General features: G+C 64.3%; 55 protein-coding genes (1 of these 55 cut by a window edge). 30 read left to right on the plus strand and 25 right to left on the minus strand.

The window, feature by feature from the left end; translation table 11 throughout:
• Genes PD284_RS25480 through PD284_RS25490 form a run of 3 tightly spaced genes read left to right on the plus strand, consistent with a single transcriptional unit; the run spans position 1 to position 1498 of the window.
• Positions 1 to 756, plus strand: coding sequence for an iron ABC transporter ATP-binding protein (locus PD284_RS25480; protein WP_274631150.1), 756 nt, complete (start codon positions 1 to 3; stop codon positions 754 to 756).
• Positions 757 to 800: 44 nt separating this feature from the next.
• Positions 801 to 1097: a DUF2218 domain-containing protein gene (locus PD284_RS25485; RefSeq protein ID WP_274631151.1), complete on the plus strand. Its 297-nt coding sequence runs from the start codon at positions 801 to 803 to the stop codon at positions 1095 to 1097.
• Between the two features lie 44 nt (positions 1098 to 1141).
• The gene (locus PD284_RS25490) at positions 1142 to 1498 is read left to right on the plus strand and encodes a hypothetical protein (RefSeq protein WP_274631152.1); all 357 of its coding nucleotides are present in this window, start codon (positions 1142 to 1144) and stop codon (positions 1496 to 1498) included.
• Here the strand turns inward: PD284_RS25490 and repC are convergent.
• From repC to PD284_RS26985, 4 genes are all read right to left on the minus strand, one after another.
• Positions 1449 to 2678, minus strand: a complete 1230-nt coding sequence (repC, locus tag PD284_RS25495; protein ID WP_274631153.1) for a plasmid replication protein RepC — start codon at positions 2676 to 2678, stop codon at positions 1449 to 1451. The genes PD284_RS25490 and repC overlap by 50 nt on opposite strands.
• Positions 2679 to 2834: 156 nt before the next feature.
• Positions 2835 to 3860, minus strand: coding sequence for a plasmid partitioning protein RepB (gene repB, locus PD284_RS25500; protein ID WP_274631154.1), 1026 nt, complete (start codon positions 3858 to 3860; stop codon positions 2835 to 2837).
• Positions 3857 to 5038 carry a plasmid partitioning protein RepA gene (gene repA, locus PD284_RS25505; RefSeq protein WP_274631155.1) on the minus strand — a complete coding sequence of 394 codons (1182 nt, stop codon included), beginning with the start codon at positions 5036 to 5038 and terminating at the stop codon, positions 3857 to 3859. Before repA ends, repB begins: the two co-directional genes overlap by 4 nt.
• A gap of 478 nt (positions 5039 to 5516) precedes the next feature.
• Positions 5517 to 6023: a hypothetical protein gene (locus tag PD284_RS26985; RefSeq protein ID WP_411956296.1), complete on the minus strand. Its 507-nt coding sequence runs from the start codon at positions 6021 to 6023 to the stop codon at positions 5517 to 5519.
• A gap of 870 nt (positions 6024 to 6893) precedes the next feature.
• On the opposite strand from PD284_RS26985, the gene PD284_RS25515 reads away from it, so the two are divergent.
• Both PD284_RS25515 and PD284_RS25520 read left to right on the plus strand, forming a co-directional pair.
• Positions 6894 to 7172, plus strand: a complete 279-nt coding sequence (locus tag PD284_RS25515; RefSeq protein ID WP_274631297.1) for a type II toxin-antitoxin system TacA family antitoxin — start codon at positions 6894 to 6896, stop codon at positions 7170 to 7172.
• A complete protein-coding gene (locus PD284_RS25520; RefSeq protein WP_274631156.1) occupies positions 7169 to 7696 on the plus strand; it encodes a GNAT family N-acetyltransferase in 528 nt (175 codons plus the stop codon). The genes PD284_RS25515 and PD284_RS25520 overlap by 4 nt, the downstream gene beginning before the upstream one ends.
• Positions 7697 to 8321: 625 nt before the next feature.
• Here the strand turns inward: PD284_RS25520 and bktB are convergent.
• The 4 genes from bktB to PD284_RS25540 all read right to left on the minus strand — a co-directional run bounded on the left by bktB (position 8322) and on the right by PD284_RS25540 (position 11401).
• The gene (bktB, locus tag PD284_RS25525) at positions 8322 to 9503 is read right to left on the minus strand and encodes a beta-ketothiolase BktB (RefSeq protein WP_274631157.1); all 1182 of its coding nucleotides are present in this window, start codon (positions 9501 to 9503) and stop codon (positions 8322 to 8324) included.
• 22 nt (positions 9504 to 9525) lie between these two features.
• On the minus strand, positions 9526 to 9849 hold the full coding sequence (locus PD284_RS25530; RefSeq protein ID WP_274631158.1) for a zinc-binding dehydrogenase: 324 nt from the start codon (positions 9847 to 9849) through the stop codon (positions 9526 to 9528).
• Positions 9741 to 10475, minus strand: a complete 735-nt coding sequence (locus PD284_RS25535) for an alcohol dehydrogenase catalytic domain-containing protein (protein WP_274631159.1) — start codon at positions 10473 to 10475, stop codon at positions 9741 to 9743. Before PD284_RS25535 ends, PD284_RS25530 begins: the two co-directional genes overlap by 109 nt.
• Positions 10476 to 10585: 110 nt before the next feature.
• On the minus strand, positions 10586 to 11401 hold the full coding sequence (locus tag PD284_RS25540) for an enoyl-CoA hydratase/isomerase family protein (protein WP_274631160.1): 816 nt from the start codon (positions 11399 to 11401) through the stop codon (positions 10586 to 10588).
• 484 nt (positions 11402 to 11885) lie between these two features.
• On the opposite strand from PD284_RS25540, the gene PD284_RS25545 reads away from it, so the two are divergent.
• The 6 genes from PD284_RS25545 to PD284_RS25570 are packed head-to-tail and all read left to right on the plus strand — an operon-like array spanning position 11886 to position 17090.
• Positions 11886 to 13049, plus strand: coding sequence for an acyl-CoA dehydrogenase family protein (locus PD284_RS25545; protein ID WP_274631161.1), 1164 nt, complete (start codon positions 11886 to 11888; stop codon positions 13047 to 13049).
• A 7-nt stretch (positions 13050 to 13056) separates the two neighbouring features.
• The gene (locus PD284_RS25550; RefSeq protein WP_274631162.1) at positions 13057 to 14010 is read left to right on the plus strand and encodes a thiamine pyrophosphate-dependent dehydrogenase E1 component subunit alpha; all 954 of its coding nucleotides are present in this window, start codon (positions 13057 to 13059) and stop codon (positions 14008 to 14010) included.
• A gap of 37 nt (positions 14011 to 14047) precedes the next feature.
• A complete protein-coding gene (locus tag PD284_RS25555) occupies positions 14048 to 15022 on the plus strand; it encodes an alpha-ketoacid dehydrogenase subunit beta (protein WP_274631163.1) in 975 nt (324 codons plus the stop codon).
• 10 nt (positions 15023 to 15032) lie between these two features.
• Positions 15033 to 16271 (plus strand): dihydrolipoamide acetyltransferase family protein, encoded by a 1239-nt coding sequence (locus PD284_RS25560; RefSeq protein WP_274631164.1) that lies wholly within the window; start codon positions 15033 to 15035, stop codon positions 16269 to 16271.
• Positions 16268 to 16681, plus strand: a complete 414-nt coding sequence (locus tag PD284_RS25565; RefSeq protein ID WP_274631165.1) for a MaoC family dehydratase — start codon at positions 16268 to 16270, stop codon at positions 16679 to 16681. The genes PD284_RS25560 and PD284_RS25565 overlap by 4 nt, the downstream gene beginning before the upstream one ends.
• 7 nt (positions 16682 to 16688) lie before the next feature.
• Positions 16689 to 17090, plus strand: coding sequence for a MaoC family dehydratase (locus PD284_RS25570; protein WP_274631166.1), 402 nt, complete (start codon positions 16689 to 16691; stop codon positions 17088 to 17090).
• A gap of 197 nt (positions 17091 to 17287) precedes the next feature.
• Here PD284_RS25570 and PD284_RS25575 read toward each other — a convergent pair whose 3' ends face one another.
• The 7 genes from PD284_RS25575 to PD284_RS25605 are packed head-to-tail and all read right to left on the minus strand — an operon-like array spanning position 17288 to position 24891.
• On the minus strand, positions 17288 to 18085 hold the full coding sequence (locus PD284_RS25575) for an enoyl-CoA hydratase-related protein (RefSeq protein ID WP_274631167.1): 798 nt from the start codon (positions 18083 to 18085) through the stop codon (positions 17288 to 17290).
• A complete protein-coding gene (locus PD284_RS25580; RefSeq protein WP_274631168.1) occupies positions 18082 to 18675 on the minus strand; it encodes a 2-hydroxychromene-2-carboxylate isomerase in 594 nt (197 codons plus the stop codon). The genes PD284_RS25575 and PD284_RS25580 overlap by 4 nt, the downstream gene beginning before the upstream one ends.
• Before the next feature lie 3 nt (positions 18676 to 18678).
• A complete protein-coding gene (locus PD284_RS25585) occupies positions 18679 to 20286 on the minus strand; it encodes an acyl-CoA carboxylase subunit beta (protein WP_274631169.1) in 1608 nt (535 codons plus the stop codon).
• 3 nt (positions 20287 to 20289) lie between these two features.
• A complete protein-coding gene (locus PD284_RS25590) occupies positions 20290 to 20793 on the minus strand; it encodes a biotin/lipoyl-containing protein (RefSeq protein ID WP_274631170.1) in 504 nt (167 codons plus the stop codon).
• A 1-nt stretch (position 20794) separates the two neighbouring features.
• Positions 20795 to 22279: an acetyl-CoA carboxylase biotin carboxylase subunit gene (locus tag PD284_RS25595; protein WP_274631171.1), complete on the minus strand. Its 1485-nt coding sequence runs from the start codon at positions 22277 to 22279 to the stop codon at positions 20795 to 20797.
• Positions 22276 to 24102 carry an acyclic terpene utilization AtuA family protein gene (locus PD284_RS25600; RefSeq protein ID WP_274631172.1) on the minus strand — a complete coding sequence of 609 codons (1827 nt, stop codon included), beginning with the start codon at positions 24100 to 24102 and terminating at the stop codon, positions 22276 to 22278. Before PD284_RS25600 ends, PD284_RS25595 begins: the two co-directional genes overlap by 4 nt.
• Before the next feature lie 6 nt (positions 24103 to 24108).
• Positions 24109 to 24891 carry an enoyl-CoA hydratase-related protein gene (locus PD284_RS25605; RefSeq protein ID WP_274631173.1) on the minus strand — a complete coding sequence of 261 codons (783 nt, stop codon included), beginning with the start codon at positions 24889 to 24891 and terminating at the stop codon, positions 24109 to 24111.
• Positions 24892 to 25113: 222 nt separating this feature from the next.
• On the opposite strand from PD284_RS25605, the gene PD284_RS25610 reads away from it, so the two are divergent.
• From PD284_RS25610 to PD284_RS25640, 7 genes are all read left to right on the plus strand, one after another.
• Positions 25114 to 26328, plus strand: coding sequence for an acyl-CoA dehydrogenase family protein (locus PD284_RS25610; protein WP_274631174.1), 1215 nt, complete (start codon positions 25114 to 25116; stop codon positions 26326 to 26328).
• Complete coding sequence (locus PD284_RS25615; protein WP_274631175.1) at positions 26321 to 27187, plus strand: SDR family oxidoreductase; 867 nt, start codon at positions 26321 to 26323, stop codon at positions 27185 to 27187. The genes PD284_RS25610 and PD284_RS25615 overlap by 8 nt, the downstream gene beginning before the upstream one ends.
• 405 nt (positions 27188 to 27592) lie before the next feature.
• A complete protein-coding gene (locus tag PD284_RS25620; RefSeq protein ID WP_274631176.1) occupies positions 27593 to 28294 on the plus strand; it encodes a phosphotransferase family protein in 702 nt (233 codons plus the stop codon).
• Entirely contained in the window at positions 28291 to 28755 is a 465-nt protein-coding gene (locus PD284_RS25625) for a hypothetical protein (RefSeq protein WP_274631177.1), read from the plus strand. Before PD284_RS25620 ends, PD284_RS25625 begins: the two co-directional genes overlap by 4 nt.
• 45 nt (positions 28756 to 28800) lie before the next feature.
• The gene (locus PD284_RS25630) at positions 28801 to 30003 is read left to right on the plus strand and encodes an acyl-CoA dehydrogenase family protein (protein WP_274631178.1); all 1203 of its coding nucleotides are present in this window, start codon (positions 28801 to 28803) and stop codon (positions 30001 to 30003) included.
• Positions 30004 to 30011: 8 nt separating this feature from the next.
• A complete protein-coding gene (locus tag PD284_RS25635) occupies positions 30012 to 30461 on the plus strand; it encodes a MaoC/PaaZ C-terminal domain-containing protein (protein ID WP_274631179.1) in 450 nt (149 codons plus the stop codon).
• Entirely contained in the window at positions 30454 to 31458 is a 1005-nt protein-coding gene (locus PD284_RS25640; protein ID WP_274631180.1) for a DUF7064 domain-containing protein, read from the plus strand. The genes PD284_RS25635 and PD284_RS25640 overlap by 8 nt, the downstream gene beginning before the upstream one ends.
• A gap of 41 nt (positions 31459 to 31499) precedes the next feature.
• Here PD284_RS25640 and PD284_RS25645 read toward each other — a convergent pair whose 3' ends face one another.
• Positions 31500 to 32204: a TetR family transcriptional regulator gene (locus PD284_RS25645; RefSeq protein WP_274631181.1), complete on the minus strand. Its 705-nt coding sequence runs from the start codon at positions 32202 to 32204 to the stop codon at positions 31500 to 31502.
• A complete protein-coding gene (locus PD284_RS25650; RefSeq protein ID WP_274631182.1) occupies positions 32201 to 33025 on the minus strand; it encodes an enoyl-CoA hydratase/isomerase family protein in 825 nt (274 codons plus the stop codon). Before PD284_RS25650 ends, PD284_RS25645 begins: the two co-directional genes overlap by 4 nt.
• Positions 33026 to 33262: 237 nt before the next feature.
• On the opposite strand from PD284_RS25650, the gene PD284_RS25655 reads away from it, so the two are divergent.
• Positions 33263 to 34180 carry an NAD(P)H-dependent flavin oxidoreductase gene (locus PD284_RS25655; RefSeq protein ID WP_274631183.1) on the plus strand — a complete coding sequence of 306 codons (918 nt, stop codon included), beginning with the start codon at positions 33263 to 33265 and terminating at the stop codon, positions 34178 to 34180.
• Between the two features lie 53 nt (positions 34181 to 34233).
• On the opposite strand, the gene PD284_RS25660 is transcribed toward PD284_RS25655, so the two are convergent.
• From PD284_RS25660 to PD284_RS25675, 4 genes are read right to left on the minus strand one after another with little or no spacing between them, the layout of a single operon-like run.
• Entirely contained in the window at positions 34234 to 35208 is a 975-nt protein-coding gene (locus tag PD284_RS25660) for a branched-chain amino acid ABC transporter permease (RefSeq protein WP_274631184.1), read from the minus strand.
• Positions 35209 to 35217: 9 nt separating this feature from the next.
• Positions 35218 to 36105, minus strand: a complete 888-nt coding sequence (locus PD284_RS25665) for a branched-chain amino acid ABC transporter permease (protein WP_274631298.1) — start codon at positions 36103 to 36105, stop codon at positions 35218 to 35220.
• Between the two features lie 12 nt (positions 36106 to 36117).
• Positions 36118 to 36861: an ABC transporter ATP-binding protein gene (locus PD284_RS25670; RefSeq protein ID WP_274631185.1), complete on the minus strand. Its 744-nt coding sequence runs from the start codon at positions 36859 to 36861 to the stop codon at positions 36118 to 36120.
• Positions 36854 to 37654: an ABC transporter ATP-binding protein gene (locus PD284_RS25675; protein WP_274631186.1), complete on the minus strand. Its 801-nt coding sequence runs from the start codon at positions 37652 to 37654 to the stop codon at positions 36854 to 36856. The genes PD284_RS25670 and PD284_RS25675 overlap by 8 nt, the downstream gene beginning before the upstream one ends.
• Before the next feature lie 252 nt (positions 37655 to 37906).
• Here PD284_RS25675 and PD284_RS25680 point away from each other — a divergent pair, with 252 nt between their 5' ends.
• Complete coding sequence (locus tag PD284_RS25680; protein ID WP_274631187.1) at positions 37907 to 39100, plus strand: acyl-CoA dehydrogenase family protein; 1194 nt, start codon at positions 37907 to 37909, stop codon at positions 39098 to 39100.
• Between the two features lie 2 nt (positions 39101 to 39102).
• Positions 39103 to 40191, plus strand: coding sequence for an acyl-CoA dehydrogenase family protein (locus PD284_RS25685; RefSeq protein WP_274631188.1), 1089 nt, complete (start codon positions 39103 to 39105; stop codon positions 40189 to 40191).
• A gap of 66 nt (positions 40192 to 40257) precedes the next feature.
• On the opposite strand, the gene PD284_RS25690 is transcribed toward PD284_RS25685, so the two are convergent.
• Positions 40258 to 41115: an IclR family transcriptional regulator gene (locus tag PD284_RS25690; protein WP_338036698.1), complete on the minus strand. Its 858-nt coding sequence runs from the start codon at positions 41113 to 41115 to the stop codon at positions 40258 to 40260.
• A 500-nt stretch (positions 41116 to 41615) separates the two neighbouring features.
• Here PD284_RS25690 and PD284_RS25695 point away from each other — a divergent pair, with 500 nt between their 5' ends.
• Entirely contained in the window at positions 41616 to 42962 is a 1347-nt protein-coding gene (locus PD284_RS25695; RefSeq protein WP_274631190.1) for an ABC transporter substrate-binding protein, read from the plus strand.
• Between the two features lie 94 nt (positions 42963 to 43056).
• Here the strand turns inward: PD284_RS25695 and PD284_RS25700 are convergent, their stop codons facing one another.
• Positions 43057 to 43725, minus strand: a complete 669-nt coding sequence (locus PD284_RS25700) for a transglutaminase-like domain-containing protein (RefSeq protein WP_274631191.1) — start codon at positions 43723 to 43725, stop codon at positions 43057 to 43059.
• Between the two features lie 155 nt (positions 43726 to 43880).
• Here PD284_RS25700 and PD284_RS25705 point away from each other — a divergent pair, with 155 nt between their 5' ends.
• Positions 43881 to 44573, plus strand: a complete 693-nt coding sequence (locus tag PD284_RS25705; RefSeq protein WP_274631192.1) for a TetR/AcrR family transcriptional regulator — start codon at positions 43881 to 43883, stop codon at positions 44571 to 44573.
• A gap of 27 nt (positions 44574 to 44600) precedes the next feature.
• Here PD284_RS25705 and PD284_RS25710 read toward each other — a convergent pair whose 3' ends face one another.
• A complete protein-coding gene (locus PD284_RS25710; RefSeq protein WP_274631193.1) occupies positions 44601 to 45524 on the minus strand; it encodes an SDR family NAD(P)-dependent oxidoreductase in 924 nt (307 codons plus the stop codon).
• Between the two features lie 28 nt (positions 45525 to 45552).
• Positions 45553 to 46476: an SDR family NAD(P)-dependent oxidoreductase gene (locus tag PD284_RS25715; RefSeq protein WP_274631194.1), complete on the minus strand. Its 924-nt coding sequence runs from the start codon at positions 46474 to 46476 to the stop codon at positions 45553 to 45555.
• Positions 46477 to 46880: 404 nt separating this feature from the next.
• On the opposite strand from PD284_RS25715, the gene PD284_RS25720 reads away from it, so the two are divergent.
• The 7 genes from PD284_RS25720 to PD284_RS25750 form a co-directional block, all read left to right on the plus strand.
• Positions 46881 to 48068: a thiolase family protein gene (locus tag PD284_RS25720; protein ID WP_274631195.1), complete on the plus strand. Its 1188-nt coding sequence runs from the start codon at positions 46881 to 46883 to the stop codon at positions 48066 to 48068.
• Between the two features lie 75 nt (positions 48069 to 48143).
• Positions 48144 to 49712: a long-chain-fatty-acid--CoA ligase gene (locus tag PD284_RS25725; RefSeq protein ID WP_274631196.1), complete on the plus strand. Its 1569-nt coding sequence runs from the start codon at positions 48144 to 48146 to the stop codon at positions 49710 to 49712.
• A gap of 60 nt (positions 49713 to 49772) precedes the next feature.
• Positions 49773 to 50528, plus strand: coding sequence for an enoyl-CoA hydratase/isomerase family protein (locus PD284_RS25730; protein ID WP_274631197.1), 756 nt, complete (start codon positions 49773 to 49775; stop codon positions 50526 to 50528).
• Between the two features lie 2 nt (positions 50529 to 50530).
• Positions 50531 to 51328 (plus strand): enoyl-CoA hydratase/isomerase family protein, encoded by a 798-nt coding sequence (locus tag PD284_RS25735; protein WP_274631198.1) that lies wholly within the window; start codon positions 50531 to 50533, stop codon positions 51326 to 51328.
• Positions 51329 to 51339: 11 nt separating this feature from the next.
• The gene (locus tag PD284_RS25740) at positions 51340 to 52194 is read left to right on the plus strand and encodes an SDR family oxidoreductase (protein ID WP_274631199.1); all 855 of its coding nucleotides are present in this window, start codon (positions 51340 to 51342) and stop codon (positions 52192 to 52194) included.
• Positions 52195 to 52383: 189 nt separating this feature from the next.
• The gene (locus PD284_RS25745; RefSeq protein WP_274631200.1) at positions 52384 to 55686 is read left to right on the plus strand and encodes a carboxyl transferase domain-containing protein; all 3303 of its coding nucleotides are present in this window, start codon (positions 52384 to 52386) and stop codon (positions 55684 to 55686) included.
• Position 55687: 1 nt separating this feature from the next.
• Positions 55688 to 56047, plus strand: partial view of a hypothetical protein gene (locus PD284_RS25750; RefSeq protein ID WP_274631201.1) — the start only. It continues 582 nt past the right edge of the window; the window shows 360 of its 942 coding nt (coding positions 1-360); the start codon lies at positions 55688 to 55690; the stop codon falls past the right edge of the window.

The following is a 56047-nucleotide window of genomic DNA, read 5'->3' on the forward strand; positions in this document are numbered from 1 at the left end:
ATGATCGAGGTGAAGCAGGTCTCGAAGTCCTATGGCGACGCGCTGGTGGTCGACGGGGTGACGCTCAGCCTGCCCAAGGGCGGCGTCACCTCCATCATCGGGCCGAACGGGGCCGGGAAATCGACGCTGCTGTCGATGATGAGCCGCCTGCTGCCGATGTCGGAGGGGGAAATTCTTGTCGACGGGCTGGATGTCAGCCGCGAGAAAGGCGACGTGCTCGCGCGCCGGCTCTCCATCCTGCGCCAGGACAACCACCTGACGTCTCGCCTGACCGTGCGCGACATCGTCGCCTTCGGCCGCTATCCCTATTCGAAGGACCGCCCCACGCCCGAAGACAGGGCGCATGTCGAGCGGGCGCTGGATTTTCTCGACCTCGCGCCGCTGGCGGATCGGTTCCTCGACGAACTGTCGGGCGGCCAGCGCCAGCGCGCCTTTGTGGCCATGGTGCTTTGCCAGGACACCGACTACGCGCTCTTCGACGAGCCTCTCAACAATCTGGACATGCGCCACGCGGCCACCATGATGCGCATTCTTCGACAGGCTGCGGACCATTTCGGCAAAACGATCGTGCTGGTGCTGCACGACATCAACTTCGCCTCCTGCTACTCCGACCACATCATCGCGATGAAGGATGGGAAGGTCGCCTTCCAGGGCAAAGCCAACGAGGTTATGCGCGAGGACGTTCTCGGCAAGATCTTCGGCACCGCGATCACCATCCACGAGATCTGCGGCCGTCGCATTGGCGTTTTCTATTAAGTGACGGTCGCCGTGACTGCGTGAACATTGGAAAGGACCATTCGATGATCGAAACTAAGGCGAATGTCGCGACAGCCAGCGGCGTGAAGTACGTCCAGCAGCTCTGCAAGCATTTTGGCCACAAGATCCCCACGACCTTCGCCGACGGCCACGGCGAGTGCCAGTTCGACGTCGGCAGGGCCGTCATGGACGCCGACGACAAGGGCATGACCATCAGGGTGAGCGCGGCCGATGCTCCCGGCAACCAGAGGCTTCAGCACGTGATCGAGAGCCATCTGGAGCGGTTCGCATTCAGGGAGAACCTGTTGCCTCTGATCTGGACCCCGCTCGACAACTCTTGAGGCCCTATGGCGGAGCCACGGCAGGGCGACGGACGACAACTTACATGACACGTCGCCTTCTGCTGCGTCAGCAGTCAGAACTCGTTGCGGTTGAAGGGATCTATGCCCCCGTTCGGCAGTCGGAAGACGCTGACCTTCGCGCCGCCCTGCGTTGCCATCCCATGGTCTCGCCCTGGATCATCGATGCGCCGATGAACAGGGCGGGTTTCGAAACCTATGTCGAAACCCATCTGGCGCCGGAACTGCGGCCCGGCGATGTCGTCCTCCGCGGCAACGTCGCCGTCCACAAAGCCGGCGGGCCGCTGCACTTTGCCCGGGAGATCACGGTGTTCGCGCAAGCCTGCCCCCGGCTCACCCGGTTCTCGGCAGGGCTTTGTCCCTGGCGCGCAGCAACGCCATGAGGACGGGCCCGATGGAAAACTGCCCTGCCCTCGCCTTGTGGGTCAGGCTGCGCAGATAGCCGCCGGCGCTGGAGATGGCGTCGGCCCGCTGCAGAATGGCGGCGACGACGATGGCGGCGTCGGCCGGCCCGATGACCTCGCAGGCCTGGCGCCACGCATCGGGACTGATGCCGAGCGCGGCGCGGGCAAGATCCGCGGTTGCCACCAGCCCCGCCCAGTCCGAAATGCCGTTTCGGGCGTAGTCGACGATGTCCGGGCAGGCGCGCAGCACAAGGCTTAGCGGGTAGGCTGACGTTTGGCGGTCCTGCGGCTGTTGCGGCAAGCGCTCCGCCTGTTCGGTTGGCGGCGTGGCTGCCCCCTGCTCCTTTCCGGAGCGAGGTTCAGATTCAAGATTAAGGTCTGGGTTTGAATTCTGTTTGTGGCGCTCAGTCTGAGACTCATTGGCGCTCGTATTCTTGGAATTAACGTGTCTTTCCAGAATGTTGCGGATTTCATCGGCGAGCTGGGCAAAGGCCTCCGCGAGCGGCTCGAGCTGGGCCGCCGTGGCCGTCCGCGGAATCCGGGCAGCGAGAATGCGGTAACGCTCGCGATAGGCCTGCCAGTCGCCGCGCATGCCTTCGTCCTGGCCGAGCTCGATCATCTTGCAGATGTCGCGGCGGCAGATGGTGAGCCGTTCGCGCAGCAGATGGAGGGCGCGCCGCTCGGCCCGCACGGCGTCGGCCAGCCGCTCGAATTCGGCCGCTCGGGCGACGAGCGGGGTCAGGTCGAAGCCGAACGCCTGCTCGATCGCACCGCCCTGCCCCTTGCGGGCGAAGCGCTTGCCGTTTGGACTGTCGCGCCGCACGATCAGGCCACACTCCACGAGCACGGCGAGATGGCGTCTGAGGGTCGCCGGGGCCATGCCGTGGGCGCGCAGCGACAGCTGGGCGTTGGACGGGAACACCAGGGCCCCCTCCCCCGAGAGTTCGGTGTCGGGATGGAAGGAGATCAGCGCCGACAGCACCGCTAGGGCGCGTTCGGTGGCGCCGAGCATGCTCCTGGCCTCGCAGACGGCGCGAAACACGCGCCATTTGTCGACCACGGCGTCTGGCGGACAGGCTTTTGCGGTGCGCTGGCCGTTCACGGCGGCAAGCGACAGCGGCCTCGGCCCGAAGGGCGAAGCTGGGGTATGCGTTTGCATGGTCTTTCACCTTGTCTAAGGCAAAAGAAACCTGCCCGTCAAAACGACGTCCAACTGCTTGACAGTGATTCGTGGAAATGCGATTCTCTTAGTTGCTAAGCTTCGAGAAGGGCTTCCGTGACGGCGACGTTTTCGGGGGCCTTTTTCTTTTGCTGGTCAGTCTCCTGTTGCGGCGTTCGGATCGGACGATCTGAAATCGCGATAAAGACGATCGAGATTGTCCGAAATCCATGTTCCGAATGGCGCGGCTGCAGCGTCGCTGAGAGCCAGCACATAGTCGTTTCCGCGACGATTGGCGGTGACGCGAACGCTGTTGTCCTTGGCGACCCATGGCCGCGGCGCAATGCTATCGTGCTGTGCGTGGGCGGACCCAATGCTGTCGCGTGGTGCGAGCGCCGCAAACAGCCGGTTGAAGCGCGCGTCCGACTCCGCCTGCTCAAAGCGTGGCAAAGTGGTGAGTTCGCTAGTCAGCCGGAGCGCGTCCGGTTCCTTGATCCTCTCGGCGAATTCGGTCCAGCGGCCACGGCCGATGCCCGGCGCGCGGCCGATCTGAAGGAGCAGGTCACGCGGAATGGCCGCAGCGATCTTGATCATTTCGGAAACGTGCGATTTGCTCGTCGACAGCGCCGAACAGATGGTGGCTCTCTTGTGGCCGGCCTGCTCGAGCGCCAGCGCAAAGGCACATTTTTCGATGAAGGAGAGGTCTTCGCGGTTGGCGTTTTCCTCGCCCTGGAAGATGACCGCCTCTTCCTCGGTGAGCTCGCGAACCACCGCCTTGAACTTGATGCCGAGCTTTTGGGCCGCGGCGAGCCGGCGGCGGCCGAACACGATCTGAAAACGACCGTCCTGTCCGGGTATCGGGCGGACAAGACCGGCGGAAATTTGGCCACGCTCCCGGATGGAGTCGACGATCTCGGCGACTGCCTGATCGTTATAGGCTCCATCCAACCGGTCGGCGATGGAGGAAGGCACGATGGCGGTTGGGTCGAGTTCGACGATCTGCTCGCCGTCGCGCAGCAGGCGATCGACCAACTGGCTGCGCTCGTTGAGCTCCCGCACGCCGGCCGCAACCTTGAGCAAGTGCGGCGACGCTGAACGCTCTCTGAGTGGGACTGGGGATGTCTCAGTCCCAAGCTCGCCGAGAACGGCGGTGAACATGTTTCTGGAGTCTTTTCGGCTCATTTCTGCCTCCCCCACGCGGACCAGAGAAGGGCTTCGATTTCTGCGTTGGCGGCGTTGATGGATTCCATCGCCCGGTCGTAGGTCTTCGGCGCCGAGAAACGCGAGCGCTGCACCTCATAGAGGCTTTGCTTCCAGGTAAGCGCATCGGCCACGGCAGTGGACTTGATCACCGGATTGAGCAGAAGGTCCTCGCCGAAAACGTGGCGCATCAGCGCCTGCATGTTGGCCTGCGGATGGTCGTTAGGTTCGAACTTCGTGATCAGGAACTTGGCGAAATCCCATTTGGTTGATGCGCCTGCCTCGTCAAGCACCTGCATATACGAGGCGGCGAGTTCCAGGAACTTGCCGGTTGAGTCGACGTCGAGCATATGCGCGGGGACGGGGATGAGCACGCCGGTGGCGGCCGTGAGTGAGGAGAGAGTGAGGAAGTTCAGCGACGGGGCGCAGTCGAGCAGCACAACGTCGTAGTTGCCGACGATCTGGTCGAGCGCCTGTGCGACACGTAGCAGGAAGCCGGTTCCGCCGGAGCTGCGCATCTGCAGGGCGACGGCGGTTTCAAATTCGGTGAGGTCGAGGCCCGCGCAGATGATATCGAAGCCGGGGACATGGGTCGATCGCACGACACTGTCGGCCGGAACGGGATCTTCGAAACGGATCGCCGAGTAAAGTGTCTCGCCGTCGCGATAATCGAAACCCGGCAACGTGCCTTGCAGGCTGGTCAGCGATGCCTGCGGGTCGAGGTCAACAGCAAGCACGCGATAGCCCTTGAGCGCGAGATAGTGCCCCAGATGGATCGTGGTCGACGTCTTGCTGGATCCGCCCTTGAAGTTGCTGATGGCAATGACCTGGCAGTCTTCGCCATTCTGGCGACGGGGGTTCATCCACTTCTTGCGGCCGTTTTCGGCAAGCCGCAGTCGCAGGTCATGGACCTGGTCGAGACTGTAGAGCCGGCGGCCATTGGACGTGATTTCGGGATCAGGCCCCTGCCCTTTCAGGGCGACCTGGCGGATATAGGCTTCCGAGACATCGAGAAGCTCGCCGACTTCGGGCGATGCAAACTTGCGCATTGTCCGACCGCCCTCCGGCGGGAACTGCTTCATGCTGAGATTGTCGAGTGCGGTTTCGAGCTTCGTTGCAAAGGACTGCATGAAGTCGAGACTGCTGAGATGGCTGTTCATGCGACTCGTTTCGCGTTGCGGATCAGCGAACAGTGCGGAGCGAATGGTTAACAAGTTCCTAAGCGGGCACTAACTACGCATGGCCCGCGAGTTTGCGGAAAATGGCGTAGGTAGAAACTGTCCGATTCGGAGCCGTATGGCAATTTTGCTGGGGCATGGTGAGCGTGAAAGTTCCCAGCTGGGAACTTTCGACGTCAGTGTAGCTGCAACGAGGCGTCGCCCAGGACGACGCAGGTTCGCGTGCGCAGACTATCGGCGATGCAGGATGGCTTCGAAGGCCGGTACGATCGGCGGCGCGTTGAGTTCCCAGCTGGGAACCTGAAGCACCAGCTTCGAGCAGAGGAGCCACGGTTAATTCAACCCCTACCCCTTCAGCTCGCGCTCGCGCCGCCGCCGGAGCGCACAAAAGCGCCGCGCAGGCGGCCCAGTTGTTAGTTTCGGTTATGCAGTTGAAGGCAGATCCCGCCTTAGCCGTGGCCTAGATGTTAAACTGGACGTTGCGCCCGGTCCCGCGCCGGCGCAGTGCCGGGCGCGGGACCACGGCCTTGTCGGACTTGGTACTCGCTTCGCGGCTGCGGAAGTTAGCGCTTTCAGCGACGATGCGGACCTCTTGGGGCACCGGCGCCGCGTGATCCCGCGCTTGCCTGGACTTGAAGGCGTGGGCGCGCCACCGGGTCTTTCCCTCGAGCTCGAGCAAAATACCCTTGTCGAGGGTCACGATCCAGTCCGGCCGTCCTCGGTCTGATCCGCGCGGCAGTCGAGCGCGACCATCTCCGCACGGCGCAAGCCGCCAGCCGAGGAGCAGCATGGCACGATCGTGCAGGCCGTCCAGCGACCCGCGGTCAAGCGTTCGAGCAGGGGTTGGCCGGCTCACAGCCCCCTTCTGCTCCGGCAGCCGCGCGTGGGTGTTGCGGATGCCGACCATCACGGTGGCGATGTGGCGGTCCTTGCGGATCGAGCGGCGTGCCGCGTGGGGTAGTTCCATTGAGCGCCGGGAGGCGGCGCTCAATGGTCGCGACGCTGCTTTTCTTGCCGGCCGTGCCGGAGGCGAGCGCGGGGATGTAGAGACCGACGGCCTGCGGATCGGCCGTCAGCGCGTCAATGCCCTGGCGGCGGCATCAGGCTGACAATTTGCGCCAATCGGCAGCGTAGCCGCGGCGGTTGCTGGCCGCACTTACCTCTTCAACGTGGTCGCGGGCGCGATCGGCGGGGCGTCCACGATGCGGGAAGGGAGGGGACCGCATCGACGCAGTCGACGACCTCGGGCAGTTCGTCCGATGTCGTGTCGCGCGCCACAACGACTGCCGTAGGCGAAGCCGTCTGGCGCTGCGGATCGTCGATCATAGGTCGGCTTTTCTGATTTGGGCGGCGAGGGCGAGAACGACGACGGTTGACGGCCGCTACCTTGCGTTCATTTTCGTCCCGCGTGATTTTTGAGACCTTGGACGAGGTGATCCTTTGGGTGTGAGCATGGCGATGCGTTGCGCCTGGGGACGACGTGCCGTTTGAGGACGATTCGGGAATGCCAGTATCGGAAGGAGCTTTAGCTTGAGACGCTGATCTTTCCCGCGGCCCGGCATTTCCGGTGTTACGGTGGCCCTCGAAATACCGGCGCTGGGGTGCACGGCGGGTAGCCTCGGTATATTCGTTCCCGTCGTCGAGCGCGCTGCGCGTTTTGTCCGTGGGAATGCCTTGCTGGCCAGATAGCCGGTAGCTAGCAGATACCTGGGAACTGCTCGATAGACAGGGGGTGGGTGGCTGGCAGGCATCAGGCCATTTGTACGCCTTGAAACCACACGCATTTGACGGACGGGACGCAACTGAGCTATACTGGAAGGAACTGAAGGAGATTTTCATGCCCCGTGTGGCGGTCGAAGCGAACGAACGGATGCATCTGCGCGTCCCTGCGCCGGACAAGGCGAAGCTGCTGCGGGCGGCAGCGCTGATGCATGCGGATCTGACTGATTTTGTGACGCGGGCGGCGCTGCGCGAAGCGGACGCCGTCATCAAGCAAGCCGAGACCATTCAGGTCTCGGAGCGCGATTTCACACGGATCATGGAATTGCTCGACAATCCACCGCCGCCAAACGAGAAGCTGCGGGCGGCGATCGCAGCGTTGCCGCGTGATCGATGAGTCTGCCTGCATGGCATGAAGAGGCGATCGCGAAGGCACACGATCGCAGCGGCTTCGATTGCGGCGACGCTGACATGAACGAATTTCTGGTGCGTTTCGCGCGCCAAAGTCATGAGCAGAACGCCACTAAGACCTACTGCGCGATCGAAACCGCCAATCCGGGCCGGATCCTCGGTTTCTATTCGATCACGCCTTCGGCGGTCGAGTATGCAGTCGTTCCGGCGCAGATGACAAAGGGACTGGCCCGCCATGACGTGTCCGGTTTTCTGCTGGCGCGGATCGCCACCGACATCCGCGTTGCGGGGCAGGGACTTGGCGGACAGCTACTGGTGGCCGCAGCCCGGCGCTGTTTGCGGCTGGTGGCCGAAGGCGGCGGTGTCTTGCTCATCATCGACGCCAAGAGCGCGCGGGCGGCCGACTGGTACGCGTCTTATGGGGCGGAGCCATTGCAGGGGCAGCCGTTGAGATTGGTGATTCATCTGAAGACGTTCGCAGCTGATTTGAGGGCCACCGGGCATCTTTGAATACCCCACTAGAAACGACCGATAAGCCGGCATTATCAAACATTATTGTCATGCGACGGGTGCGGCGGTATTCGAGCGGCAGAATTGCCAAAAGCGCCGCCGTCGGTCATCCTGCGGGACGAGTCTGGGTCCCCTTTACGCGCCAGCTTGCCGGCTCGACCACGGCTATCACATTGGTCGCGGTGCCGAGCCGGTTGCAACGTTCTCGACATTCAAACCTGTACTGCGCAAGGTATTGAAGACGTTGCAATCACAGCCGGCGCCGTCATCGGCCTGCTCAATACAGCGATACGCCGGCGGGAGCGATGGCCGAGCCGGTTCTGAAGGATCTCGGACGCCCTCGCGACGTGGATGCGGTCCGCGAACTCGAGGAATTTCAACCTTGCCGTGCCAACGCCAGGACGGTCGGAGTGCTGACCGGCGTGTTGAACGCAGTCGAGTGCCAGGGCGTTGGGGAGTCCTCGGATACTGGTTCGCAGAGGCTCTGCCGCTGGCCGCGCGATATGGATACCGGGCGCCGAAGTGGCCTTGCGTCTAAGTTCCGATCGTTCACGCCGATCGGCAACTGGCCCTGCGGCTGTGGGCTTTGAATCGGACCCTGGCCCGGCTAAACATTGCTTCCCGTTCAGGCGCGTTCGATCGCAAGCGCGATGCCCTGGCCGCCGCCGATGCACATGGTAACGAGGCCAAGCCGACCGCCCGTCCGCATCAAATGATAGACGGCCTTGATCGCAAGAATGGCTCCGGTGGCGCCCACGGGATGCCCGAGCGCGATGGCACCACCGTCTGGATTGACCAGCTCCGGATCGAGCTCGAGCTCGCGATTGACAGCGATCGCCTGCGCAGCAAACGCCTCGTTGGATTCGATCACATCGAAGTCTGATGGCTTCAGGCCGGTGCGTTCAAGCAGGGAGCGGACCGCGGGAACCGGCCCGATACCCATGATGGAAGGCTCCACACCCGCATGGGCGTAGCCGACGATCCGTGCGAGCGGCTCCGTCCGGCTGCGCCTCACGTGGTCTTCCGACGCGAGAGCCACCGCGGCGGCGCCATCATTGATTCCCGAGGCGTTGCCGGCCGTCACCGTACCGTCCTTCTTGAAGGTCGGTCGCAATTTGCCAAGGCCTTCGAGCGTCGTGTCGAGCTTGGGATGCTCGTCCGTATCAAAGGCGGCCACCGTGCGCCCGGCCTTAACCTCGATCGGCAGGATCTGGCTCCCGAAGTGGCCGGCCGCGATGGCGATCGCCGCCCGCCGCTGGCTCTCGGCGGCGAAAGCGTCCTGGTCCTGTCGCGAAATCGAGTACCTGGCCGCCACGTTCTCGGCAGTCATGCCCATGATGCCGTTGCCAAACGGATCGGTCAGAACACCGCTCAGCCCGTCCAACATGGCGGCGTCGCCCATTTTCTGGCCGAATCGTCCGGTCTGGAGATAGTGCGGCGCGCGGCTCATGACTTCCGCGCCACCCGCGAGCGCCACCTCAGTGTCTCCGAGCATGATCGATTGTGCTGCCGACACGATCGCCTGGGCACCGCTGCCACACAGCCGGTTGAGGGTCATTGCCGGCGTCTCCTTGGAAATCCCAGCGTCGATCGCCGCGACGCGTGCCAGATAGGCGTCGCGGGGGCCGGTCGGGATCACGTTTCCAAAGACGACATGACCGACCTCCGCGCCCTCGATGCCGCCGCGGCGGATCGCCTCGGCGGCCACCAGAGCACCGAGTTCAGCCGGTTCTTTTTGAGCGAGGGCGCCGCCGAAAGCGCCGATGGCGGTGCGCGCGCCTGACAGAATGTAGACCGGCTGGGTCATCTTCGTTTGGCTCCGTCTTGCGTCAGTGCAGAGTTGGGTCGAGCATCAGCTTGCCGAAGACCTTGCGTTCCCGCAGCAGCTGCTGGGCGTCCGCCAGCTCGGTCAGGGCAAAGGTCTGCTGGATCACCTGGCGCAAACGGCCCTGTTGCGCCATCTGCATCACCTCCAGGAAATCCCGCCGCGTTCCACCGAAGGATCCGATGACCGTTTGCTCCTTCACGAACAGGTGCCACAGATTCATGTCGACGGTGAAGCCGGAATGGCCGCCGCATGTAACCAGCCGGCCGCCGCGCGCCAACGCCTTGAGGCTGCCCGCCCAGGTCGACTGGCCAACATGCTCGAACACGATATCGACGCCACGCCTCCGGTGAAATCGCGCACCTTGTCCGGCCAGGATGGATCGCCGTGATCAACCGCGAACGACGCACCCAGTTCCAGCGCGCGCTGCATCTTGTCCCGGCTGCCGGCGGTCGCGATTACGCGTGCGCCTGCAGCGGCTGCTATTTGCATGCCCAGCACGCCGATGCCTGATCCTGCCGCGATCACCAGCACATCGTCGCCGAGGCTGACATTGGCGCGGTCTCGCAGCATGTGCCACGCGGTCGGACCGGTGACTGCCATGGCGGCGGCGGCCGCGTAGTCCAGCTCGTCGGGAAGTGCCAGCAACTGTCGTGCAGGCGCGGCAACGTATTCGGCATAGCCGCCAGGTGTCTGTACGCCGAACACCCGGCTGTGGCGGCACATGTTGGTCTGCCCACTGACGCAGGAGGAGCAATGCCTGCAGGCGATGATCGGATCGACAACCACGCGCGCACCGATCCGCCAATCGGCGACGCCGTCGCCCAGGGCAACGATGTTGCCGGCAACCTCGGTGCCCGAGATGTGCGGCAGCGGCACTTCCTTTGGCGTCTGGCCGTCCCGCGTCAGCAGGTCGATCTGGTTCAGGCCGCAGGCCCGGACGGCCAACAGCACTTCGCCTTCGCCAGGCGAAGGGATCGGCACATCCGCGTCGACACGGAGCTCGGCTTGGCCGCCGGTCCCCTCGTGGAGCCGTGCGGCGCGCATCCTGCCAGATACGAAGTTCATACCCGTCCCTCTCGCAACTGACGGAGATAGCTCGCCTTCTTCTGCTGGAACTCCCCGGACTGGAAATTCAGGCCGTTGGCCACCGCTTCGAGGCCGAGCTGGCTGCGCAACTCGCTGCGCTCACCGTTGCGCAGGATGAGCTTCATCATGCGCAGCGCGTCCGAGCCCATGCCGTCGATCTGGGCGGCGATGGCTTGCATCCGCGCAGCCAGGGCGTCGGCGTCGTCCACCAGTTCGTTGACCAGCCCCCAGCCGAGGGCGGTTTCGGCGTCGACCCTCTGTCCGAGGACGGCCATCTGCATGGTGCGCGAGGGACCAACTAGCCGCTGCGCGAGCCAGCTCAAGCCGAAATCCTGGATCACGTCGAGCATCAGCGGCACCATCCAGAACCGGGCGGAGCGGACGCTGACGCGCATGTCGCAGGACATCGCAAGGCCCAGCCCGCCACCGCCACAGGCATGGCCGTTGATCGCGGCGATCGTGATGATCTCCTGTTCGAACAGTGCCGTAATGACCTGGTGCTGCCAGTTGAGCAGTCTCGTTCCCGAGAAGACCGAGGCGTCTTCGACATGCTCCATGAAGAATGGCGTGTCGAGGTCGACGCCAGCCGAGAAGAGGCGCCCCGACCCGACGAGCAGGAGCGCGTTCAGTCCCTTGTGGAGGCGCACCCGGTGCAATGCGTCGAGCAGTTCTTTGAGCATCTGCGGATTGAGTGCATTGAGCTTGTCGGGCCGCTGCAGGACGAGGCGCGCGATGCGCCCTTCCACAGACAGGGCAATGGTGCTGTAGGTCGGCAGTTCGGCGCCGGTCATCGTCTTCTCCTATGCTCTCAGTCCGCGCGACAGGTGGCCGGCGCAAAGGATGCCGGAACGGTCCCGGTCCGTTGGGGACGCAGGGTCATGCTTCGCAGGCCTGGTGCGGACCCGTGCCGCAGGCCAGATGCCGACGAGCATCGTGCCTGCCGTGCGGCACCGGCCGGCCGCCATAGCACTCCATGCCAGCGTCGGCCGCGCAAGGTGCATCCCGCGATGCTGTCGAGAGTTCCAGATATCTGAAGAGTCCCGTGGCTGCCTTGACCGGCGCGGGCAGGCCCGACTAGCGATATCAGCAGGTACGGACTGCTAGAACGACCCTGCAAGGCGATGCGGGACGGGATTGCGGCATCGTCCGCCGGCCCGCGAACGGCCCTGCGGCCATCTCATAAGGCCTCGGCTAGCAGTGTCACCAGATGGCGTCGAAGCGCGATGGTCATGTCGTCCGGCGGCGCCGATCGCGGCGGTTTTTGGGGGAGCGCAAATGGATTTTGATTTCACCGACGATCAGAACGCGCTTCGCGAACTCGTGTCCAAATTCGTCGAACGCGAGATGCCGAAGGAAGCTGTCGCGGCCTGGGATCATGATTGCGAATTCCCGCATGCATTGCTCGACAAGATGGCCGAGGTCGGCCTCATGGGCGCGTCCATCCCGACCGAATATGGCGGCAGCGGCGGCGGCGTGATGGAGGAGACCATCGTGCTGGAGGGATTGGCCCGCCATTCCTCGACGGTGGCTCTCGCCTACGGCCTCGATGTCTCGTTCGGGGCTGTCACGATCGAGCGCCACGGCACCGAACAACAGCGCCGGGAGTTCCTGCCGAAGATCGCCAGCGGCGAGCTGCATTTCGCCTTGTCGCTGACAGAGCCTGACGGGGGCACCGACATTCTCGGCGCCATGAAGACGGTGGCGGTCGAAGACGGCGACGACTACGTCATCAACGGCGCCAAGGTCTTTACCACCGGCATCAACATTGCGTCCTGGCTGTTCGTCGTGGCGCGCACTTCGCGAGACCCGGACAAGCCCTCGCGCGGCCTCACCGTGTTCATGGTCCACAAGGACACGCCGGGCATTTCCTGGAGCAAGATCGAGAAGCTCGGCTCGCGCTTCCTGCATTCCTATGAGGTCGTCTATCGCAACGTGCGCGTTCCGAAGTCGGCGATCATCGGCCAGGAGGGGCGCGGCTGGCACGCCATCCTCGACACGCTCAACAACGAGCGCATCTTCATTGCGGCGACCTGCGTCGGCCTCGGCCAGGGGGCGCTCGACGACGCGGTGCGCTATGCCCAGGAGCGCACGGCTTTCGGCAAGCAGATCGGCCAGTTTCAGGCAGTGCAGCATCCGCTGGCGGACAGCCTGACCGAGATCGAGATGGCGCGGCTGATGACCTACAAGGCTGCATGGATGCAGGACCGGGGACAGGATTGCTCGCTGCCGGCGTCGATGGCGAAGTATTACGCCTCAGAGGCCGCCTTCCGCACCACAGACCGCGGCATGCGCGTGCTCGCCGGCTACGGCTTCACGATGGAATACCACATGCAGCGCTACTATCGCGACATCCGCCAACTGATCTTCGCGCCGATCACCAACGAGATGAGCCGGAACTTCATCGCACAGGTGGGCTGCGGCCTGCCGCGTTCCTACTGAGGTTCCGATGACACAGGATCCCTTGGAGATCTACCGGCGGCTGCTTCTGATCCGAGAATGCGAGGCGCAACTCAACGATGCCTTCGCGAAGAACCGCTTTCCCGGCTACCTGCACTCCTATCTCGGTCAGGAAGCCTGCGCCGTCGGCGTCTGCGACGGCCTGACGGACAGCGATGTCATCGTTTCGAACCATCGTGGGCGCGGCCACTACCTGGCCAAGGGCATGGCCGTGAAGCCGATGATGGCCGAGATGTTCGGCAAGGCGAGCGGAGTGTGCGGCGGACGCGGCGGAGAGATGCACGCTGCGGATCCGTCGATCGGGGTACTGGGCGGCAACGGCATCGTCGGCGGTGGCCTGCCGATCGCGGCCGGCGCCGCCCTGTCGGCCCAGATGGACGGCAGGGGAGCAGTGGCCGTCGCCTTCTTCGGCGAAGGAGCGAGCAACAACGGTTCGTTCGGCGAGACCATGAACGTGGCCGCTGCCTGGAAGCTGCCGCTCTTCCTCGTCTGCGAGAACAACCTTTACGCCGAGATGACGCCGTTCGACCAGACGGTCGCCCAGCCCGACATTGCGCTGCGCGCCGCCGGCTACGGCATGCCGGGCGAGGTGGTCGACGGCAACGACGTGTTCGCGGTGCGCGAGGCAGCCGCGCGTGCGATCGCGCGCGCGCGCAGCGGCGAAGGTCCGACGCTTCTGGAGCTCAAGACCTATCGCTGGGGCGGTCATTTCGAGGGTGATCCGCGCAAATACCGGACACGCGAGGAAGAAGACGAGTGGAAGGCGCGCTGCCCCGTAGCCCGGGTGCGCAAAATTCTGATCGACGAGCGCGGCATCGAGGCGGCGCAATTGACGGCTCTCGAGACGCAGGTCGCGAGCGAGATCGCCGAGGCGATCGTCTTCGCGATAGACAGTCCGCTGCCCGAGCCGGAAACGGCGCTTTCAAAGGTATATGCGGCCTGAGTTCTGGCCGGTTGACGCGCCTCGCTGGGGAGACACCATGGCAAACAAGACCTTTTGCTGGGCTATCATCGACGCCATGCGCGAGGAGATGGAGCGTGACGACAGCGTTATCCTGATCGGCGAAGATGTGGCCGCGGCCGGCGGGTCGTTCGGCGCAACGCGCGGCCTGTTCGACAAGTTTGGACCGGCGCGCGTGCGCGACACGCCGATCAGCGAGGAGATCATCGTCGGCCTCGGCGTCGGCGCGGCGATGACGGGCCGACGCCCGATCGTCGAGATCATGTTCATCGACTTCCTCGGGCTCTGCCTCGACCAGATCGCCAACCAGGCGGCCAAGACGCACTACATCTATGATGGCCTCTTCAAGATGCCGCTTGTGATCCGCACCAGTACGGCGGTCGAGATGGGTATCGGGCCGCATCACTCCCAGTCATGGGAGGCGATCGTCAGCCATATCCCCGGCCTCAAGGTGGTAATGCCCTCCACCCCGCGGGATGCGAAGGGGCTGCTGAAGGCGGCTATCCGCGACAACAATCCGGTGGTCTTCATCGAACACATCGCGCTGCACCGCGTGAAGGAAGAGATCGAGGACGACGAGTTCCTGATCCCGCTCGGCAAGGCGGACGTGAAGCGCGAGGGCCGCGATGTCACCGTGGTGGCTACCGGGCTGATGGTGGCGCGCGCGCTGGCGGCGGCGGAAGTCCTTTCGAAGGAAGGCGTCGAGATCGAGGTCATCGACCCGCGGACGATCAGCCCGCTGGATATCGACACGATCGTGGAATCGGTGCGCAAGACAAACCGGGCGCTGGTCGTCACCTCGTCGCTCAAGCAGTTCGGTCTCGGCTCCGAAGTTTCGGCCGAGATTACCGAGCGCGCGTTCTTCGACCTCGACCAGCCGGTGAAGCGCCTGTCGCCGCCCTTCACGCCGGTGCCATTCGGCCGTCAGTTCGACGAATACCTTAATCCCAACGCCGATTCGATCGTTTCGGCGGTGCGCGAATTGATGGCCTAGGGAGGCGACGATGGCCCATCTGGTCGCGATACCGAAACTCGGTCTGACGATGACCGACTGCACGCTCGTCGACTGGGCGAAGCAGGACGGCGACAGGGTCGAGCAGGGCGAGACCCTCTACGCGGTCGAAACCGACAAGATCACCTCGGACATCGAGGCGGACGATTCCGGGTACCTGCGCCGATTTGCCGAAGTCGACACGATGCACGAAGTCGGTGCGGTGGTCGGCGGCCTCTTTGCCACACGTGAAGAGGCGCTCGCGGCGAGCGGTCCGGGCGCGAAAGCGCCTCCGGGTCCACGGGACGAGCCGGCAGAGCCCGCCGCCGCAAGCGCCTCGATGCCCACGCCGCCACCCGGCAAGGCCGGCCGCGTCCGGGTTTCGCCGCTGGCGCGGCGGATCGCCAGCGCCGCCGGCATCGACCCCGCCAGTCTCGAGGGCAGCGGAGCCCACGGAGCAGTGCTGCGCCGCGACGTGGACACAGAGATCGCCCGCCGCGAATCTTCCGCCCGCGCAACGGCACAGCCGGCTGCCGCATCAGCGCAGCCCGCCGCCGCCGACACGCGACGCGCCCTTGCGGGCATGCGCAAGGCAATCGCCCAGAAAATGGTGCAGAGCCTGACGTCGACGGCGCAGATGACCGGCTTCGCGCGCGTCGACATGGCCGAGGCGGTGCGCCTGCGCCAGGCCTGCATCGCTGCCGAGGCGGATCTCGGCGTTCGCGTGAGCTACACCGATATCGTGCTCAAGGCCTGTGCCCAGGCGCTGGCCTCGATGCCGCAGATCAACGCCTCGATCATTGGCGATGAGATCATCACTTGGGCCGACGTCAATGTCGGCCTCGCCGTCGCACTCGACGACGGGCTGATCGTGCCCGTCATCCGCAATGCGGATCGCAAGTCGATCGCCGAGATCGCCGCGGAGCGCATTGATCTCGCAGCCCGCGCACGGAGCGGGCGGTTGTCGCGGGAGGACCTCGATGGAGGCACGTTCAGCCTGTCGAATTTCGGCTCTTATGGCGGTGACTTCGAGACCCCTATCCTCAACGCCCCGCAATCTGCGCTGCTTGGAATCGGTGCGATCGAAGATGAGCCCGTCGTGCGGGACGGCCAGATCGTGATCCGGCCGATGATGATGCTGAGCCTGACGTTCGACCATCGGCTGATCGACGGCGCGGTGGCGGGCCGCTTCCGTGGCCGGGTCAGGGAAATTCTCGAGAATCCCTATTCGATGATGGCGACGCTGCGATGACCAATCCGCTGACGACGTTCGAGGGCGCGACGATTGGATCTCCTGTCTGCCAGGGGCGCATCGCCGTCACGCAGCAGGACATCGACCGCTTCTGCGCTCTTCTGGGTTATGACGACGCTGCCTATCGCGCTGACGCGCCGGGCGGGGCCGTCGCGCCGACCTCGATGTGCCTGACCTACGGCCTGCGCCTGGGCTGGGAGGAGGATGTCTTTCCGCCCGGCGCCATCCGGATGGGTGACGAGAACACCTACGGCGTCCCGGCTCGCCCGGGCGATACGCTCACCACGGCCTTGACGATTGTCGACCGATTCGAGCGCAAGGGACGCAGGTTCCTCAAATACGAGATGACGACCGTCAACCAGCGGGAAGAGGCGGTCTGCACGGTCGCCTTCACCGCCATCGTCCCGTGAGATCAAGATGAGCACCAAGGACAGGCCGCTTCCGGCAGTGCCGGCCGGTACCGAAATCACCATCACGCAGGCGATGATCGATGAATACGCCCGCATCTCGGGCGATTTCAATCCGCTCCACGTCGACATGGTGATGGCGGCGAGGACCCCGTTCGGCGGGACGATCGCACATGGCTGCATACCCATGGAACCGATCTTCAAGGCGGTGCAGGCGATGATCGGCAAACCCGTCATGCCTGCCGGAAGCACCATGTCGCTGCGTTATCTTCAGCCGTCCCGGCCCGGCGACAGGATCCACCTGCAATTGCAGGCGAGCGATGTCGACGGTGGGAAGGCAAGGTTCGCATTCGCCTGCGTCAACCAGCGCGGCGACAAGGTGATAGAGGGCCGCTGCAGCTTCTGCGAGTAGAACGCGCGGCCGACGAGCGCGCCATCGGTCGGTGATTGTTCAGGGTGTGTAGCAGGTCGACGCGAACCTCATCGTCATGCAGATGCGCGACCAGCCGCCAAAGCAAACTGCGCAATTTCGGAACCGCGCATCTTGCTTTAGATAATTGTTTTCGCATCGCTTTCGCCGAAAACCGGGTTCCACTTTTCGGCGATGCTTTAGGAAGTCGGCGGATTGCTCTTTCGCCGATCGGTGCTCCTGGCGAAGAAATCGGCCACGCGGCCAAGCACTGCCGGAGACCGGCCGGCCGCGCCTTGTAGGTCGCGTTCCAGCCTGAGTTGCCCCTCAAGGCCGCCGTCGGCGGCGCCGGTGACGAGCCGCTTCGTGGCGGCAACCGCGGCAGCTTCCTGGCTGGCCAGCCGCCGGCAAATGTCGAGCGCTGCTCCGTCCAACGCCTCGTCCTCGACGACCTGCCAGACAAGTCCCCACGCCAGCGCGCGCTGGGCGTCAATGCGATCTCCCAGAAGCATCATGCCCGAGGCACGGACATGGCCGAGGATGCGCGTCAGGAACTGCGTGTTGCCGGCGTCAGGCACAAGTGCGATGCCGACGAAGGGCTCGTAGAAATAGGCGGATGCCGAACACAGGACGATGTCGGCCGCCAGCGCGACCCCAACTGCGGCGCCGGCGCAAGGTCCGTTGACCGCAGCGACGATGGGCAGGCGGCTCGACCGCATGGCCGACACGAGTGGATTGAAATGGCGTTCGAGTACGTCATCGAGCGCCGGAGTCTCGCCGGGCCGGATCGAAGTGAGGTCGTAGCCCGCGCCAAAGGCGCGCCCTTCGCCGGTGAGGAGGACGGCACGAATGTCCACGTCGCGCTCGGCGTCGCGAAGGGCCGCGAGCAGTTCGTCTGCGGTCTGATTGCGATACGCGTTGAGGCGTTCGGCTCGCGCGACTGTGATGCGCGCGACACCGTCGCGTGCTTCATAGCGGATGTCGCTGAAATCCATCATTGCCCCTCCCGGGCGAGGCGCCAGCGGAGCTGCGAAAGCCGGTCCGCCCCGAAGAAGCCCTCGCCGTCGACCGAAAAGAACGGCGAGCCGACGACGCCGTCCGCGATCGCTTCCTCGACGGCCCGCTCGAGCCTCGCCCGCGCTGCCGCTCCCTTCATGCCCTCCACGGCCTGGCTTTCATCCATCCCCAGGTCGCCGGCAATGCGGATCAGCACGTCCTCCCTGGAAATGTCCTCCTGTTCGAGGAAGAATGCCCGAAACAGCCTCTCGGCCAACGCCCGGTCGCGCGCGCCTTCGACGCTGTAATAGAGCCTGGCCGCCAGATGGGAGGACAGCGGCAGCTTGACCGGATGAACATAGGGTACCCTCATGAAGGCGGCGGAGCGCTTCATGTCATTGATGAGATAGGTCCGCTTGGCGGGCGAATCCATCGGCGGGAAGATGCCGTGCGCCTTGAGGATCGCCCACATCAGCACGGGTCTCCATTCGACGGCACGGCCGATCTCCCTGCCGATCGCCTCGACTTCCTGGATCGAGAAGTAGGCGTAGGGCGATGCGAAGTCGAAATAGAAGCGGATCGGTGCGGCCATGGATCAGAACCTGAAAACGCCGTAACCGCTGTCTCCGAGCGGCGCATTGAGCGAGGCTGAGATGGCCATTGCGAGCGCGTTGCGCGTATCGACCGGGTCGATGATGCCGTCGTCCCATAGCTCCGACGTCGAGTAATAGGCGGAGAGCTGTTCCTGATAGGCCGAGCGGGTCTCTTCCCAGAGTTGGCGCACCGCGTTCTCGTCGACGTGGCCGCCATTGCGCTTCATCTGGGCCGCCTTCACTTCCGCGAGCGTGTTAGCGGCCTGATCGCCGCCCATGACGCCGATCTGGTGGTTAGGCCAGGTGAACAGGAAGCGCCCGTCAAAGGCCCGGCCGCACATGCCGTAGTTGCCGGCGCCGAAGGAGCCGTTGCACATCACCGTGAACTTGGGCACGCGCGAACAACTCTGCGCCATGATCATCTTGGCGCCGTCCTTGGTGATGCCGCGCCGCTCGTACTCGCGGCCAATCATGTAACCGGTGATGTTCTGCAGGAAGACCAGCGGCGTGTTGTTCTGGTTGCACAGCTCTATGAAATGGGCGCCTTTCAGCGAAGAATCGTTGAAGAGCACGCCGTTGTTGGCAAGGATGCCGACCTTGTAGCCCCAGATGTTGGCGTAACCGCAGATCAGGGTCGTTCCGTAGCGGGGCTGGTATTCGTGGAAGCGGCTGCCGTCGACGATGCGGGCAATGATCTCGCGCATGTCGAACTGCTTCTTTATGTCGTCGGGAATGATGCCGTAGATTTCCTGCGGATCGTAGGCGGGCGCCTCGGGGGTTTCCTGCTGGCACTCCCATTTCCGCGGCCGGTCCCATTGCGCGACGATCTCGCGGCCGATCTCGATCGCCTGTTCCTCGTTCGCCGCCGCGTAGTCGCAGGTTCCCGAGACGCTCGTGTGCATGTCAGCGCCGCCGAGTTCCTCAACCGTGACCTCCTCCCCAGTGGCGGCCTTGACCAGCGGCGGCCCGCCGAGGAAGACGGCGCCGGTGCCGCGCACGATGACGCTATAGTCGGAAAGGCCGGGAATGTAGGCGCCACCCGCCGTGCAGTGGCCAAAGACCAGCGCGAGTTGCTTGACGCCCATCTTCGAGAGGATGGACTGGTTTCTGAAGATGCGACCCGCCATGTGGCGGTCGGGAAAGACTTCAGACTGGAGCTGCAGGAAGCCGCCGGCGGAATCGCACAGATGGATGACCGGGAGCCGGTTCTCCATCGCGATGTCGAGCGACCTGATGATCTTCTTGACCGTCAGCGGATACCAGGCCCCCCCTTTCACGCTCGGATCGTCGGCACGGATAACGACCTCACGTCCGGAGACGATGCCTATGCCGACGATCGAGCTGCCGGAGGGCGAGTCCCCGCCATAGGCCATATTGGCCGCCAGCGAGGAAATCTCGAAGAAGGGCGTACCCGGATCGAGGAGCTTTTCTATGCGCTGGCGCGGCATCATCTTGCCCTGCGCGGCGAGCCGCTCGAGGTCGCGGGCTGGCCGTGCCTCACGCGCGGCCTGCTGCTTCTCTCGGAAGGTGGCGATGATGCCGCGATTGTGCGCGTCGTAGCGGCGGAACTCGGCCGAGGACGGGCTGACATTGGACCTGATGCGTTGCATGGATCAGTTTTCCTCCGCGATGGGAGCGAGCACGACGAGAACGTCGTTCTTGTCGAAGGTCTGGCCTTCCGTGCGCAAAACCTCCGCGACCATCCCGTCGCGTGGCGCCGGCAGCGCAGACTGGAGCTTCATGCTCTCGATGGTCACGATCGTCTCACCGCGCCTGATGACGCCGCCGACCTGGCAGTGGACGCTGACCACTGCACCGGGCATCGGCGCACGCAACACATCCTGATCGACGGCTGCATCGTCCGCGATGGTGAGCGGGTTCAAGACTGCGATCTCCGCGGTGCGCCCATTGAGGCGGACCACTTGGCGGTCGCCCAGCGTGACGCGGGCGAAGTCGATCGTGGACGCGTCCACCTCCATGAGATGCTGGCCGTCGCCGGATTCCGGCAGGCGCACGATCTCATGCTCGCGACCTTCGATGCGCAGGACCAGGTGAGGCCGGCGCCTGACGATCTCGACCTCGTGGAGCGAGCCGTCCAGCATCACTTTGAGCGCCATGTCAGTTCCTCCAGCTGCCGATCGTGGCGAACGGCTCGGGGGTGTTCAGTGCGAGTTGCCGGAAGTCGCGGTCGCCGAGCGCAGCTGCAATCAGCACTCCCGCACGCGCATCGCCGTCCAGCGGTGGCGGCGACAGGGCTTCCTGGTGCTGCTTGACGAAGCCGGTATGCAGGTCGCCCGTGCGGAATGCATCATGCGCAATGACGCGGCCGAGATAGTCGATGTTGGTCGTGACGCCGAGCAGCGCAAGCCTTTCCAGCGCCGTGATCGACCGGTCGATGGCCTCGGTCCGGTCCCGCCCGTGGACCACGAGCTTTGCGAGCATCGGATCGAAGTCGGGTGTGACGGTCTGACCCTGGTCGAGCGCGTTTTCGAAGCGTAGCCAGGGTGCTGACGGAACGTCCAGGTGGCGGATGCTGCCAATGGCAGGCATGAAGTCGTTGTCGGCGTCTTCCGCGCAGATCCGGCATTCGATGGCATGGCCCGATATCGTGACCTGATCCTGGGTCAGGGGGAGGGGATTGCCCGCCGCAATCTCGATCTGCGCCCGCACGAGATCGATGCCGGTGATCATCTCGGTGACCGGGTGCTCCACCTGCAGACGGGTGTTCATCTCCAGGAAGAAGAAGCGGCCGTCTGCGCCGAGGATATATTCGACGGTGCCGGCATTCCTGTAGCGTGCGGCCGCCGCCAGCCGCACGGCGGAATTGCAGATCTCGTCGCGCAGGGCAGGGGTAAGCCGCGCGGCCGGGGCCTCCTCGACGATCTTCTGGAAGCGGCGCTGTACCGAGCATTCGCGTTCGAAGAGGTGGATCGCGCCGCCCTTGCCGTCCCCGAGCACCTGAACCTCTATGTGGCGCGGCCGCTCGATATAGGTCTCGGCGTAGACGCGCCCGTCGCCGAAATAGCGCTGGGCTTCGCTGGCGGCGATGCGCGCAGCGTCTCGCAATTCGCCAGCGCTGCGCACGATGCTCATGCCCTTGCCGCCGCCGCCGGCGGCCGCCTTGATGAGCAGCGGAAAGCCGATGACTTCGGCGCGGGCGACGAAGTCGTCCAGGTTCTCCGTCGGCATGACCGACGGCGCGACGGCGACTCCGTGCGCTGCCGCGAAGTCGCGCGCCGAGATCTTGTCGCCCATCAGCGAGATCGTCTCGGAATCGGGACCGATGAAGGCGATGCCGGCCTCGGCCACTGCCGCCGCGAAGCGCGCGTTCTCCGACAGGAAGCCGTAGCCCGGATGGATCGCATCGGCGCCGCATGCCCGCGCCACCGCGACGATCTGGGCGATGTCGAGATGAGCTGCGACGGGCGTATCCCCACGGATCTCGTAGGCTTCGTCTGCGGCCCGGACATGCTTCGCGCCCGCCTCGATGGCGTGGTGGATCGCAACCGAGCCGATGCCCATCTCCGACAGCGTCCGCATGATGCGACAGGCAATCTCGCCGCGATTGGCGACCAGCACTTTGCTGAACGGTGGCTTCGTCATGCTGTTGCCTCGGCTTGCCAGCTTTCAAGATCGCCGCCAGGCTCGAGCCACGCAGCCGGCACCTCAACGGGAAACTCCATCAGGATCTGCGCCAGGGCCTTCCCCTGGGGGTCGTGGCGCAAGGATGCGACGCCGCCGCCGCCCAGGCTCTCGTGGAGAACGAGGTTCAGGCCGTCTAGGCCGGGCCAGTCGAAGCGCTCGACGCGACCCCGGACGATGTGCGCCATGTGGCGCGCCACAGCCTCGGGTGACAGGCTGCGGCGCAGCCACGGCAAATAGCCGGCCTTGCGCGCAAGCACCCCGATGTTGGCGGTATCGCCCTTGTCGCCGCTGCGGCCGCGGGCCAACGCGATGAGCGGGACGACCGCCAGCGGGCAGCCCGGAGAAGGCGTCGCAATCGGCTCTGCGGTTGCCGCGTCGCCTGCCGGTTGGGCGGGGAGCGGCGACACGTGATCGGCGACCGGCAGGATCTCGCCGTCGAACGCCACGCTAATCTCGACGTCGCGTTTCGGAGCCAGGAATGAGAACAGCCTGACGACGGGCTGCGGTTCGGGGCGGCCACCGGCAAAACCGGTCGTGCCTTGCGCCATCGCCGTCGCGGCAGGATAGATTTCGCGCGAGAAGATCTGCAGGGCGTCCTTGCTCGTGTGCCGTACCGCCAGCTTCAGCACCACCTCGCGGCTATCGCTCCGGCGCGCCAGGGCGCCATAGTTTGCCTCGCTTCCCAGAACCTCGATCGAGCATTCCGCGAATGGGCCGTGTCCGGCCTCGCGCAACAGACGCGTACAGCGCGACCGGATCGCTTCGCCGGCGGCCTTGGCCTTTGCCGCTGCCTCCCGTCCTACGATCATCATCGTGGCGACGGCGCGATAGCCGTCCGCATAGGTGGCGCTGACCTTGTAGCTGTCGGTCGGAGGGGAACCCCTTGCGCCGCTCACGCGAACGCGGCCTGGCTCGACCTGCTCGAGCCGAACCGCGCGCCAGTCGGCGACGACGTCCGGAAGGACATAGCGCGCGGGGTCGCCGACTTCGTACACAATCTGCTCGGCCACAGTTTCAGGCGTGACAAGTCCGCCGGTACCGGCCGGCTTGGTAACGACAAATGTCCCGTCGGCGGAGCATTCGACAATCGGGAAGCCCATGTCATCCCAGCCGGAGACAGAACGCCAGTCGGTGACGATGCCGCCGGTTACCTGCGTGCCGCATTCGGCGACGTGGCCGGCAAGGCTGCCGGCCGACAGCAGGTCGTAGTCGGTCGCACGCCAGCCGAACTCTTGGATAAGCGGGCCGAGCACGACCGCTGAATCGACGACGCGGCCGGTGATGACCACATCCGCCCCTGCCGCCAGTGCCTGGGCGATCGGAAAGGCGCCGAGATAGGCGTTGACGCTGGCAAGGCGCTCCGGCATCGGCGCGCCGGTGAACATCTCCTTCGTGCCGTCGGCGCGATACCGATCCGCAGATGCCGAGAGGTCGTCACCCCGCACGACGGCAACCTTCAGCGCCACGTTCTGTTCGCGGAAGACGGCGAGCAGAGCTTCGCGGCACGCCTCGGGATTGATGCCACCGGCATTGGTGACCACCTTGATGCGCTTGTCGGCGATTTCCCTCGCGAGGGGCTTCATGACAGCGCTCACGAAGTCGGTGGCGTAGCCGAGATCGGGCCGCTTGGCCTTCATCCGCGCCATGATCGACATGGTGATCTCGGCAAGATAGTCCATCACAAGATAGTCTATGTCGCCGGAGCGGACGAGTTGGCGCGGGCCCTCCGGACTATCGCCCCAGAAGCCGGCGCCGCAGCCGATGCGAACAGCCTTTCCCATCGCCGCCTACCGTGCCGTCCAGTTCGCGGAACGCTTTTCCGCGAAGGCGGCGAAGCCCTCGCGTGCATCCTCGGTCCGTGCCATGTTGGCGAGCATGAACTGGGCATATTCCAGTGCGCTGTCGGTCGACATCTCGCGGATCTTGGACAGGGCCTGCTTGCCGAGCCTGATGCCGGTCGGCGACTTGTCGGTGATCCGGGCCAGGAGCCAATCAAGCTTGGCGTCCAGTTCGTTCGTTGGCACGGCATAGTTGACGGTCAGCTCGCCCCGTGCCTCGCCGGCGGTGATCGGCTCGCCGGTCACGCAGAGTTCCATGAGCCTGCGGTAGGTAAGGGTGCGAAGCAGATAGGGCAGGATCATCATCGGGAAGAGCCCGACTTTGACCTCGCTGACGCCAAGCAGCGCGTCTTCGCGCGCAACGACCAAGTCGCAGGCGCAGACGAGGCCGAAACCGCCCGCGAGCGCGTGCCCGTTGACCCGGGCGACGATCGGCAGCCGGCAGGCGTCCATGCGGCGAAGCAGGCGCGCGACATAGTGTTTCGGGTCGGCGGCGTCGATGGTGAAGGGCGTTCCGTCGGCCGCCGGCTGGAGGTCCCCGCCGGCGCAGAACGCCTTGTCGCCGGCGCCGGTCAGCACGACGGCCCTGACGTCGCGATCCGCCTCGGCCATATCCAAGCCCTCGACGATGCGTTGCGCGACTGTTTCATTCAGCGCGTTGCGTCGATCCGGTCGATTGACGATGATCCAGAGCGCCGATCCCCGGCGCTCCAATAGAACTTGGTCTTTCACGAGGCGTCCAATCATGTCTGCAAGGCGCTGTGTCACTCACAAATGATTTCAGTTCATTTAGGTTGTCAACCGAGCCGCAAGCGTTGCACATATGAGAAAACTCCGGTGTCTGCACTTGACTGGAACACAAGGGCTCTGGCTTGAAGACGGCAGTTCGTATCAGATATTGAGACTAGCTTATTAAAGGTCGGCGCAGGCATGCGGGATCGTCTGGAGAAGGTGATGGACAGCGCAATCGGGACGGGTGCGTCGGCGGGCATGTTTACGCTCGCCGACGATCACGAGTTGATCCTCGGAAATGCCGACCGATTTGCGCGCAACGAGCTCTATCCGTTGAGCGAACGCATGGACAATGAGGAGTGGTGGCCGCCAGAGACGTTCGCGAAGATCGGCGAGAGTGGCCTGTTCGGCATCACCATCCCGGAGAGCTACGGGGGCGCCGGACTGGATCTGATGGCCGCCGGCCTCGTGCTCCAGGGGTTCTCCCGGTGGAACCACGCGATGGCTCTTGCCTGGGTGGCGCATGACAACCTGTGCGCCAACAACATCTACCGCAACGGCGACGAAGGTCAGCGCCGCCGTTACCTTCCCGGCCTGTGTGCGGGGACCAGCGTCGGCGCTCTCGGGTTGACCGAGCCCGGCGCCGGATCGGATGCGCTGGGCTCGATGCGCACCACAGCACGCCGCGACGGCGACCACTACGTCCTCAATGGCAGCAAGATCTACATCACCAATGGACCGATCGCCGACGTGCTGCTGGTCTATGCCAAGACAGACCGGGACCGCGGCGCGCACGGCATCTCCGCCTTCATCGTCGAGAAGGGCATGCCCGGTTTCACAGTCGCCCAGAAACTGGTGAAGATGGGCTATCGCGGTAGCCAGACCGGCGAACTCCTGTTCGAGGATTGCCGCGTGCCGGCCGAAAACCTCGTCGGCGGAGAGAACAGCGGCGTGTCCATCGTCATGAGCGGGCTCGATCTGGAGCGGGCGATGATTTCGCCGATCTGTCTCGGAGTCGCCGAGCGAGCCCTCGAATTGTCGATCGACTATGCCAAGACCCGCCGCCAGTTTGGCAAGCCGATCGGCTCGTTTCAGATGGTGCAGTCAATGCTCGCCGACATGTATGTCGAGGTCGAGACGATGCGGACGTTCACATATCGCGTGCTCGCGGAGGCGGCGTCGCTGGAGATCGGCGGGGGTGGACGCGGCGACGTTCACATGCTGACCGCCGCCTCTGTGATGTACGCCGCCAACGCGGTGCATCGGGTGCTGGATCTCGCCATGCAGGTCCACGGCGGAACCGGCTATATCTGGGAATCGGAGATCAACCGCCTCTACCGCTCGATCAAGCTTCTGGAGATCGGCGCCGGCACTACCGAGGTGCGCAAGATGATCATCGCCGGCGAACTGCTGAAGGGGATGGCGCGCGATGTCTGATCCGCTTGCCGCGCGCGAGTTCGGCCTCGACGACGAGGTTCTCTCGACCCAACCGACCATTTACGGCCCGACTGCCTATGCCGGAAAGACGGTCCTGATCTCCGGTGGCGCCGGTGGCATCGGCCGCGCCACGGCATGGCTGCTCGGACGCTGCGGCGCCCGTATCGTTCTTGCCGGCCGCAACCGTGAGAAGCTCGACGGCGCCGTCGATGCGCTGGCCGCCAAAGGCCTCGTGGCCGCTGCTCACACAGTCGACATCCGCGAACCGGAGAGCGTGGCTGAGCTGTACGCCAAGGTACAGGCGGATGGCGGCTTCGACATCCTGATCAACAGCGCGGGTGGCCAGTTCCCGCAGGCGGCCATCGATTTCTCGGTGAAGGGCTGGAACACGATCGTCAACACCAACCTCAACGGCACCTGGCACATGATGCAAGGAGCGGCGCGGGCGTGGCGTGACGCCGACAGGCCGGGAAGCATCGTAACGATCGTGGTGGTGACCGCGCGCGGCCTGCACGGGGTGGCGCATACCATCGCGGCGCGGTCCGGTGTGGTCGGACTGACGCGAGCGCTGGCGGTCGAGTGGGCGCCGCTGCGCATCCGGGTGAACTGCATCGCACCCGGCGTGATCGAGACGCCCGGCTGGAAAGTCTACGATCCGAAGGCGCTCGAGGCATATCCGCATTCCAACCCGATGATGCGCACCGGCACGACCTGGGAAGTGGCCGAGGCCTGCGCCTACATCGCGGGGCCGGGAGCGGCCTATGTGACGGGCGAGGTCCTGAATGTCGCCGGCGGCGCGCAATTGTGGGGCGACACCTGGACCGTCGGCAGGCCGGATTACTTCAAGACCCCGGAATAGCAGGCAGCGTCCGTGCGATGAGGGGCGGATGGATGTGAGAGGAAGCGTGAGCAGCGTGCAAGAAGCGACGGTTGTCTTCGATCCCTTCGACACCGAGACCGTGCGCGCCCGGCTGGCGGCGCACCTTGGCGGCATCGTCAACGATGTCGCAGTCGGCCCGTTGCGGCGCTTTACCGTGGGCTTTTCCTGGGTGACATTCGGCTTTCGGGGCTCTTGGCGCGAGAACGGCCGCGCCGTCGAGCGGGACCTGATCCTGCGCGTCGGACCGCCGACGGGGATCTTCGGACCTTACCGGGCCTATCCAGAATTCGTCACGCTGCGTGCGTTGGCCGGCGGCGCCGTGCCGGTTCCGAGCGTCTACTGGTACAGCGACGATGTCTCGGTTCTCGGGGCCCCCTTCTTCATATGCGATCTCGTATCCGGGAAGCGCCGATACCATGGACGCACGACGGTGGACCGGCCTTCGACGACGAACGTCGCGTTTCGATCGGAACGCAGTTCGTATCGGCCCTGGCGGCGCTCCACGACTTCGCATGGCAGGACACACCGGTTGCCGGTATCGGAGGGAGCAGGAATCCGGATCGGACCGCGCTCGATCAGGTTGATCTCTGGCTCGGCCACCTGCAGCGCTGGTCGCCGGACCGCGTTCCGATGCTCGAAATCGCCGCCATGTGGCTGCGTGAAAATGCGCCGGTGGCTTCGCGCATCGCGATCACGCATGGCGACTTCAGGATCGGCAACTTTCTCGAGGTCGACGGGCGCATCACCGCGATCCTGGACTGGGAACTGGTCCAGCTCGGCGATCCGGTCGAGGATTTGGGCTGGATCTGTCTCCAGGCGTGGCGCGGCCGCTCGCCCTACATGTGCCATTTCTTCGAGCGCGAAGAACTGCGGGACCGCTACGCCACGCTGACGGGGCATGAAGTGACGTTGGCGGACATGGCCTATTGGGAAGCGTTCGGGACATTCAAGCTCGCCGTCATGCACTACGGTGCGACGGACTGCTTTGCCCGGCGGGGCTTTAACGACCTGCGCATGGCGGGCATGGGCGCACAGATCCCGCGCCTGCTGCTCCAGGTCGAGGCTGCGATGGAGCGTGCGTCGTGAACAATATCCCGCTGGCCCGCCTGATCGAAGGAATCATCACGACGCTGCGCAACGATGTGATCCCGCATGTAGGCGACGCCTATGCGCGGGGCCAGGCGGTCGGGGTGATAGACCTGCTCAACAATCTCGCGCCGCGTGTCGACTGGGCGTCCGAAAGGCTGGAGGCCTCTGCGGCCGCAAAGCGGGCACTGCTCGAGGCGCTCGCGCGGCTGGCTCCGGAAGCAGTCGCGCCTCTCCAATCGGGCGAGAGCGTGGGCGCCAACAGGCTTCTCGCCGATATCGGCAAGCTGGATGCCGCCATATGCGACGCGGCCGCACATCTGTGGCAGCGCCGCGGCGAGCCGGCGGCAGCCGAAGCGCTTGCCATGATCCGCGCCCATCTGCACGACGAGGCCGCCCGTGAAATGAAGACGACCCGCAAGCCGCTCTTCGCCGAGATCGCCAGCGGGAAGAGCGGCTAGCCGGCTCATGAAACGCCTGTCACCCCATCACCGGACGACCACCTGATGTTCACCGAACTCTCAGCCCATGCACGGGACCTTCGCGATCGGCTCGTCGCGTTCATGGACGAGCACATCTATCCCAACGAACGCGAACTGCTCGCGCCGCCGCCGGAACCGGAGAAATGGGCGCCCCGCCCGCTTGCGCTGGCGCTGATGGAAAAGGCCAGGTCCGCGGGCCTGTGGAACCTGTTCTACAATCACGGCCCCGAAGGACAGGGCCTGTCGAACTATGAGTATTCGCAGCTCTGCGAGGTGCTGGGCAGATCGCTCGCAGCACCCGAGATCTTCAACTGCAACGCCCCAGACGTCGGCAATATGGAGATCCTCGCCGCCTATGGCACGCCCGAGCAGAAGGAGGCCTGGCTCAGGCCGCTTCTGGCTGGCGAGATCCGGTCCTGCTTCGCCATGACCGAGCCAAGGGTCGCTTCGTCGGATGCGACCAACATCGAGACGTCGATCCTGCGCGATGGCGACGACTACGTCATCAACGGACGCAAATGGTGGGCGACCGGCGCGCCCTCGCAGCGATGCAAGGTCGCCATCGTGATGGGCAAGAGCGAGCCCGAGGCGGCCAAGCACAAGCAGCAGTCCATGATCCTCGTGCCGATGGACGCGCCGGGCTTGAAAGTCGAGCGCGCGCTGAGCGTCTACGGCTACGAGCACGCGCCGCTGGGCCATGCCGAGATGGTCTTCGACAACGTCCGCGTGCCGGCCGCGAACATGCTCCTTGGCGAGGGGCGCGGGTTCGAGATCGCGCAGGGGCGCCTCGGGCCGGGCCGCATCCACCACTGCATGCGGTTCATTGGCTTGGCGGAACGCGCCCTGGAGATCATGTGCGCACGTGCGCGAAATCGCGTCGCCTTTGGTTCGAGCCTCGCCGAAATGGGCGGCGTGAGACAACTGATCGGTCAGTCGCGTTGCGACATCGAGCAGGCCCGTCTGGTGACGCTCAAGGCCGCCTGGATGATGGACAAGGTCGGCAACAAGGCGGCTCGCAGCGAGATCGCCGTCGCCAAGATCGTCGTGCCGACACTGGCCGGCATCGTGATCGACCGGGCGATCCAGGTGCATGGCGGAGCAGGCCTGTCGCAGGACTTCTTTCTGGCCGAGGCTTTTGCCGAAACCCGATTCCTGCGCATCGGCGATGGCCCCGACGAGGTGCACCGCGAGGCGCTCGCCCGTAACGAACTCTCGCGACAGCACTGAGGAGCACCATGATACCGCTGACCATCGGCCATACTGTCACCACTCCGGCGCGCACCATCGGCGAAGGCGACATCACGCTCTTCGCGGGGCTTGTCGGCGACTACACGCCCATCCATGTCGACGAAACCTTCGCGGCTGCATCGCCGCACGGCACCCGCATCGCCCATGGCCCGCTGTCGATGGCGACGGCCATCGGCCTGGCGACCCAGACAGGCCTTTTCGGCCGACGGGTCATCGGAATGGTCAACATCAACTGGGACTTTGCCGGTGTGGTCAAGCTTGGCGATACGATTCGCGCGCGGGTGACGATCGAGGCGATCAGGCCGACCTCGAAACCAGGGCGAAATCTCGGCACCTTCGGGTTCTCGGTGCTGAACCAGCGCAACGAACGCATCCAGCGCGGCCGCATGATCGTGGTGCTGCGCGCGGACGAGGCCGGGAGCAACGACGATGAGTGAACGCTTCGTGATGCGGCCCGAACACGAACATCCGCACGCACCGGACAGTTCCCTCAACTTCAACGAGAGCGTCTACACGAACGCCTTTGATGCGACGTCGCCGGTTGGCGGCTGGATGAGGCTCGGCAACAGGGTCAACGAGGGTCACGCGGAACTGTCTGTCTGTCTCTACCTTCCCGATGGCCGTATCGCCTGCCAGTTCAAGCGGCCGAAGATCACTTCAAACGAGCGTTTCGAAGCGGGGGGGCTGAAGTACCAGGTCATCGATCCGCTGCGCAGCGTGTCTATGGAGTATGAGGGCGACCTGATCATCGTCGATGACCCGGAAGCACTGCGCGAGCCGCAGGCGCTGTTTGCGCACGGGCCGCGGCTGCCGGGCCATGTTCGCTGGCTGCACGAGGCGGAATCGCCCGTCCATGGCGGGGAGCCCGTGCATGACGGCGTGCAGACGATGTATGGCCGTGACTTCTCGCTTGGCCATTTCAACCAGCACAGCCGCGCCAGGGGAGAGATCCGCGTCGGCGACGAGGTCTGGGCAATCGACGGCCGCGGCTGGCGCGACCATTCATGGGGGCCGCGATACTGGCAGGCGATCTACTACTATCGGCTGTTCATCGCGAATTTTTCCAATGGCGACGGCTTCATGCTGCTGAAGATCACTGACCGCCAGGGCAAGGTGCGACGCGAGGGCGTGCTCCTTGTGGACGGCCGCTACGAGGAAATCCTCGATCTCGACGTCATGACCAAATGGACCGGCCGGCAGGATCCGGCATTCGTCCGGCTCGGCGTGATGACGGAGCGTCGAAGAGTTCGCATCGACGGCGAAATCAACGTGCTCGCTCCGCTCCGCAACCGGCGCAAGGCCGGCGACGATGTACTGGTGTCGCGGATCGCGGAGGGTTTTACGCGCTTCGACTGGGAAGGACGCAAGGGCTGGGGCATGACCGAGTACATCGAGCGCATTGAGGACGGCGCTTTGGCGGGCTTCCCCATTTAGGTGCTTGCGGCCCCGACATTCACAGCCGCGCTGCGGCGGCATCAGCGGGCGGACGACGTATTGATCCGCTCCAGTCGTTCGACGGCTTGTTCCAGCCGGCTCGCCAAGGCGGCTTCGATGCTCGCTTCCGGTTTGCGAACCTGCAACCCGCTCAGCACCAGGTCGACGATCGCATCCGCGGTCTCATCGGGTTCGAACTCTCCTTCGCCGCGCAGATAGGCCCAGGTGCGGTGCTCGATGCAGCCGTAGATCATGTCGCGCACCAGCGGCAGCGGCACGTCGTCCCGCAACTCTCCGGCCTCTATGCCTTCCTGGACGATGTCGAGCGTGCGGTGCGTATAGCGGCGGTTGAGCTCGAACACGGCGGTATGGGTATAGTCCGGGCCGGTGCGAAGGTGCTGGAACATCAGGTTGCAGAGCGCCGGCTCGTCATGGATGGTCGTCAGGTGGCGCCAGATCATGAAGCGCAAACGGTTTCGCGTGCCGGTTATTCCAGCGAGCCGCTGGTCGTAATCGGCCAACATGGTTTCGTACCAGTCCTCGATGACCTTGACGAGGAGATCGCGCTTGTTGTCGAAGTAGCGGTAGATGCTGCCTTCCACGACGTTGGCGCGCTCTGCGATCTCGGACAGCGGGGCTTCCTCGTAGCCCTTGTCGCGAAAAACCCCGCGCGCGGCTCCCATGATGTCTGCGATCCGCCGCTCCCGCGGCAGCCGCGATGCCTGACGGCGGCCGGCGCTGCTCATTGATCCCCCTGACGGAACGCCGGCGCGCGCTTCCCGATGAATGCGGCCATGCCTTCCCACCATTCCTCCCCGGAAGCAGCGATCGCGACCGCGTCGAGGCCGATGCGATCGGCCTCTTCCGCCGATACGACCTCGCACCTGTAAATGGCGCGCTTGGTTTCGGCGATCGAAACCGGGCTGCAGGCGAGCAGGCGCCTTGCCAGCGCCAGCGCGGCCTCGCCGAGTTCTGCGTCGGCATGCACCCCGTGGACGAGCCCGATGGCATGAGCGGTGTCGGCAGACCACTGGTCGCCAAGCAAGGCGATCTCAAGCGCGCGGGCGCGGCCAACGATTCTCTGCAGAACCTGGACGCCACTTGCGCCGGGCAGCGCCCCAAGCCGCACCTCCGGCAAGCCGATGCGGGCGCTTTGTCCCATCAGCCGGAAATCGCAAGCCAGCGCCAACTCGCAACCCCCACCCAGCGCAAATCCGTTCACGGCGGCGATGGTGGCGAAGCGTGCGTCGCGCAGCTTCGCCAGCATGGCGACGATCGGACCGACATAGTCATCGCGGATGGCCCGAGGGTTACGGTAAAGCCGCGACTGCGGATCGACGAAATAGTCGATATGCGCGCCGCTGCAAAACGATCGGCCGCTTCCCGTGACGATGAGGACGCGCGCATCGCCGTCGGCGGCCTCGTCGCAAAGCGCGCCGACGGCGTCGAGAGCTTCGTAGGTGAGGGTGTTGTGGCTTGCAGGACGCGTCAGCGTCAGCCTAGCCACGCCGGGTAACGGCCAGTCGAGCTCAGCACAGCTCTCGCCCGTCTTTCGCCCCGTGTCCATTGTCTTCCACTCCTTCGGTCGAGGCAGCAGCTGTTTCGGATAAAGCAAGTGTAATGCGCCGTCGTGCCGATCGCATTGACGAATAGTCTCGGCGCGAACGATTCCTCAAGGATAGAAAGGGGGCATTCCCGCGTGTGATGCAGCCTTTTTTCTTGCGGCTTCCCGCGTCGCTGGCAAGTCTTTCCGCCATCGGAAGCGCCGCGGCCTTTCCGCAAATGCGTCCACTAGGAGCTAATCATGAGAATTCCCCCTTCCTGGCAGGGAAAGCTTCGGCTGCCCGTCATCGTGTCGCCGATGTTCCTGATCTCGGGCCCCGACCTCGTGGTGGAAAGTTGCAATGCCGGGGTCGTCGGCACGTTTCCCGCACTGAACCAGCGGACGACCCAAGGCTATGCGGACTGGCTTGATGAAATCGAGGGCAGGCGCGCGTCGCCGGGTGCGCCATTCGGCGTCAATCTCGTCGTTCATCGCAGCAATCCGCGCCTTGAGGCCGATCTCGCGGTAACGATCGATCGGAAGGTGCCGCTCGTCATCACGTCGCTCGGCCTCAATCGGGACCTGATCAAGGCGGTCCACGGTTATGGCGGCGTGGTCTTCCACGACGTAACCAACCTGCGTTTCGCGGCCAAGGCCGCAGAGGCGGATGTCGACGGGTTGATTGCCGTGACCTACGGGGCAGGCGGGCACGCGGGGCCGTGGAGTCCCTTCGCGGCGCTTCACGAACTGCGCGGCATCTTCGAGGGTACGCTGCTCCTCGGCGGCGCGGTATCCAGCGGCGCACACATCGCGGCGGCAAGGCTCATGGGCGCAGACATGGTCTACATGGGCACTCGCTTCATGGCGACGGCCCAGAGCATGGCCGTGGAACGCCAGCGCCGCATGCTGATTGCGGCAAAGTCGGCCGACATCGTCTATACGCCAGCCGTCAGCGGCGTCCATGGCAACTTCCTGCGTGCAAGCCTGACGGAAGCGGGACGCGATCCCGACGACCTTACACCGCCCTCAAAGCTCGATTTCGGAGCCACGGACGCCAAGGCGTGGCGCGACTTGTGGGCGGCGGGGCAGGGGGTGGGGAGCATCGAAGACATGCCTGACGTCGCCGAACTGGTAGACAGGCTGGACGCCGACTACCGGCGCGCTTCGGCGACTCTCTAGGCCGCGCGAAGCACGGGTCCGCGACGGTGTGGCGCGCCGCCGCGGGCCTGGCGCTAGAGGCCTCTCCGGATGCGGTTGGCGATCGTCCCCACGATGCCGGCGCGGAAGGTCAGCACGCAGACGATGAAGATCAATCCCTGGATGACCGTCACCCACGACCCGGCCGAAATCAGGTAGTTCTGAAGGGTGGTGATGACCGCGGCGCCGACCAGCGGCCCGAAGATCGTGCCCACTCCTCCCACGAGCGCCATAAGGATCGGCTCGCCCGACATCGACCAGTGGACGTCGACCAGCGTCGCGACCTGGAAGATGATTGCCTTGGTCGCGCCCGCGAGAGCCGCCACAGTGGCCGAAACGACGAAGGCGATCAGCTTGTATCGCTGGACGCGATAGCCGAGCGAAATGGCGCGGTTCTCGTTGTCGCGGATCGCCTGAAGCACCTGACCGAAGGGCGAGTGCACGAAGCGATGCATCAGCAGCATCCCGGCGAAGAAGATCACCACCACCGTCCAATACAGCGTCATGTCGTTGCTGAGATCGATCACGCCGAAGAGGTGGCCGCGCGGAACCGCCTGGATTCCGTCTTCCCCATTGGTGAAGTCTGGGCGCTGGATGGAGAAGAAATAGACCATCTGAGCGAGCGCGAGCGTTATCATGGCAAAGTAGATGCCCTGCCGGCGGATGGCGATGAGGCCGAAGATCAGGCCCAGTATGGCGCCCGAGCCGGTGCCCAGTATGATTGCCAGTTCCGGCGTGATCCCCCAGTACTTGGCCGTATAGGCCGCTACGTAGCTGGCGAAGCCAAAAAAGGCGGCATGGCCGAAGGACAGAAGCCCCGCATAGCCGAACAACAGGTTGAACGCGGAAGCGAACAGCGCGAAGCACAGCACCTTCATCACGAAGACCGGATAGAAGGCATAGGGTGCTGCGATCAGCAGGAGCGCGAGCCCCATGAAGATCGCCCTGTGCAGAGATTTGTCGTCTTGCTCGAGGCCGCCGACGGCGTTGGCCAATGTCGTATCTGCCATGACGGTTTCCTAGCTGGTGCGGCCGAACAGGCCTTCTGGCTTCACCATCAGGACGAGGATCATGATGACGAAAATGACGACCGACGAGGCTTCGGGATAGAGGACCTTGGTAAGGCCCTCGACAAGGCCGAGCCCGAGGCCGGTGACGATGGAACCGAGGATCGACCCCATCCCACCGATGACGACGACCGCGAAGACGACGATCAAGAGGTCCGCCCCCATCTGCGGCTGCACGGAATAAATCGGTGCGGCGAGAACGCCGGCAAAGGCGGCCAGACCGACGCCGGCGCCGTAGGTAACGGTGACAAGTCGCGGCACGTTGATTCCGAACGCCTCGACCAAGCCCGGGTTCTCCTGGGCAGCGCGCAAGGTGGCTCCGATCCGCGTGCGCTCGATGATGAGCCAGGTTGTGAAGCAGACTACCAGCGAGATGAACAGCACCCAGGCGCGGTAGTGCGGCAGGAACATGAAGCCGAGGTTCGAACCGGACGACAGCAGCGGTGGTATGGGATAGCGCAGGCCGGAGGCGCCAAAATAATGCCGGAGAAGGCCCTGTATCACCAGCGCGAGCCCGAAGGTCAGCAGCAGGCCATAGAGCGGCGCAATGTCCCGGATCCTCAAAAGCATCAGCCGTTCCATCGCGACGCCGATCAGACCGACGGAGATCGGCGCCAGGATCAGCGCCCACCAGTAGTTGATGCCGAAAAAGGTCATGCCCATCCAGGCCGCGAAGGCGCCCATCGTGTACTGCGCGCCATGCGTGAAGTTAATGATGTGGAGCAGGCCGAAGATGATCGCCAGCCCGAGGCTCAGCATTGCGTAGAAGGAGCCGTTTATGAGGCCGAGCAATAGCTGCCCAGAAAGCGCCTGGATCGGAATCCCGATCAGATCGGTCAGCATACCCTCACCTCAGATTCCCAGATATTTATGAAGTTTGGCGCGGTTCTGCTCCAAGGCATCGGCCCGCACCATGTCGACAACCCGGCCCTGCTCGACGATGTAGTGGCGGTCTGCCACCGACGAGGCGAAATGAAAGTTCTGCTCGACCAGGACGATTGTGTAGCCGCGTTCCTTGAGAATCCGGATCGTGCGGCTGATCTGCTCGATGATGACGGGCGCCAGTCCCTCGGTTGGCTCGTCGAGCAGAAGGAAGCGGAAGCCGGCGCGCAAAATCCGGGCGATAGCGAGCATCTGCTGCTCGCCGCCAGACAGTTTCGTGCCCTGGCTGTCGAGGCGCTCGCGCAGGTTGGGGAAAAGCTCGAATATCTCGTCGTCGGAGACCGCCGCGGCCCCGAGTGCGGGCGGCAGATGCAGATTCTCGAGCACTGAGAGGCTCGAAAAAATGCCGCGCTCTTCCGGAACGTAGCCGACGCCCATGCGCGCTATCTGGCGCGCCGGCAGGCCGATCGTCTCTATCCCGTCGAAGAGGATCGATCCCCGCCGATTGCGCTGCTGGCCGATGATGGCGCGCAGCGTGGTCGTCTTGCCGGCTCCGTTGCGTCCGAGAAGCGTGATGACCTCGCCATTCGAAACGTCGAACTCCATGCCGTGCAGCACGTGGGACTCGCCGTAAAACGCATGGAGACCGCGCACGGAAAGACGCGGCTTGGCGTCTCCGGCGGGCCGCATGTCCAAGGCTGCCGCTTCAGCCATGATGGTATCCTCCGCCGATATAGGACTCGATCACGCGCGGATCCTTTGAGATCGAGGCATAGTCGCCCTCGGCCAGGACTTTGCCGCGCGCCAGGACTGTGATCCGGTCGGCGAGTGCCGAAACGACGGAGAGGTTGTGTTCGACCATCAACACTGTCCGGCCCTGCGAAGCGGCCCGGATCAGGTCCGACATGCGTCCGATGTCCTCCGGCGCCATTCCAGCCATGGGCTCATCGAGAAGCAACATCTTCGGTTCGGTCGCCAGCGTCGTCGCCAGTTCCAGCGCGCGCTTGCGGCCGTAGGATAGTTCCTTCGCCTTGACGCGCGCCATGTTCTCCAGCCCGACGCTTCGCAGCAGCTCGATCGCTTCTGCATCGAAGCGACGCAGCCGATTCTCCGACTCCCAGAATTCGTAGGAGTCACTTGCCCTGCGTTGAAGCGCGATGCGCACGTTGTGAAGCGTGGTCAACTCGTTGAAGACGGCCGAGATCTGGAACGAACGAATGAGCCCGAGACGCGCCACATGGGCCGGCTTGGCGCGGGTTATGTCGTTGTCGTTGAAGGTGATCGTGCCGGCAGTTGGCGTCAGGAACTTGGTCAGCATGTTGAAACATGTCGTCTTGCCTGCGCCGTTCGGCCCGATCAACGCGTGAACGCTGCCGCGCGCGATGTCGAGCGAAACGCCGTCGACCGCCGCGAAACGATGAAACTCCATACGCAGATTGCGGCAGGCCAGGATCGTGTCCTGATTGCTGCCAGCCGTCTCCTGGCTGGCCTTAGTGGCGGCTGACATTCGTCATTGCTCCGACTGCTCGATGGTCGGCGATATTGGGCAAAGGGCTGATACATTGCCAGTGGCATTGTGAGCGCCCTCGGTCGTTTTCATGGATATGAACCTCATCCCCAAATGAGGAAAAACTCAATTGCAAGCGCGTGTTTTCATATACCCGAAAACGTCGATCAGGCCGCAAAAATCCTTGGACATTGGCAGTCCATGGCCGCTTTGAATAACGAACGATTCAGCGATTGTTGAGTGTTGCTCAAGATGGATTTTTCACTTTCAAAAGCCGAACGCGCATTTCGCGAGGATGTGCGGTCCTTCCTTCGCGACAACCTGCCCAAGGATATCGCGAAGCGGCAGGCCCGCGGCTACCATCCGCCCAAGGAGGATCTCAAGCGCTGGCAGGCGGTCCTGCACGAGAGGGGATGGTCGGCGCCGGGTTGGCCTGCGCAATGGGGAGGGCCGGGCTGGTCGCCGATCCAGCAGTTCATCTTCGAAGACGAGTGCGCGCTTGCCGATGCGCCGTTGCCGAGTCCGTTTGGGCTGAAGCTGGTCGGTCCCGTCATCTACACCTATGGTTCCGAGGAACAGAAGCGGAAGTATCTTCCGAAGATTCTGTCCGGCGAGACCTTCTGGTGCCAGGGGTTCTCGGAGCCCGGAGCCGGTTCGGACCTGGCGTCCCTGCAAACGCGGGCAGAGCGGGATGGTCCCGATTTCGTCGTGAACGGGCGCAAGATCTGGACCACTGAAGCGCACTTTGCCGACATGATGTTCTGCCTGGCGCGCACCGACAAGACCCCGAAGCAGCAGGAGGGCATTTCGTTCCTGCTGCTGGACATGACGGATCCGGGGGTCACGGTACGGCCGATCGCAACCATCGATTCCGGCCACACCGTCAACGAGGTCTTCATCGACGACGTGCGGGTTCCGGCTACGGAGCTCGTCGGCGAACAGGGCAAGGGGTGGACCTATGCGAAGTTCCTGCTCGATAACGAGAGGACGACGAATTCCTTCGTGCATCGCTCGAAGCGGGACTTCCGCCGGGTGATGGATATTGCAAGATCGGCGTTCGACGAAGGCGCGCCGGTCTTGGACAACGAGGCGTTCAGGCGCGGCGCCGCGCGCGTCGAGATCGAGTTGCAGGCGCTCGAATGGGCCGTCCTGCGGATGCTATCCGGCGATGTACCCGACCCCAGCGCGTCGGCCTCCGCCCTGAAGCTCAAGGGATCGAGCCTCCAGCATCAGATACTCGACCTGGCCATTTCCGCGATGGGACAGGACATCATACCGTTCTATCCGGAGCCGGAGCAGAAGCCGGGGGCCAACCAACCGTTCTGGGTGCCCGATGAGGCGCCCGGACTCATGGCGCAGTATCTCTATCGCCGTGCGGGCACGATCTATGCCGGTACGACCGAGGTGCAGCGCAGTATCATCTACAAACAGCTTTCCAGGAGATAGACGTGGATCTGCGGCTCAATGAACAGCAGGTCATGCTGCGCGAAAGCGCGCATCGCTTCCTGCGCGAGGAATACCATTTCGATGCGCGTCGCGCGGACCTGGCCGATCAGAGCCCCGGCAAGTGGGCTCAGATCGGCCACTTGGGATGGCCGGGCGCTTCGCTTCCCGAGGAGACGGGCGGTCTGGGCGGCTCTGCAGTCGAGTTCGCGATCCTGATGGAGGAAATGGGCAAGGCTCTCTATGTCGGCCCGTTCCTGTCGACGGCGATGGTCGCGGCCATGCTCCGGGTGCTGCCGGGCACGGACGCCGCGGCGCTTTTGGCGCGCATTGCCCGCGGCGAGGCGCGGGCCGCCTTTGCCCATGGAGAGCCGGGTGGGCGCGGCTTCTTCGATGCGCCCCGCGCGGTCGCCACTCGTGAAGGGGACCGTTTCGTCATCCGGGGCGGCAAACGTCTCGTCTACGATCTCGTGGCCGCCGACATCGTCCTGGTCAGCGCCGCTGCCCCTTCCGGCACCGCCATCCTCCTGCTCGAGCCGCCAAAAAGCTCTTCCAGGCGCGACTATGCCAACATCGACAATTCGCGCGCCTCGGACCTCGAACTCGAGGGTGCCAGCGCGGCATTGCTCGCGGAGGGCGAGACTGCCGCACGGATGCTTGACGAAGCGTTCTACTGGGCTTCGGTCGGCCTTGGCGCGGAGGCCGTCGGCATCGCCGACCATGCGCTGAAGCATACGATGGAGTATGTCGCGGTGCGCAAGCAGTTCGGCAAGGCGCTTGCGGAATTCCAGGTCATTCAGCATCGCATCTCGGATATGTTCGTCGAGATCGAGCAATTGCGTTCGCTGCTGCTATATGCGCTGTCAATGCAGGAAGCAGCGCCGGACGAGCGCCGTCGCGCCGCGCTCGGGCTGAAGATCCTCGCAGGACAGGTTGCGACGAAGGTCGCCGGCGACGGGCTGCACCTGCATGGCGGCATGGGCATGACCGACGAGATGCCGATCTCGCACTACTACCGCCGGGCGCGCGTGCTCGATGCACAATTGGGCAACGGCGACTATCTGCTAGGCCGCCATTCGCGCATGCTGGCATGAGCGGCGACCGGCCGAGCCCTTGATGGAGATCCATAGAGAGCTCGGCCGGATGTCTCAGGCGGCGTCCTACGCGAACAGCGGCTGTGCCGTCTGGCTCGTCTCCTCGGCATCAACGTTGCCCGTGCAGATCTGCAGCGCCGCGGCGCGCACCAGGTCGACAAGTCGCTCCTTGTCGAGTTCGATTTCTTCCGCCGGGCCGCCAAGACCCAGAACGAGTGGCGGCTCGCTGCCGCACATCCGAAGCGGCACGGCAATCGCGCGGGCGCCCTGGAAATAGGGACGATTCGAACAGGCGTGGCCGAGGCGACGAATCTCGGCGATCTCGGCCCTTATCTCGACCGGATCGATACGCTGCTGGTTGTCGTTGCGGTCCGCGTTGGCGCGGCGCACGAGACGATCGATAGCGGCATTCTCGTCCAGCGACAACAGCGCACGCCCCATCGGCGTGTCCACGAGCCGCTGACGACTGCCGACGGGAAGATAGTAGCGGACACGCGCATGCGACGCGACGACGCTGACGTACTGTATGTGGTTTTCGTTGCGCAGTCCGACGATGATCGTCTGGCCGGTTTTTTCGGCGAGGCCGCGTGTCACCTCAGTAAGCGTCTCCGGCGCGAAACGGCCGCCGTATCTCCATCCGCCGAGCAGACCGACCCGCAAGCCCGCTTGATAGGTTCGACTCGTCCTGTCGAAATGCAGGTAGCCCAGTGAGGTCAGGCTCTTCAGCAGCGCCGCCGTGCTGGAGATGGGAAAGCTCAGTTCCATTGCGATCTCGGTCGTAGAGAGCGGACGGCGCATCTCCTTGAAAAGCTCCAGGATCTGCAGGACGCGCTTGGCGGATTTCACCGTCGCGGATTCGCCTTCGTATGCAAACTGCTCCTGGACACTGGCAGCGTGCGATTGAGTATCTTGCCCTTCACGCATTCTTCCCTCCCTCAGGCCCCAGTGCCGCCCGCGGCAGACCTGAGGCACCTTAATGAGCTTAGCTCATGACGCTTCAGCGGCGCTCCTCCATGAGCTGGTGGCCAACAAGCTAGCAGAACGCTGCAGATGTGCAACGCGCAAACGAACCAATATGGCGATCTGATTCGAGAATAAATAAGTCACACTTTTTAACGGGCTCACTTCTACGATTTGTCGATTGAGGGTGGCGAACCGTCCGCAGCCGACGGGGCGCAACCAAGCTCGTCGCCAAGGCAAATGGCGCTGTGGCGGGCGTTTGAGCTCACTTTCCCAATCGGCGCAGCGCCTTCCGGGCACTGTTTTCGGTTCGTCAACCTCGGACTTTCCTGATCCGTGGCTTGTTGATGATCGGCATTTAATAAATGGTCTTCATGCGACGGAGTGTCGGATGCCATGGCGCAGGAATTTATGGATGTGCAATCCGGGACATTGCGCGAGACATCATCTTCTTATCTTTCAAAATGAGTGTCACTTTCCACTCGCGCTCTGTGGGAATGATTGAGAAGTGTCGCGTTCTACACAGGGCGACGGATAAGTTCCCCAGTTCCGGCGCGTTTAAGGATGGAGGAGAATTGGACATGACGGGATACAAGGCACGACTGCTGGGTCTAGCAACCTCGGTCGCACTCGCGTCGGCGATAGCGACGTCTCAGGCGCAGGATTCAATTTCCGGCGGCGCTATCAAAATCGGCATTCTCAACGACATGGGAAGCGCCTACTCGGATACGGTGGGCGAGGGCCTCCGCCAGACGGTGTTGTGGGCTGTCGAGGACTTCGGCGGGACGGTCAACGGCGTACCGGTCGAGGTACTCAACGCCGACACCCAGCTCAAGGCTGACATCGCGTCGACCACCGCCCGGCGCTGGATCGACGAGGACAAGGTCGATGTTCTGGTTGCTGGTTCGGGCAGCCCGATTTCGCTGGCCGCAATGGAAGTGGGCAAGGAAAAGGGTGTCGCCGTTCTGAACACCGGCGGCTTGAGTTCGGACCTCTCGGGTAAGTTCTGTTCGGAGATCGCCACGCATTGGAGCCTCGACACTTACGCCGCCGCCCGGGGCGGTGCGAAGGCTGGCATCGCCGCGGACGCGAAGAAGTGGTTCTTCGTGACGGCTGACTATTCCTTCGGTGAGGCGCTGCAGCGCGACACCGAGGCGGAGCTCAAGCGGCTTGGCGGTCAGGAGATCGCCGGATCGGTGCGGGCGCCTCTCGGAACCACCGACTTCAGCTCGTTCCTGCTGCAGGCGCAGAGCTCGGGTGCCGACACCGTGGCATTTGCGAATGCGGGCAACGACACGATGAACTCGCTCAAGCAAGCAAGCGAATTCGGCCTTGCCTCGGGCGGGCAAAAGCTGATCGGACTGGTCACCAGCATCACCGACACCTACTCGCTGGGCCTGGACGTGGCGCAGGGGCTGCTCGTGACGGAAAGCTTCTATTGGGATCGCGACGATGCTTCGCGGGCCTATGCCCGTCGCTTCGAGAAGAAGTTCGGACGCATGCCGACGCAGAGCCATGCAGTGGCCTACTCGGCGGTGACGCACTATCTGCGTGCGGCGGTGGCGGCCAAGAGCGATGACGGCAAGACGGTGACGGCGCAGATGAAGACGATGCCGGTGCAGGATTTCTTTGCCATCGACGGCAAGGTGCGTGAGGACGGCCGCATGATCCCGAGCTATATCTATCTGCTGCAGGCCAAGGCGGCGGCGGATTCCAAGGAGCCGTGGGACCTTTACAACATCGTTGAGAAGTTGCCGGGCGACCAGGCCTATCGGCCACTCGCTGATAGTGATTGCCCGCTGGTCAAGTGACGCGGGTACGCCAGCGGCGTCGATGAAGGGAGGGTCTTGTCGAAAGGCCCTCCCTTTCGCACGTCTTGGCGGAATTGAATGCGGCGATGCGACTTCATTCGCCGGTCTCGAAGGCGCGGTCGGCCTCGCGCAACGGGCTTCCAGGTCTGCCCTCCATCATCGCGATCATCTTCGGATAGTGCTGTCGCATGTCGGCAAAGAAGAGGTCTTGCGGAAAGTCGTCGAACTCACCGATCTGCTCGAGATACTCCATGTGGCGGCGGCCTGCGGAATCATAGGGATGGAAGACGGAATCGTGGGCGCCGTCGAATTCGAGCGGCGTCACCCCGAACTTTCGGCAGAGGCCAAGGTCGAATGCCGGCGTTGCCTTGACCCAGCTACCGCCCAGATGAAGGGAGACATAGCCGTGCCAGCGGAACACGTCGCTCTCCATCAGGGCCGAAAGCCGCGGAGAAGTCAGGTGGTTGCGGACATTCGCATATCCCAGCCGGGCTGAAATCCCCACGGCGCGGGCGCAGGCGGCCAGCAATATCGCCTTGTGTACGCAGAATCCGGCTCCCGCGGCGAGACAGCGTGATGCGCGGTAGTGATCCGGATCTAGATTGAAGCTGTAGGGATCGTAGCGTACGCGGTCGCGCACGGCGAGATTGAGACGAACCGCCTTCTCGCGTGTCGGCCCCATGCCGGCGACGTCGTGGGCGAAGTCGCGTACGGCTGGGGAGTCGAAATCGATGAACTGCGTTGGTCGTAGACTGACTTCCATTCCTGGATGCAACGGTATTCTCCTTCAGGGATGCAGGTCGCGCCCGGCGCGTGATGTGGGGGCCCAGCTCGTCGGGCAGACGGGGATGGCAGGCGCAGGCGGCTTCCGCCGCGCCCGCCGGACTGATATGGCCGGTGAAGCGGGAGAGAAATGAGATGACGCAGAAGACACCTCGCCGGCGGCGGCTTCGCAAGGAGGTCCGACAGGCCGAACTGCTGGATGCGGCCGCCCAGATCTTTCGCGAGAAGGGCTATGACGAGGCCTCCACCGCGGAGATCGCAGAGCGTGCCGGCGTCGTGGAAGGGACGATCTACCGCTATTTTGCGTCGAAGCGCGACCTGCTCGTGAAGGTCGTAGAGCAGGCATACGAAGAGGTTATCGCCGATTTCGAAGTCCAGCTCCACGGCATTTCCGGAACCTGGAACCGGTTGAGGTACATGATCTGGCGCCACCTCAAGACCATTGAGGACGATCCTGCCCTTGCCAAGCTCGTGACCTACGAGATCAAGGTTGATCCCGACTATCGCACGATGCGGGTCTTCCAGTTGAACAGGGCCTATACGCGCCGCACAGTCGAGATCATCGAGCAGGCCATCAGGTCCGGCGAGTTTGTCGCTGATGTTCCGATTCCGATCATCCGCGACATGATCTATGGGTGCATCGATCACCACACGTGGAGCTATGTTCGCGGCGAGGGAACGTTCGATCTCAACACGACAGCGGACTACATCACCCATCTGATCTATCGCGGCCTTGCTGCCCATTCGTCGCCGGAGGAGGGTTCGGTGCTCGCCAGGATCGAGGAGCGTCTCGCCCGCATCGAGGCGCGGTTCGGAACGACGGCGTAGGCCGTCGCCCGGGCCGGTCGAAGCCGGTCAGAAGGGAACCTCTATCCCGTTGGCCTGCGCAGCCTTGCCGACGAGATTGCGGTTCTGCTCGAAGGCGTTCTGCATCGTATGCAGAACCGAGGTATCACAAATCTTGGAGAAATGGCTCTCGATCGCCTCGGGTGAAAGCGTGCTGCCCGGGAAATGCACGGCGTCGGTCTCGTTGAGGATAATCCGGGCAAAGCTGCCCGCCGCGGCACCAAGGATCACGCGTGACGGCGCATTCTCGCTGACGAGGTACAGCACGCCTGGAGTAATCAGTTCCGGCCTCATCAGGTCGAGCGCTTCCTTCGGCAGGAGATCTTCTGTCATGCGGGTGACTGCGGAAGGGGCGAGCGTGTTGATGCGGATCCCGTATTTCGCGCCTTCGAGATGCAGGACGTTCATGAGCCCCAGCATGCCGGCCTTGGCGACGCCATAGGCGGCCTGGCCGAAATTGCCGTACAGGCCCGAGGTCGATGACGTCAGCACGATGCGTCCGTAATTCTGCTCGCGCATCGTCTCCCACACCGCCCTGGTGCAGATGACGGTGCCGTTCAGGTGGACGTTGAGCACCTTGAGGTAGTCATCGAGTTCCATCTTCGAGAAGGTCTTGTCGCGAAGAATGCCCGCATTGTTGACCAGAATGTCGACCCGGCCCCACTCAGCCTTGGCGCGCCCGACCATGGCTTCGACCTGCTCCGGGTTGGAGACGTCCGCACCGTCGGCCATCGCCTCGCCACCCTGACTGCGGATCTGCTCCACCACGGCTTGCGCCACTGTCGACGATGCCCCGCTGCCGTTAGTGGCGCTGCCCAGGTCATTGACGACGACCTTGGCGCCCCTCTGCGCCAGTCCCAGAGCATGCTCCTTGCCGATGCCGTTGCCGGCGCCGGTGACAATGGCCACGCGGCCGTCGAATCTGATCGTCATGTTGAAGAACCTCTGCGGCAGATGATGATTAGAGCGGGGAGGCGATACCGAGACCGGCCGCTGCCTTCCTAACGAGATAACTGTTCTGATCAAACGTGTCGGTGACCTCGCGCTGTCCCTCGATGGCTGAGATCTCGGCGAAGCGCTCGGCGATGGCTTCCGGCGTGCGGCCGTCAGGCGGAAAGAACACGGCATCGGATTCCAGCAGGCGAATGCGCGCGAAACACCCGGAGCCGGCGCTCATGATGATGCGGGCCGGTGCGTCCTCGCTGACCAGAAACAGCACTCCGGGCGTCACCGACTCCGGCCCCATCAGGTCGAGCGCTTCCTGCGGCAGGAGACCTGCGGTCAGTCGCGTCGCGGCCCAAGGGGCCAGCATGTTCACGCGGATCCCGTGTTTTGCGCCCTCGATATGCAGCACATTCATCAGGCCGAGCATGCCGGACTTGGCGGCGGCGTAGGCGGCCTGGGCAAACGCGCCGTAGAGGCCCGAGGTCGAGGAGGTCATCAGAACCCGGCCGTAGTTCTGGTCGCGCATGATGTTCCACACTGCGTGGGTGCAGAGGGTGGTACCGAGCAGATGCACGTCGACAACCTTGCGGAAATCGGCGATGTCCATCTTGCCGAACGACTTGTCGCGGGTGATGCCGGCATTGTTGACAAGGATGTCGACTCGTCCCCAGCGATCCATCGCCTTGGCGACCATGTCCTTGACTTCCTCTTCCTGCGACACGTCTGCCGGATCGGCAATCGCCTCGCCCCCGCCTGAGCGGATCTCCTCGGCGACGGATTCGGCAACGTCGCACGAGCGTCCTGCGCCCTGTCCGCTGCCGCCGAAATCATTGACGACCACCTTGGCTCCGCGCTCGGCAAGTGCGAGCGCATGGGCGCGACCGAGGCCGTTTCCCGCTCCCGTGACGATCGCCACCCGCCCGTCGAACCTTATGTCCATGGCATGCCTCGTTCTCATCCCAATCTAATAAACAGAACTCATTACATGGGACGGTCGAGTGGTCAATTCGCGCTTTCGATGCCAAGCTCGCGTGTCGGAAGCGGCGTCGCTCGACCATCTGCGGTTCAACGGCTCGTTGTCGCGCCTGGTCAAGCCCGGCATGACGCGCGAAGGCCGCATTTGTGCAGGAAATACCTCGCCTCTATAGGCATGCGCTGGGGCGCGTAGCCGGACGGTCGATCCCTGTTGTCTAGATATGTGTAGAATCGCCGTCGCGCGTTCCGCAGGATCGAATGTTCTGATCGATGCGTTGACAGCCCGTTAGTGAGCGATACACATTAACGACTGGAGACGGCACGTGGGGCGAGGGCGGCACAGCTCTTGTCGACGCAAGAAGGACTGACATGGTTGAGATCGTATTGGCGGGCGGCGCCCGCACACCTTTCGGGGATTTCGGCAAGAGCCTGCGCGACGTACCGCTTCAGACGCTCGGCATTCATGCCGTGAAGGCGTCCATCGAGCGGGCCGGCATCAAGGCCGAGAACATAGACAATCTCGTCTTCGGCAATGTCACGCCCGTCGATGCCGAGGCGGCGATCGTCAGCCGGGTCATAGCGGTACGGGCCGGCCTGCCAGTCGAGTCGGGTGCAATGGGTGTCAACCGCGGTTGCGCGTCGGGTCTCCAGGCCATCACCACCGCCGCCGAAAACATCATGTCCGGCGAATCGAAGGTCGGCATTGCGGCCGGCGGCGAGAACTTCAGCCGCATTCCCTATGTGGCGCGCACGATGCGGTGGGGCGACACGAAGGGCCACGTTGCACTCGAGGACGGCGCCGATGTCATCTATCGCTGCGGCTTTTCCGGCGAGCTCATGGGATCCACGGCCGAGAACGTGGCGGAGAAATTCGGGTACAGTCGCGAGGAAATGGACGCTTGGGGGCTGATGAGCCAGCGCCGTGCGCAGGCCGCAATCGAGAGCGGCTTCCTGGGGCAGCAGGTGGTGCCCATCGAGGTTCCCGACCGCAAGTCTCCACGCATGCTCGAGCGCGACGAGTTTCCTCGTTTCGGTATCACCGCCGAGAAGCTTGCATCGCTCCGGCCTGTCTTCCGCAAGGAAGGCGGACGCATAACGCCCGGCAGTTCCAGCGGTGTCACGGACGGCGCGGCCGCGATCGTCGTCGCCGAACGGGGCGTGGCCGAGGATCTCGGGATCACGCCTGACGCGAAGCTGCTCGGCTGGGCTGTCGCCGGCGTGCCGCCTGAGATCATGGGCATCGGACCCGTGCCCGCGACGCGCAAGCTGCTCGCGAAGTTCGGGATGACGGCGGACGACGTCGACTATTTCGAGATCAACGAGGCATTCGCCGCAGTCAACATCCATGCCGAACGCGAACTCGGCGTCTCCCGCGACAAGACCAATCTCTATGGCGGCGGCATCTCGCTCGGCCATCCGCCCGGTGCAACCGGATTGCGCATGATGATGACGGCGATCGATCACCTGAAGGCGACAGGGCAGCGATACGCGGTGATCACGATGTGCATTGGTGGCGGCCAGGGGATGGCCGGCCTGATCGAGAACATGGCAGGTTGAGCCGGCGGCTACACGCTGGACGCCGTCTCGATCACATGGCACGCAGATGCCGCTGCAGACTGGGGGAGGAGTAGCATGCTTTTGACGCAGCCCTTGAGGCGTATGGGACAATTGGCGGCCAAGCGTCTGGCCGTCGTGGATGGGGCGGAGAGGCGGAACTGGTCGCAGGTCAACGATCGTGTTGCACGTCTGGCGGCCGGTCTCGGCGCGCTGGGTATCAATGTCGGCGATCGCGTCGCCATCCTGGCGCTCAACTCGTCGCGCTACATGGAAGCCTATTTCGGCACCCTGTGGGCGGGTGCCGTGGCGGTGCCTCTCAACACGCGATGGAGTTTCGAGGAACTCGCCTACGGCCTCACCGATTCCGAGCCGGACGTCCTGTTCATTGATGCCACCTTCCTGCCGCATCTCGCGGGTCTGCGCGAGCGCTGGAAAGGCTTGAAGCACGTCGTCTTCATTGGTGAGCCCGTCGCAGGATCGCAGGAGCTGATCACCTATGAACGCCTGCTCGCGGACAATGCGCCGGTGCCGGCGGCCCCGGTGCCGCCCGAAGCATTGGCGGTTATCTGCTACACTGGCGGCACCACCGGCCTCTCAAAGGGCGTGATGCTGTCGCATCTGGCAGTATGGGCGAGTTCGGTCGCGCTCAGCATCGACTACGCCCATATCGCGTCGCGCGATACGATCTTCCTCCATGCCATGCCGCTGTTCCATTCGGGCGGGTCGGCCGTGCTGTTTGCCACGACGATCGCCGGCGGCACGCATGTCTTCCTGCCCGGGTTCAATCCGACCCAGATCCTGCAGACGATCCAGAACGAGAAGATCACGCACACACAGCTCGTGCCGACGATGGTGCGGATGCTCCTCGACCAGCCCGACTTCGAAAGCTACGACGTCTCGTCGTTGCAGACGCTGATCTATGGCGGTGCGCCAATGTCGGCTGCCCAGATCGAGGAAACGCTGGCGAAATTGCCACGTGTCAACCTTCAGCAGGGCTACGGCCAGACAGAGCTTGCTCCCTACATCTCCAGCCTTCGCCCAGAGGACCACGTGACGACCGGCGAGCGCGCAAAGCGACTGCGGTCGGCGGGATATGCCGGCCTTTGCAGCGAGATCATGGTCTGCGATCCAGATGGCAAAGAACTTCCGGCTGGCGAGATCGGCGAGGTCTGCGTGCGCGGCCCGCATATGATGAGCGGCTACTGGCGCAAGCCCAACGAGACGGCAGCGGCTATGGTCGACGGCTGGATCCGGACCGGTGACGCCGGTTACCTCGACGAAGACGGCTTCGTCTTTCTCGTCGATCGTATCAAGGACATGATCGTGACCGGCGGTGAAAACGTCTACTCAAGCGAGGTCGAGAATGCGATCGCGCGTCATCCTGCCGTTGCCACGGTCGCCGTCATCGGCATTCCGAGCGAAAAATGGGGCGAGGCCGTCCACGCCGTCATCATCCTGCGCAAGGACCAACACGCGACCGAGAGCGAGATCATCGAGCACAGCCGCAGGCATATATCCGGCTACAAGTGCCCGCGTTCGGTGGAATTCCGGACGGAACCGCTTCCGCTGGCCGGTCCCGGGAAGATCCTGAAGCGTGCTCTGCGCGCGCCCTACTGGCAGGCGGGCCAATCGAGGATTGCCTGATCTTTTAGCCGGCACCGATGGGCGGCGCCGGCCAAGCGCTCCGACGACAAGGTCATTCGAATGCTGGACGCAATCCGGCACGGGTCTGCGCTCGTGCTTACGCTGAATATTCCGCACAAGCGCAACGTGATCTCGCGCGCCATGTGCGCCGCCATTCTGGCCAGGCTGGACGAGGCCGGCACGGACCCGGATATCCGGGCCATCGTCATCACCGGAGCGGGAGGAAACTTCTGCGCGGGCGGCGATTTCGACGACATGAAGGCACGCGGACTGGCGGGCTGGCGCGAGCATTTCGACCATGTGATCCGCTTGGCCCGCCGGATGATTTCGTATCCGAAACCGATCATCGCGGCGGTGGAAGGATGGACGGTCGGCGCCGGCCTTTCGCTTGCCTGTTGCTGCGATCTCATCGTGGCGGACGAGAAGGCGCGTTTCGCCTACGGCTTTGACCGCGTCGGCGTGCTGCCGGACATGGGGCTAATCTATACCTTACCGGTCCGGGTCGGCGTGGTACGGGCTCGCCAGATCATGATCTGGGGCGAGATGTTCGACGCCGCCGGCGCGAAGGCCGACGGCCTCGTCGACAGGATCGCGCCGGCCGGCTCCGTCCTCGAAACCGCTCTCGCCGCGGCCGAAGATGTCGCGCGGGCGGCGCCGCTGCCGATCGGCTATCTCAAATCGTTCACCACCGACGGACTGGAGCGGGCGCTGGCCTTCGAGAAGGATTGCGCCTCGATGCTCTTCACCAGCGAAGACCACGCAGAGGGTGTCGCCGCCTTCAAGGAACGGCGTCAACCGCAGTTCACGGGGCGTTGAGGATGGCGGTCGCCCCGCACCTTGACCTGGCGGATGCTGGCAACGGCCTTCGGATCGGCCGCAGCGGGGCGGTGTTCGTCGCCATCATCGATGCGCCCGATACACGCAATGCGATCTCGCGCCTTCTGGCGGAAAGTCTTGCCGACGCTCTCGACACCGCGGCCGATGACGGAACCTTGGGCGCAGTCGTTGTCAGCGGAACATCGTCGATATTCAGCTCCGGCGGAGATTTTGCCGACATGCGGGCCCGCGCGGCAGGCGACTGGCGCGAGCATTTCGATCACATGGCGCGACTGACGCGCCGGCTTGCCGCGTTCTCCAAGCCAACCGTGGCGGCGGTTGAAGGTTGGGCGATCGGCGGCGGCATGGCGTTGGCCTGTTGTTGTGACAGGGTCGTCGTCGGCAGCGATGCCCGCCTCGTTTACGGCTTCGACCGGATCGCGGTCCTGCCGGATGTCGGCTTGTCGCACATGCTCGCCGCGCGCGTCGGCGCGGCGAGGGCGCGCCGGCTGATGGTGATGGGTGAAACTCACGACGCCGACGAGGCGCTGGCCGAGGGCTTGGTCGATCGCCTGGTGAAGGCGGGTTCTGCACTGGAGGAGGCGATCGGCGAGGCCGCCGCCGCGGCGCGCAATGCGCCGCTGCCGATAGCTCTTCTCAAATCCTACACAGGCCTGGGACTGGAGCGCGCCCTGGGCTTTGAGAAGGACTGCGCTTCAAGGCTTTTCATCAGCGCCGACCACACCGAGGGGCTGACTGCCTTCCGCGGGCGGCGGCCGGCAGCGTTCACGGGACACTAGGGAGAAGGCGCATGTTCAAGGATGATCTTCTGGACGGCAAGCGGATACTCGTCACCGGCGGCGGGACCGGGCTTGGCAAGAGCATGGCGTCGCGCTTTTCCGAACTGGGGGCGGTCGTCATCATCGCCGGCCGCCGGGAGGCCGTTCTCGAGGAAACAGCGGCCGAGATATCCGCCCGCTCCGGCCGCAAGGTACATACGAAGCGACTGGACGTGCGCGACCCGGACATGGTCGAGCGGGTATTCGACGAGATCTGGGCCGACGGGCCGCTGACCTCGCTACTCAATAACGCCGCCGGAAACTTCATCGCCCAGACCGAGCGGCTGTCGTCGCGCGCCTTCGACGCCGTGACCGACATCGTGCTGGGCGGGACGGCCTATTGCACGCTTGCCGCCGGGCGCCGCTGGATCGAAGCAGGGCTTGGCGGCAACATTCTGTCCATCGTCACCACGGCGGCATGGACCGGACAGCCCTTCACGGCGCCGTCGGCCGCCGCCAAGGCTGGCGTGCTCGCACTGATGCGCACGCTCGCGGTCGAATGGGGACCCAAGCACATCCGCACCGCTGCCATCGCTCCGGGGTATTTTCACACCGACGGCGCCTGGGACCGCATGTATCCCGAAGGCGCAATCTCGGAGCCGCTGCACAACGAAATTCCCGCGCGGCGGATGGGCGACCATGCCGAACTGGCCAACCTCGCCAGCTACATCATGTCGGATGCCGCCAGCTACATCACCGGGGAATGCATCGTCATCGACGGCGGACGCTGGCTGGGCGGCGCCAACGGCTTCGCCACCCGGCCGCTGTTCACCTGGGACAACGAACGCTGGGATCGGGCGCGCGACGAGATGCGAGGTGCCCGCTAGCACGATTGCATGCCGAGATGATCAAGGGAGGAAGTCATGAAGGAAACGACATTCGGGATCGCGCCGACGTAGAAAGTGCAGAAGCACCTCGTCCGGTCAGAGGGGATCACGGCCGACACGTGGGACAGAGAAAAGGCGGGCATCCTCGTCAGGCGGGAAAAGCTTGGTGGTGAGGGGCAGACAACGCGCATGAGCTTCAAGAGACTATTGATCGCCAATCGCGGCGAGATCGCGATCCGCATCGCCCGCGCTGCCGCCGACCTTGGCGTGGAAACCGTCGCCGTCCATGCGCCGGACGACGAAGCATCACTGCATGTGCGTCATGCGGACAGTGCGATCCGGCTGGAGGGAAGAGGTGCTGCGGCATATCTCGACATCGCGCAGCTGGTCGCCGTCGCGCAGCGGGCTGGTTGCGATGCGGTGCATCCCGGCTACGGCTTCCTGTCTGAGAACCCGGCGTTTGCTCGGGCTCTGGCGGAAGCCGGGATAACGTTTGTCGGCCCGTCCGCCGATCTGCTCGATCTGTTCGGAGACAAGTTGAAGGCGAAGGCGCTGGCGCGCGAGGCGGGTGTGCCGGTGGCGGGCGGCACCACGGGCGCAACCACGCCCGCGGAAGCGCATGCCTATTTTGCGTCGCTGAAGCCCGGCGAGGGTGTCCTGGTGAAGGCGGTCGCCGGTGGCGGCGGGCGTGGCATGCGCCTGGTCACCCAGGTCTACGATCTCGACGCTGCGATGGAACGCTGCCGCTCGGAGGCGCTTGCTGCGTTTGGTGACGGTTCGGTCTATGTGGAGCGCCTCATTCCGCGCGCCCGCCACATCGAGGTGCAGGTCGCAGGCGACGGTAGGGGCAACGTGACGCATCTATGGGAGCGCGAATGCACTCTCCAGCGGCGGCATCAGAAGCTGGTCGAGATTGCACCCAGCCCGGGACTTGCACCGGCTCTGCGGCAGCGCGTCATCGATGCCGCACTGACGATGGCCAGGCGCGCGAGCTATCTTGCGCTCGGCACGTTCGAGTTCCTGGTGTCGGAGGGAGGCGATGCCGCCACTGACTTCATCTTCATCGAATGCAACCCGCGCCTGCAGGTAGAGCACACGGTCACCGAGGCGGTAACCGGCGTCGATCTTGTGCGGGCGCAACTGCTGCTGGCGGCGGGCGCGTCGCTCGCCGATGCCGGTCTCGACACCGAGCCGATGCCGCCTCGCGGCGTGGCGATCCAGCTTCGCGTCAATATGGAGACGATGCTGCCAGACGGGCAGGCCCTGCCTTCGGCCGGCCGGCTCGATGCGTTCGATCTGCCGGGCGGCCCGGGGGTGCGCGTCGATACATTCGGCTACGCGGGATACGAAACGAATACCGGTTTCGATTCCCTTATCGCCAAGGTCGTCGCGCATTCGCCACAAGGCTATGCAGAAGCGCTGCGGCGCGCCGGCCGGGCACTTTCGGAATTCCGCATCGCCGGCGTCGACACCAACATCGGCTTCCTGAAGAATGTTGTTGCGCACCCCGAGGTCGCCGCCGATCGCGTCGATACGCGTTTCGTCGAGCGGTACATCGCGGATCTTGCGGTTCTGTCTCCGCAAGACGCCGTGAGGCACTTTCCCGTCACTGCCGCGTCGACGGCGACCGACCGACCGCGAAAGGCGGTGGACGCGCCGGCCGATGCGGTTGCCATCGCAACACCGATGCCCGGCCTGGTCGTCAGCGTGCTCGTCGAGCCGGGCAGCTTCGTACAGCGCGGCAGCGAACTGCTGGTTGTCGAGGCGATGAAGTCGGAGCTGGTGATCCGAGCAGAGGCGGCGGGCGTCGTCCGGACCGTCCCCGTCGTCGCCGGCGACGTGGTCAAGCTTGGCGATACCGTCGCCTTCATCACGCCGGACGAGGGCGCTGCGCACGAGGACACGGAAGCCGACGACTTCGACCCGGACGAGATCCGAGCCGATCTTGCCGACCTGGTGCAGCGCAAGTACGAGCTGACGGATGCCGCGCGTCCTGATGCGGTCGCGCGCCGTCACGCGAAAGGCGGACGCACCGCGCGCGAGAATGTCGAGGATCTGTGCGATCCCGGAACCTTCGTCGAGTATGGCGGCCTTATCCTGGCGCTTCAGCGAGGGCGTCGGCCGATGGAGGAGCTGAAACGCGTCAGTCCTGCCGACGGCATGATCGCGGGAATGGGCACCATCAACGGCGACCTTTTTGCCGAGGACAAGACCCGCTGCTCGGTGCTCGCCTACGATTATACCGTCTTTGCGGGCACGCAGGGTTTCCAGGCCCATGCCAAGAAGGACCGGATGTTCGAGCTCGCCGAGCTTCACGAAACCCCGGTGGTGATGTTCACCGAAGGCGGCGGCGGCCGGCCGGGCGACACCGACTATGTCGGTGTCGCAGGCCTGAACATGCGCACCTTCTGGCATTTCGGTCGGCTGAGCGCAAAGGTTCCGCTGATCGGCATCAATTCCGGCCGCTGCTTTGCCGGCAACGCCGCGCTGCTGGGTAGTTGCGACGTCGTCATCGCCACCCGTAATTCGAGCATCGGCATGGCCGGACCCGCCATGATCGAGGCCGGTGGTCTCGGCGCGGTGAGCGCCGACGAGGTGGGGCCGGTCTCGGTGCAGGGGGCAAACGGCGTGATCGATCTGCTGGTGCACGACGAGGCGGATGCAGTGCGCGCTGCCAAGCATTATCTGTCCTTCTTCCAGGGAAAGCTGGACGATTGGACGTGCCCAGATCAGCGCGATCTGCGCCGCGCAGTGCCGGAGAACCGGCTGCGGATCTACGACATCCGCGTGGTCCTGAAGACGCTGGCGGACACTGGCTCGCTGCTCGAGCTGCGCAGCGGTTTCGCCGCTGGCATGATCACAGCGTTGATGCGTGTCGAGGGGCATCAGATCGGCGTCATCGCCAACAATCCGATGCATCTGGGCGGAGCGATCGACGCGCCGGCAGCCGATAAGGCCGCCCGCTTCATGCAGCTTTGCGACGCCTTCGACATCCCGATCCTGTCGCTCTGTGACACGCCCGGCTTCATGGTCGGACCGGAATCGGAAAAGACCGCGACGGTGCGTCATTTCTCCCGGCTCTTCATCATCGGCGCCAACCTCGACGTACCGATGTTCTCCGTAATCCTTCGCAAGGCCTATGGACTGGGCGCGGTGGCGATGGCGGCGGGATCCTTCTCGGTGCCAATGTTCTCGATTGCCTGGCCGACTGGGGAGGTCGGGCCCATGGGGCTGGAGGGAGCGGTTCGGCTGGCCTATCGCAAGGAACTGGAAGCGATTGAAGATCCTGCGGCACGCGAATCCGCCTTCAAGCAATATGTCAACGCAATGTACGAACAGGGCAAGGCGATGAACGCCGCAACGTTCATGGAACTGGACGACGTGATCGATCCTGCCGAGACGCGGCGCTGGATCATGCACGGCATCCGCACCGCAAAGCGCACTGCCGGGCGCAGTCATGGCAAGAAGCGGCCGTACGTGGATGCCTGGTGACATGGTGCGCCCGGAGGGGTTCGACACGCCGATCGAGACGATCGCCGGCGAGATCGTCGGCCCATGGCGCAGGCCGCGCCAGATGCTGCATAACCAATCCTATGGCGGCCATGCCACGATCCACGACGAAGGCACGGCGCGGGCGCTGGGATTTCGGTCGGGCACGATCGAGGGGCCGACCCATTTCAGCCAGTTCGTGCCGCTTTGCGCCGCACTCTGGGGCAGGGTCTGGCACGAGCGTGGCTGCATCTCCGTTCACTTCCGTGAGCCTGTCTACGACGGCGACGCCGTTCGCGCGTGCCTCGCGCTGCCGCCGACCGGCGCGAGGATCGCGCGCATCCGTATGGTCAACGACAGGGGT

This window comes from Mesorhizobium shangrilense, assembly GCF_028826155.1.
Lineage (GTDB): Bacteria > Pseudomonadota > Alphaproteobacteria > Rhizobiales > Rhizobiaceae > Arvimicrobium > Arvimicrobium flavum.

Excerpts from the sequence above, each read along its gene's own strand:
- PD284_RS25645 (WP_274631181.1), bottom strand. The coding sequence starts at position 32,204 with ATGAGCAGCGCCGGCCGCCGTCAGGCATCGCGGCTGCCGCGGGAGCGG.
- PD284_RS25660 (WP_274631184.1), bottom strand. The coding sequence starts at position 35,208 with ATGGCAGATACGACATTGGCCAACGCCGTCGGCGGCCTCGAGCAAGAC.
- PD284_RS25710 (WP_274631193.1), bottom strand. The coding sequence starts at position 45,524 with ATGACGATCAGATTCGACGGCCGCGTGGCCATTGTCACCGGCGCCGGC.
- PD284_RS25585 (WP_274631169.1), bottom strand. The coding sequence starts at position 20,286 with ATGCAACGCATCAGGTCCAATGTCAGCCCGTCCTCGGCCGAGTTCCGC.
- PD284_RS25630 (WP_274631178.1), top strand. The coding sequence starts at position 28,801 with ATGTTCACCGAACTCTCAGCCCATGCACGGGACCTTCGCGATCGGCTC.
- PD284_RS25730 (WP_274631197.1), top strand. The coding sequence starts at position 49,773 with ATGCTGGACGCAATCCGGCACGGGTCTGCGCTCGTGCTTACGCTGAAT.
- PD284_RS25555 (WP_274631163.1), top strand. The coding sequence starts at position 14,048 with ATGGCAAACAAGACCTTTTGCTGGGCTATCATCGACGCCATGCGCGAG.
- PD284_RS25670 (WP_274631185.1), bottom strand. The coding sequence starts at position 36,861 with ATGGCTGAAGCGGCAGCCTTGGACATGCGGCCCGCCGGAGACGCCAAG.
- bktB (WP_274631157.1), bottom strand. The coding sequence starts at position 9,503 with ATGACCCAGCCGGTCTACATTCTGTCAGGCGCGCGCACCGCCATCGGC.
- PD284_RS25485 (WP_274631151.1), top strand. The coding sequence starts at position 801 with ATGATCGAAACTAAGGCGAATGTCGCGACAGCCAGCGGCGTGAAGTAC.
- PD284_RS25515 (WP_274631297.1), top strand. The coding sequence starts at position 6,894 with ATGCCCCGTGTGGCGGTCGAAGCGAACGAACGGATGCATCTGCGCGTC.
- PD284_RS25695 (WP_274631190.1), top strand. The coding sequence starts at position 41,616 with ATGAGTGTCACTTTCCACTCGCGCTCTGTGGGAATGATTGAGAAGTGT.
- PD284_RS25595 (WP_274631171.1), bottom strand. The coding sequence starts at position 22,279 with ATGACGAAGCCACCGTTCAGCAAAGTGCTGGTCGCCAATCGCGGCGAG.
- PD284_RS25570 (WP_274631166.1), top strand. The coding sequence starts at position 16,689 with ATGAGCACCAAGGACAGGCCGCTTCCGGCAGTGCCGGCCGGTACCGAA.
- PD284_RS25550 (WP_274631162.1), top strand. The coding sequence starts at position 13,057 with ATGACACAGGATCCCTTGGAGATCTACCGGCGGCTGCTTCTGATCCGA.
- PD284_RS25745 (WP_274631200.1), top strand. The coding sequence starts at position 52,384 with ATGAGCTTCAAGAGACTATTGATCGCCAATCGCGGCGAGATCGCGATC.
- repC (WP_274631153.1), bottom strand. The coding sequence starts at position 2,678 with ATGCAAACGCATACCCCAGCTTCGCCCTTCGGGCCGAGGCCGCTGTCG.
- PD284_RS25640 (WP_274631180.1), top strand. The coding sequence starts at position 30,454 with ATGAGTGAACGCTTCGTGATGCGGCCCGAACACGAACATCCGCACGCA.
- PD284_RS25650 (WP_274631182.1), bottom strand. The coding sequence starts at position 33,025 with ATGGACACGGGGCGAAAGACGGGCGAGAGCTGTGCTGAGCTCGACTGG.
- PD284_RS25545 (WP_274631161.1), top strand. The coding sequence starts at position 11,886 with ATGGATTTTGATTTCACCGACGATCAGAACGCGCTTCGCGAACTCGTG.
- PD284_RS25615 (WP_274631175.1), top strand. The coding sequence starts at position 26,321 with ATGTCTGATCCGCTTGCCGCGCGCGAGTTCGGCCTCGACGACGAGGTT.
- PD284_RS25735 (WP_274631198.1), top strand. The coding sequence starts at position 50,531 with ATGGCGGTCGCCCCGCACCTTGACCTGGCGGATGCTGGCAACGGCCTT.
- PD284_RS26985 (WP_411956296.1), bottom strand. The coding sequence starts at position 6,023 with ATGGAACTACCCCACGCGGCACGCCGCTCGATCCGCAAGGACCGCCAC.
- PD284_RS25490 (WP_274631152.1), top strand. The coding sequence starts at position 1,142 with ATGACACGTCGCCTTCTGCTGCGTCAGCAGTCAGAACTCGTTGCGGTT.
- PD284_RS25520 (WP_274631156.1), top strand. The coding sequence starts at position 7,169 with ATGAGTCTGCCTGCATGGCATGAAGAGGCGATCGCGAAGGCACACGAT.
- PD284_RS25565 (WP_274631165.1), top strand. The coding sequence starts at position 16,268 with ATGACCAATCCGCTGACGACGTTCGAGGGCGCGACGATTGGATCTCCT.
- PD284_RS25720 (WP_274631195.1), top strand. The coding sequence starts at position 46,881 with ATGGTTGAGATCGTATTGGCGGGCGGCGCCCGCACACCTTTCGGGGAT.
- PD284_RS25705 (WP_274631192.1), top strand. The coding sequence starts at position 43,881 with ATGACGCAGAAGACACCTCGCCGGCGGCGGCTTCGCAAGGAGGTCCGA.
- PD284_RS25610 (WP_274631174.1), top strand. The coding sequence starts at position 25,114 with ATGGACAGCGCAATCGGGACGGGTGCGTCGGCGGGCATGTTTACGCTC.
- PD284_RS25690 (WP_338036698.1), bottom strand. The coding sequence starts at position 41,115 with ATGCGTGAAGGGCAAGATACTCAATCGCACGCTGCCAGTGTCCAGGAG.
- PD284_RS25540 (WP_274631160.1), bottom strand. The coding sequence starts at position 11,401 with ATGACCGGCGCCGAACTGCCGACCTACAGCACCATTGCCCTGTCTGTG.
- PD284_RS25560 (WP_274631164.1), top strand. The coding sequence starts at position 15,033 with ATGGCCCATCTGGTCGCGATACCGAAACTCGGTCTGACGATGACCGAC.
- PD284_RS25590 (WP_274631170.1), bottom strand. The coding sequence starts at position 20,793 with ATGGCGCTCAAAGTGATGCTGGACGGCTCGCTCCACGAGGTCGAGATC.
- PD284_RS25725 (WP_274631196.1), top strand. The coding sequence starts at position 48,144 with ATGCTTTTGACGCAGCCCTTGAGGCGTATGGGACAATTGGCGGCCAAG.
- PD284_RS25620 (WP_274631176.1), top strand. The coding sequence starts at position 27,593 with ATGCGATCTCGTATCCGGGAAGCGCCGATACCATGGACGCACGACGGT.
- PD284_RS25635 (WP_274631179.1), top strand. The coding sequence starts at position 30,012 with ATGATACCGCTGACCATCGGCCATACTGTCACCACTCCGGCGCGCACC.
- PD284_RS25480 (WP_274631150.1), top strand. The coding sequence starts at position 1 with ATGATCGAGGTGAAGCAGGTCTCGAAGTCCTATGGCGACGCGCTGGTG.
- PD284_RS25655 (WP_274631183.1), top strand. The coding sequence starts at position 33,263 with ATGAGAATTCCCCCTTCCTGGCAGGGAAAGCTTCGGCTGCCCGTCATC.
- PD284_RS25700 (WP_274631191.1), bottom strand. The coding sequence starts at position 43,725 with ATGGAAGTCAGTCTACGACCAACGCAGTTCATCGATTTCGACTCCCCA.
- PD284_RS25575 (WP_274631167.1), bottom strand. The coding sequence starts at position 18,085 with ATGATGGATTTCAGCGACATCCGCTATGAAGCACGCGACGGTGTCGCG.
- PD284_RS25580 (WP_274631168.1), bottom strand. The coding sequence starts at position 18,675 with ATGGCCGCACCGATCCGCTTCTATTTCGACTTCGCATCGCCCTACGCC.
- repB (WP_274631154.1), bottom strand. The coding sequence starts at position 3,860 with ATGAGCCGAAAAGACTCCAGAAACATGTTCACCGCCGTTCTCGGCGAG.
- repA (WP_274631155.1), bottom strand. The coding sequence starts at position 5,038 with ATGAACAGCCATCTCAGCAGTCTCGACTTCATGCAGTCCTTTGCAACG.
- PD284_RS25680 (WP_274631187.1), top strand. The coding sequence starts at position 37,907 with ATGGATTTTTCACTTTCAAAAGCCGAACGCGCATTTCGCGAGGATGTG.
- PD284_RS25675 (WP_274631186.1), bottom strand. The coding sequence starts at position 37,654 with ATGTCAGCCGCCACTAAGGCCAGCCAGGAGACGGCTGGCAGCAATCAG.
- PD284_RS25600 (WP_274631172.1), bottom strand. The coding sequence starts at position 24,102 with ATGGGAAAGGCTGTTCGCATCGGCTGCGGCGCCGGCTTCTGGGGCGAT.
- PD284_RS25740 (WP_274631199.1), top strand. The coding sequence starts at position 51,340 with ATGTTCAAGGATGATCTTCTGGACGGCAAGCGGATACTCGTCACCGGC.
- PD284_RS25715 (WP_274631194.1), bottom strand. The coding sequence starts at position 46,476 with ATGGACATAAGGTTCGACGGGCGGGTGGCGATCGTCACGGGAGCGGGA.